Below are 53,836 nucleotides of genomic sequence, written 5' to 3'. Positions count from 1 at the left end.
TCCCCCTGTGGGGGGTGGCGGTGGGGGGTGCGGCTTTCGTCACCTCCGGGGGGGGGGGGGGCCCCCCCCCCCCCCCCCCCTCTCCCGTGTCCTGCGTGCGTCAGCCGGCCAGCAGCTGCTTCACGACGGCGGCCACCCGGCCGCCCTCGGCCAGCCCGGCCACCTTCGGGTTCACGATCTTCATCACGGCACCCATCGCGCGCGGGCCCTCGGCGCCGGCGGCCTGCGCCTCGGCGACCGCACCGGCCACGATCGCGGTGAGCTCGTCGTCGCTCAGCTGCTTGGGCAGGTACTCGGCCAGCACTTCGCCCTCGGCGCTCTCGCGCGCGGCCTGCTCGGCCCGGCCGCCCTGCGCGAAGGCGTCGGCCGCCTCGCGGCGCTTCTTCGCCTCCCGGGTGATCACCTTGAGGACTTCGTCGTCGGAGAGCTCGCGCGCCACCTTGCCCGCGACCTCCTCCTTCGTGATCGCGGCGAGGGTCAGGCGGATGGTGGCCGAGCGGAGCTCGTCACGTGCCTTGATGGCGGTGGTGAGGTCTTCCTGCAGCTTGGACTTGAGCGTGGTCATGGGTCGAGTCTGCCAGGTGACGGCCGGGCGGCGCCCGTCGGTTTCGGCGTCTGCGACGATGGGGGCATGCGCGCGCGTTACGGAATCCCGCTGAAGGTCACCGCCGGAATCGCCGCCGTGGGGGCGGCCGGAGTGGCGTACGCCGCCGGCTTCGAGGCGAGGTCCTTCCGGCTGCGCCGGGTCACCGTGCCCGTCCTCCCCAGAGGGATGCGTCCGCTGCGGGTGCTCCAGGTCTCCGACATCCACATGGTCCGCGGGCAGGACAAGAAGCGCGCCTGGCTGCAGTCGCTGGCCGGGCTGCGGCCCGACTTCGTGGTGAACACCGGCGACAACCTCTCGGACACCGAGGGCGTGCCGGAGGTGCTGGACGCGCTGGGCCCCCTGATGTCCTTCCCGGGCGTGTACGTCTTCGGGTCCAACGACTACTACGGCCCCCGGCTGCGCAACCCCGGCCGCTACCTGATCGAGAAGGCCCAGGGCCGGCACGGCCTGAACGGCAACAAGCCGGTGGTCGGCGCCGTCCACAACCCGTGGGAGGACATGCGCGACGCCTTCGACGCGGCGGGCTGGGTGAACCTCACCAACACCCGCGGCCGGCTGAAGCTGCCCGACCTCGAGCTGGCCTTCACCGGCCTGGACGACCCGCACATCAAGAGGGACCGGTACGAGCACGTGGCCGGCGGGCCGGTGGCCGACGCGGACTTCTCGATGGCCGTGGTGCACGCCCCGTACCTGCGCACGCTCGACGCCTTCACCGCCGACGGATACCCGCTGATCCTCGCCGGGCACACCCACGGCGGGCAGCTCTGCATCCCCTTCTACGGCGCCCTGGTCACCAACTGCGACCTGGACACCGACCGGGTCAAGGGGCTCTCCCGGCACGAGCTCGCCGGCAACCGCTCCTTCCTGCACGTCTCGGCCGGCTGCGGCACCAACCGCTTCACCCCGGTCCGCTTCGCCTGCCCCCCGGAAGCCACCCTGCTGACGCTCACCGCGGCGGAATGACCCGGCGCCGGAGCCGCCCCGGAAACCGGATTTCGTCTCAGCGCGAGGGTCCGCTAAAGTAATCGATGTCGCCACGGCAGCAAGACCGCCCGGCGGCGATCGGGGTGTAGCGCAGCTTGGCAGCGCGCTTCGTTCGGGACGAAGAGGTCGTGGGTTCAAATCCCGCCACCCCGACTTCGTAAGACCAGATCAGGGGCCTGATCCACTCAGTGGATCGGGCCCCTGAGTGGTTTCCGGAACAGGAGTGATCCCCTTGTCCGCAGCCGACCCCGCTGCCGCTCCGCCCGTGCGCGTCCTGCTGGTGGAGGACGACGAGCTGATGCGCCGGTCGTTCGCCGTCGCCCTGGAGCGGTACGGGTACGCGGTGCGGGTCGCGGCGGACGGGCTGACCGCGCTGGAGACCTTCCGCGAGGAGCCCTTCGACCTGCTGGTCCTGGACGTGATGCTGCCCGGTCTGGACGGCATCGGGCTGTGCCGCCGGGTCCGGGAGACCAGCCTCGTACCAGTGCTGATGATGTCGGCGCGCGGTGACGGGCTGGACGTGGTCGCCGGGCTGGAGGCCGGCGCGGACGACTACGTGGTCAAGCCGGTGGACACCTTCGTGCTGGTGGCCCGGATCCGTTCGCTGCTGCGCCGGGCGACGTACCCGCCCGCGCCGGCCGGCGGTCCGGAGCCGGCGGGCGGCCCGGAGCCGGCGGCCGGGTCCGCACCCGCCGGCGACGAGGGGCTGCTGGTCTTCGGGGACCTCACCCTCGACACCGGGGGCATGGTGGTGACCGTCGGCGGTGCCCCGGTGGCCCTCACCCCGACCGAACTGAAGCTGCTGCTCGAGTTCGCCGCCCACCCGGGCATCGTGCTGGAGCGCCACACCCTGCTGCGCAACGTCTGGGACTACGGCTGGGACGGCGACAGCCGGGTGGTGGACCTGTGCGTGCAGCGGCTGCGCAAGAAGCTGGGCCGGGACCGGATCGAGACGGTCCGCGGCTTCGGCTACAAGCTCCGCCGATGAGGCCCGCCGACCGCCCGGGCCGGCTCCGGCCCTCCCGGCTCCCGCTGCGCTGGAAGATCGCCGCGTTGGCCGCGGGCACCGCCTGCCTGGTGGCGGCGACCGTCGGGGTCCTCGTCCACCTGTGGACCGCGGACGACATCCGCAGCCGGGCCGAGGGCGACGCCTTCAACGGCGTGTACGCGGCCATGGACGTCTACCGGCGGACCGGCACCCTGACGGACGGGGCCCGGCTCGACCCGCCGGACCTGCCCCTCGCCCTCCGCAACCCGGCGGACGGGGCCCGGCACACGGCCTGGGACGGGCGCGTCGACGGGAACACCGGGCCGACCGCCTGGGCCGCGCAGCGGACCGGCGGGCCCGGCAGCCCCGTGCTGGCCTTCGAGGTCAACACCAACCCGCAGCGCTACGGCCTGCGCCGGCTCGACCGGGCCATGGCGGTGTCCTCCCTGGTCGCGCTGGCCGCGGCGGTCCCGGTGGCGGTCCTCGCCGCCGGGCTGACGGTCCGTCGGCTGCGCCGGGTCTCGGAGACCGCCGGCCGGATCTCGGCCGGGGACCTCGACGCCCGGACCGGCCCCGACGCGGGCGGCGACGAGGTCGCCGAGATCGCCGCCACCGTCGACCTGATGGCCGACAGCCTGGGCCGACGGCTGCGGGCCGAGCGGCAGTTCACCGCGGACGTGGCGCACGAGCTGCGCACCCCGGTCGGCGGCCTGCTGGCCACCGCGGACCTGCTGCCGGCGGGCGAGACGGAGGACCTGCTGCGGGCCCGGGTCCGGGACCTGCGCGGCCTGGTGGAGGACCTGCTGGAGATCTCCCGCCTGGACGCGGGGGCGGAACAGCCGGTCAGCCACCTGGTGCCGCTGGGCGCGGTGGTGGCCGAGGCGGTGGCCCGCACCGGCCTCGACACGGAGGTCTCGCCGGGCCCGGACGACGCCGACGCCGGATCGCGGGTGGAGACCGATCCCCGGCGGCTCGAACGGATCGTGGCCAACCTGGTCGTCAACGCGCACCGGCACGGGGCCGGGCCGGTACGGGTCTCCGTCTCGGGGCGCACGGTCGTGGTGCAGGACCACGGGCCCGGCTTCCCCGCGGAGCTGCTGCGGGACGGGCCGCGGCGGTTCCACACGGGGGCGGCGGAGCGGGGTGGGGGCCATGGCCTCGGCCTGACCATCGCGCTGGGCCAGGCCCGGCTCCTGGGCGCCGACCTCAGCCTGGCCAACGCCCCCGACGGCGGCGCCCGGGCCACCCTCCGGCTCCCCTGACCGATCGCCCCCGGGCCCCACGGGGACGGGCGTCGATACACAGTGGAGCCCCTGTCGATACACGGTGGTTCAAGGGGCGATACGTCGGGCGGAGAGCGTGGGGCGGTACGCATCCGCCGTCCGAGGAGCTTCTGTGATCGCCGATCCGTTCGTGCCGCGTCCGCGGGCCGCCGCTGCCGTCGAGGGGCTGACCAAGGTCTACGGGCGGGGGGACACCCGGGTCGTGGCGCTGGACCAGGTCGGGGTGGCCTTCGGGGAGGGCGAGTTCACCGCGATCATGGGGCCCTCGGGCTGCGGCAAGTCCACCCTGATGCACTGCGCCGCCGGGCTGGACTCCTTCGACTCCGGCTCCGTCCGCATCGGCACCACCGAGCTGGCCGCGCTCGACGACCGGCAGCTCACGGAACTGCGCCGGGACCGGATCGGTTTCATCTTCCAGGCCTTCAACCTGCTGCCGACGCTGACCGCCCTGGAGAACATCACGCTGCCGTCGGCGATCGCCGGCCGCCGCCCGGACCCGGAGTGGCTGGACCGGGTGGTCGCCATGGTCGGTCTCGGCCGGCGGCTGGACCACCGGCCGGGCCAGCTCTCCGGCGGACAGCAGCAGCGGGTGGCGGTGGCCCGGGCGCTGGTGTCCCGGCCCGCCATCGTCTTCGCCGACGAGCCGACCGGGAACCTCGACTCCCGGGCCGGCGCCGAAGTCCTCGGCTTCCTGCGGGACTCGGTGCGCGAACTGGGCCAGACCGTGGTGATGGTCACCCACGACCCGGTCGCCGCCGGCTACGCGGACCGGGTGGTCTTCCTCTCCGACGGCCGGCTGGTCGACGAGATGGCCCGGCCCACCCCGGACCGGGTGCTCGACGTGATGAAGACCTTCGACACCGTCACCCGCACCGGCTGAGACCCGTACCGGCCCGGCCCCACCACCCCACGTCCCGAAAGCTCCCCATGCTGCGAACCGCCCTGCGCAACGCCCTCGCGCACAAGGCCCGTCTGCTCATGACCGTGCTCGCGGTCTGCCTCGGCGTCGCCTTCGTCACCGGCTCCCTGGTCTTCGCCGACTCGACCACCGCCGCCTACCGCGCCGCCCTGTCCAAGGACTACGCGGACACCGCGGTCACCGTGAGCCCGAAGTCGTCTCCGCAGGGCCCCGCGGGCCCGGTGGTGAACGTCCTCGACGACGCGCTGGCCGCGAAGCTGGCGGCGGTGCCCGGGGTGGCCGCGGTCCGGCCCGTCGTCGACGGCTCGGTCACGCTCGCCGCCAAGGACGGCACGCCGCTGCGCGCCGACGAGATGATGGGCAAGCTGGCCGCCGGGTACGTGCCGGGCGCCGACGGCACCGACCCCCGCTACCCGCTGACCGCCGGCCGGGCCCCCCGGGGCGGCGGCGAGGTGGCCCTGGACCGCACCACGGCCGCCGCCGGGAAGTACCGGCTCGGCGACACCGTCGTGCTGGCCTCGGACGGCCCGGTGCTGCGCCTGAAGCTGGTCGGCCTGGTCGACTCCCGGGACAGCCGGGTGACCTCCGGCGGCACCCTGGCGGTCTTCGACCGGGCCACCGCGCAGAAGCTGTTCGCCGCCCCGGGCCGCTACACCGGGATCGACCTGGTCGCGGACCCGGGCGTCGGCCAGAGCGAACTGGCCGGGCGGGCCGCCGCCGTGCTGCCCGCCGACCGGGCCGAGACCACCACCGCCGGCGCGCTCGCCGCCCAGCAGTCCGTCTTCGTCGACACCAAGACCAAGAGCTACGCCCGGCTGCCGCTGCTCTTCGCGGTGGTCTCCCTCTTCATCGGCTCGTTCCTCATCGTCAACACCTTCACCATGCTGGTCGGCAGCCGGAGCCGGGAGATCGCGCTGCTGCGCGCCATCGGCGCCACCCGCCGCCAGGTGGTCCGCTCGGTGCTGGCCGAGGCCGCCCTGGTCGGCCTGGCCGCCGCCGCCCTCGGCTTCGTCCTCGGCCTCGGGGTGGCCGCCGCCCTGCCCGCACTGCTGGGCAGCACGGACGACCTGCTGCCCGCGGGGCCGCTGGTGATCGGGCCGACCGCGGTCCTGGCCGCGCTGGTGGTGGGCGTCGGGGTGACCGTCCTCGCGGCCTGGCTGCCGTCCCGGCGGGCGGCCCGGATCGCCCCGCTCGAGGCGCTGCGCAGCGTCGAGCGGCCACCGTCCGCGGTGGTGTCCCGGCTGCGGGGCGCGGTGGGCGGCGCGCTGCTGCTGCTCGGCGGCGGCCTGCTGCTGTCGCTGCGCGGTGCCGACAGCGCCACGGACGAGAACCTGCAGACCGCGCTGTTCGGCTGCGGGGTGCTGGTGACCGGCCTGCTCGTGCTGGCCCCGCTGCTGGCGGGACCGGTGGTCCGGCTCTTCGGCGCGGCCACCGGCCGGTTCGGCGTGGTGGCCGCGCTGGCCCGGCAGAACGCGCTGCGCGACCCGCGCCGGACCGCGGCCACCGCCGCCGCCCTGATGATCAGCACCGCGCTGGTCTCCGGTCTCGCCGTGGTCGGCGAGTCCTCCGGCCGGGCGCTGGACGCGCAGGCGGCGGCCGGGCTGCGCGCGGACTACGTGATCGGCACCCGCAACACCACCACCGCCGTGGACGCGCGGGCGCTGGCCGCGGTCGCCGCGGTGCCGGGCGTGGCGACCGCCTCCGCGGTGGCCGACTCCACCCTCTCCACCGGCGGGTCCGTCCGGGGCGTCTCCGGAGTCGACCCGAAGACCGTCGGCGAGGTCATGGCGCTGCACTTCACCAGCGGCTCGGCGCAGCGGCTCGGACCCGGCCGGATCGCCGTCTCCGAGGGCTTCGCCCGGGAGAACCGGCTCAGCACCGGCGCCCTCGTCCGGGCGTCCATCGGTCCGGGCCAGGGCGACCGCACCCGCTCGTACACGGTCGTCGGCGTCTACCGGGACAACCCCACCGCCCAGGACGTCCTCGCCGACCGGGCGGACGTCCAGCGGTACGGCTTCCTGCCCGGCTCGGTGCAGCGGATCCTGGTGCGCACCGGCGCCGACGCGCCCGCGGACCTGGCGGGCCGGCTGCGCACCGCGGTGGGCGGCAGCCCGCTGGTCAAGGTCCAGGACCGGGGGCAGCTCGTCGCCGAACAGGCCGGCACCGCCGGGGACCTGATCACCCTGGTCTTCGGACTGCTCGGCATCGGCGTGGTCATCTCCGCCCTCGGCATGGTCAACACGCTGGCCATGTCGGTCGCCGAACGCACCCGGGAGATCGGCGTGCTGCGCACGGTGGGCCTGGACCGGGCCGGGGTCCGGCGGATGATCCGGCTGGAGTCGCTGACCGTCGCCGGGTACGGCACCCTGCTGGGCCTGGCCGCCGGGGTGTTCGGGGCCTGGCAGGTCGGCGCCCTGGCCAACGGCGCCATCCCCCAGTACGCCTTCCGGCTGCCCTGGGGCACCCTGGTGCTGGTGGTGGTCCTGTCGCTGACCGTCGGCGCCGCCGCCGCGGCCCTGCCGGCCCGCCGGGCCGCGGCCCTCAGCCCGCTCGAGGCGGTCGCGCAGGGCTGAGGCGGGCGCGGCCTCAGCCCCGCGTCGGGGCCGGCACCTTGAGCGAGCCGTAGCGGTCCATCCGCTGCCAGCGCAGCCGGGTGCCGGCCAGCGCGGTGCACACCGACTGGATGACCACCAGGTACATCAGCTGCCGGTAGACGAACTGCTGGAGCGGCAGGCTCCACAGCGGGCCCGGCCGTTCCCCGTCCAGCCGGAAGGCGTACAGCCCCATCAGGACCTGGAGCAGCAGGAAGGCCGTCCACAGGCCGAGGATCCGCACGGGGTCGAGGAAGACCAGGCCGTAGACAGCGAACACGTCGACCACCGGGGCCAGCAGCGGCAGCAGGACCTGGAACACCAGCAGGTACAGCAGGCCCCGGCGGCCCAGCTTGCCGGACTGGCCGCCCTGGACGAGGGCGCCCCGGTGCTTCCACATCGCCTGGAGGGTGCCGTAGCACCAGCGGTAGCGCTGCTTCCACAGGGCGCCCAGCGAGGCCGGGGCCTCGGTCCAGGCCGTGGCCCGCTCCTCGTAGACCACCCGCCAGCCGTCCCGGCACAGGGCCATCGTGAGGTCGGTGTCCTCGGCGAGGGTGGTCTCGCTGACCCCGCCGACCCGCAGCAGGGCCGACCGGCGGAAGGCGCCGACCGCACCGGGCACGGTGGGCATGCACTCGGCGAGGTCGAAGAGCCGCCGGTCCAGGTTGAAGCCGACCACGTACTCGATGTGCTGCCAGCGGCCCAGCAGGCCGCCGCGGTTGACGACCTTGGCGTTGCCGGAGACCGCGCCGATCCGGTGGTCTGCGAAGGGCTGCACGATCATGCGGACCGCGTCGGGCTCGAAGACGGTGTCGCCGTCGACCATCACCAGCAGTTCGTGGGAGGCGGCGGCGATACCGGTGTTGAGGGCGGCCGGCTTGCCCGCGTTGGCCTGCCGGATCACCCGGACCCCGGGCAGCGCCAGGGCCTCGACCAGGTCGGCGGTGCCGTCGGTGGAGCCGTCGTCCACCACGACGACCTCCACCGGGTGGTCCGAGGCCAGCAGCGAGCGGACCGCCGCCTCGATGCCCGCGCTCTCGTTGTACGCCGGGACGATCACGCTGACCGGTTCGGTGACGGGGGCGCCCCACGGGCCGCGCCGGGTGCGCACGTGCCGGCGGGCCGCCAGGACCACCGCCGCGCCCCGCAGCACGCTGATCGCGCCCGCCGCCCACAGCAGCCAGGACAGCGCCGCCAGCGTCCAGTCGCTGACGCGCAGCACCCCGACGAAGGCGCTGCCCTTGACGTGGTCCACGGTCCCGGCCCGGCGTACCGGCGCGGGCGCGCCGACGGACCGGCTGACGGTGGTGAAGCGGAAGCCGCGGGCGCGGAGTTGCGGAATCAGCCGGTCGAGCGCGGCGACGGTCTGGGACCGGTCGCCGCCCGCGTCGTGCATGAGGACGATCTGCCCGGCCGTCCCCTTCGGGGTGGCGTCGGCGAGGATCCGCGCCACCCCCGGCCGCCGCCAGTCCTCGCTGTCCTGGGTGGTGAGGACGGTCAGATAGCCGTCCTCGCCGGCGTCCTGCACGGCCCGCCAGCCGGCGTCGTCCAGAGCTCCGTTGGAGGAGGAGTAGGGCGGGCGCATCAGCTGGGTGGTGACCCCGGTGGCCCCGGCGATCACCAGCTGGTTCTCCCGCAGTTCCAGGGCGCGGCGCCAGGGCGGTACCAGCCCCAGGTTGGCGTGGGTGAAGGTGTGGGCGCCGATCTCGTGGCCCTCGTCGACGATCCGGCGGGCCAGCTCGGGGTGGTCGACGACCTGGGCGCCGACGACGAAGAAGGTGGCCTTGACGCCGTGCCGCCGCAGCACGTCGAGGACCTTCGGGGTCCACTCCGGGTCCGGCCCGTCGTCGAAGGTGAGCGCGATGGTGCGGGGCCCGGGGCCGGAGGTCCGCTGCCGGGCGCCCTCGATGACCGGGCCGCCCCCGGCGACCTCGGCCGGGACGGACGCCGCGGGCCCCGCGCCGTGCACCGCGCCGTCGGCGGTCTTCCCGTACATGTGCCGGGTGTAGCCCTGCAGCAGCAGCGCTGCGGACAGGGTGACGACGAGGGTGCAGAGCAGCAGCCAGTGGGTGCGGACGGGGATGTCCCGGGCACTGACGGGCCGGCGGTCCTTCGACCGGTTCTTCGACACGGGGGATGCTTCCTGGCGGCTTGCGGGGTGGCGGGCGGCGGTACGGGATCAGCGCTGGGCGGGGCGCACCGGGTGGGAGGGGTGCGGCGGGTGGGAGGGGCGCGCGGTGGGCTTGCGGCTGCGGCCGGGGGCCGCCGAGGACTTGCCGCGCACCTTGCCGGTCGCGGTCGGGGCGCCGGTGGGGAAGGCGGAGGCGGTGGCGAGCGGGGCCACCGGGCCGGCGGAGGGACCCGGGCCGGCTTCGGGTGTCGCCCCGCCGCTCGGCCCGGCGGACCGGTCCGTGGCCCGGCCGCGGCCCGGCAGCACGGGCGCGGCCGGGCCGGGGGCGTCGGGGTCGGCCACCGCGGGCGGGTGGTGCGGCTGGTGCGCGCCGGGCGGGTCCGGCAGGAAGGGGACGCCCAGCGTGGGCCCGCCGAGCAGGGCGCTGACCACCAGGGCGAGGTAGCCGGCGGCCGGGACCACCAGCAGCCGGCCCAGCCGCTGGACCCGGCGCCGGCGCCGCCCGCTGAAGTCCACGAACACCGGCGGGGCGGGCTCGGGCCCGGGCTCGTCGTTCGTACCCGGCGGGGTGGCCAGGCGTCCTGACACGGGGGGCATGGGCGGGCTTCTCCACGGGGACGGCGGACGGGACGGACCGGCGGGAGTGGCCAATTCCCGCTCCCCTGCCGTACAGCGTCCGGGGCGCCCCAGCCGTCACACGCGCCCCGCCGCTCAGCCCCGGCCCAGCTCCCGCCAGGGTGCCGGGTCGCGGCGGCGGACGAAGTCCACCTGCTCGGCCGGCTCGCCCGGCCAGGTCAGCAGCGCGGGGGCCGGCGGGTTCTCGGCCACCACCCGGCCGTGGGAGACGACGTACCGGGGGCGGACCTGGCGGCGTACCGCGTCGAAGGGGGAATCGGCCGGCAGCAGCAGGAAGGAGGCCGGCCGCCCCTCCTCGATGCCGTACGCGTCGCCGAGCCCGAGCACCCGAGCCGCCCGGTCGGTGACCATCGAGAAGGCGGCGGCCACCTCCCGAGTACCCGTCAGGTGGGCCGCGTACACACCCGTCAGGGCGGTCTGGAGGGGGTTGCCGGTCCCCAGGGCGTTCCACGGGTCCATCACGTCGTCGTGGCCGAAGGCGACGTTGACCCCGGCGGCCAGCAGCTCCCGCACCTGGGTGAGGCCCCGCCGCTTGGGGTAGCCGTCGAAGCGGCCCTGCAGGCCCAGGTTGGCGAAGGGGTTGCAGACCAGGTTGATCCCGGACCGGGAGAGCAGCCGGGCCAGCTTGTAGCTGTAGGCGCCGTTGTAGGAGCCCATGGCCGTGGTGTGCGAGGCGGTGGCCCGCTCCCCCAGACCCGAGCGGAGCGCCAGCGCCGCCAGCACCTCCACGAACCGGGACTGCTCGTCGTCGATCTCGTCGCAGTGCGCGTCCAGCCGCAGTCCGGCCCGCTCGGCCAGCTCGAATGCGAAGTGCAGCGAGGCCACCCCGTCCTCGCGGGTGTCCTCGAAGTGCGGGATGGCGCCGACCACGTCGGCGCCCCGGCGCACCGCCTCGGCCATCAGCCGCCGCCCGTCGGGGAAGGACTCGATGCCCTCCTGGGGGAAGGCGACGATCTGGAGGTCCATCACCTCCCGCACCCGGTCCCGGACTTCGGCGAGGGCGTCCAGCGCGACCAGCGAGGGGTCGGTGACGTCGCAGTGGGTGCGCACGTGCAGCACGCCCTGCGCGGCCTGCCAGCGCAGCACCTCGGTGGCCCGGCCGACCACGTCCTCGCGGGTCAGGCTCCGCTTGCGCTCGCTCCAGCAGGCGATGCCCTCCCAGAGCGTGCCGGAGGTGTTCCAGCGCGGCTCGCCGGCGGTCAGCGCGGTGTCCAGGTGGATGTGCGGTTCGACGAACGGCGCCGTCAGCAGCGCGCCGTGGGCCTCGACGACCGTCCCCGCCGGCTGTGGCGGGGCCCCGGCGTCGTACGACAGGATCCGGGCGATCCGGCCGGCCTCGACCCGGACCTCTACCAGGTCCGGCGCGCACCGCCCGTCCCCGGTGTGCAGGCGGGCGCCCCGGACGATCATCTGCATGACGCCCACCCTACGACCGGGCCGGACAGAATGGGCGCATGAGCGATGACACCACCATGCCCGACTGGGAGAAGCGCTTCCGGGCCCCCCGGGTCGGCCTCCCGGAGTGGGCCGAGGACGCCCCGGACCGCAGCCTCTTCGTCTCCAACGCGACCGGCACGTACGAGCTGTACGCCTGGGACCGCACGAGCGGCGCGCAGCGCCAGGCCACCGACCGCCCCAACGGCACCACGGACGGCACCCTCTCCCCCGACGGCGAGTGGATCTGGTGGTTCTCCGACACCGACGGCGACGAGTTCGGTGTCTGGCTCCGGCAGCCCTTCGGCGGCGGCCCGGACGAGCCGGCCACGCCCGGGCTCGAGCCCTCCTTCCCGGCCGGGCTGGCCATCGGCCGGGACGGCACGGCCGTGGTGGGCCGCTCCACCGACGAGGACGGCTCCACCGTGCACGTCTGCCGGCCGGGGCGGGCCCCCGTGGAGATCTACCGGCACCGCGAGTCCGCCGGGGTGGGCGACCTCTCCCGGGACGGCACCCTGATCGCCCTGGAGCACACCGAGCACGGCGACGCGATGCACTCCGCGCTGCGGGTGCTGCGCACCGACGGCAGCCTCGTCGCCGAGCTGGACGACACCAAGGGCGGCACCGAGGAACTGGGCCTGGAGGTGCTGGGCTTCGCCCCGGTGCCCGGGGACACCCGGCTGCTGGTGGGCCACCAGCGGCGCGGCCGCTGGGAGCCGATGGTCTGGGACGTGGCGGCCGGCACCCAGCAGGACCTGGCGATCGAGCTGCCCGGCGACGTGAGCGCCGAGTGGTACCCGGACGGCTCGGCCCTGCTGGTGGAGCACAGCTACGAGGCGCGCAGCGAGCTGTGGCGCTTCGACCCGGCGACCGGGGAACTGACCCGGGTGGAGACCCCGGCGGGCACCGTCTCGGGCGCGACCGCGCGGCCGGACGGGACGGTGGAGTACCTGTGGTCCTCCGCCGCGCAGCCCTCCTCGGTGCGCTCCACGACCGGCGCGGTCGTGCTGAGCCCGGCCGGGCTGAAGGCGCCGGGCTCGGTGCCGGTGGAGGACGCCTGGGTGGAGGGGCCCGGCGGCCGGATCCACGCGCTGGTGCAGCGGCCCGAGGGCCCGGGCCCGCACCCGACGGTCTTCGAGATCCACGGCGGGCCGACCTGGCACGACAGCGACGCCTTCGCGGCCGGTCCGGCGGCCTGGCTGGACCACGGCTTCGCGGTGGTGCGGGTGAACTACCGCGGCTCCACCGGGTACGGCCGGGAGTGGACGGACGCGCTCAAGCACCGGGTCGGGCTGATCGAGCTGGAGGACATCGAGGCGGTCCGCGCGTGGGCGGTGGACTCCGGTCTGGCCGACCCGCGGCGGCTGGTCCTCTCCGGCGGCTCCTGGGGCGGGTACCTGACCCTGCTCGGCCTGGGCACCCAGCCCGAGGCGTGGGCGGTGGGCCTGGCGGCGGTGCCGGTGGCCGACTACGTCACGGCGTACCACGACGAGATGGAGACGCTGAAGGCGCTGGACCGCACGCTGCTGGGCGGCACCCCCGAGGAGGTGCCGGAACGCTTCGCCGCCTCCTCGCCGCTGACGTACGTCGACGAGGTCCGGGCGCCGGTCTACATCGCGGCCGGGGTCAACGACCCGCGCTGCCCGATCCGGCAGGTCGACAACTACGTGGACCGGCTGGCGGCCCGCGGCGCGGTCCACGAGGTGTACCGGTACGACGCGGGGCACGGCTCGCTGGTGGTCGAGGAGCGGATCAAGCAGCTGCGGATGGAGATCGAGTTCGCGCTGCGGCACCTGGCCCCCTGACCCGGGGACGGCGCACCGGTGCACCCCCCGTACCGTGGAGGGGTGCACCGGTTTCTGCTGACCCCGCGCTGGTGGGGGATCAACCTCTTCGTCGTGCTGGCCGTCCCCTTCTGCCTCTTCCTGGGGACCTGGCAGCTCGGCCGGTTCGAGGACCGCGTCGACAGCCACCGGGAGGCCACCGCCGAGCGGCCGGCCGCGGCGCCCGCGGCGGTGCCGCTGGACTCGCTGCTGCCGGTGGACAAGAACACCTCGGGACGTCTGGCGACGGTCAGCGGCACCTGGGCCGACCAGCTGCTGGTCCCCGAACGCACCCTGGACGGGCGCACCGGCTACTACGTCCTGACGCTGCTCAGGACGGACGCGGGCAAGGCCGTGCCGGTGGTACGCGGCTGGCTGCCGGGCACGGCCAGCGGCTCCGGTCCGGCCGCGCCGGCCGGCCGGGTCACCGTGACCGGGGAGCTGCAGGCCTCGGAGAACTCCGGCACCCGCGGGGTGCACGCGGAAGGCGGCCTGCCGGCCGGGCAGCTGGGCGTGATCGCAGCGGCCTCGCTGGTCAACCTGGTCCCGTACCCGCTGTACGACGCGTGGCTGACGCTGCCGGTGGCGAGCGGCGGGCTGACGCCGGTGCCGGCCGCGGCCCCCGCCAACACCGGGCTGGACCTCAAGGCCTTCCAGAACCTCGGCTACACCGGCGAGTGGTTCGTCTTCGCCGCGTTCGTGCTCTTCATGTGGTTCCGGCTGTACCGGCGCGAGGTGGAGGCGCTGCGGGACGAGCGGCTGGGCCTGGTCGAGCCGGCCGCCGCACCCTCCGGCGCGGCGGCCCCTTAGGACCGTCGGCCTCAGGCCTCCGGTGCGGGCAGCACGCCCGTGCGGTACAAGGTGCCGGAGCAGGCGTTGGGGATGCTCGCGGCGGCGGTCGGCGCGCCCGGCTCGGCCGTGTGCACGACCTGGAGCGAGGTGGACTCGGGGGCCGGCGGCTCGCCGCCGGTGTCGCCGTCGGGCTCGTCGCCGTCGAGCGGGTCCGGGTCGGTGGTGCCTTCGGTACCGCCGTCGGTGCCCGGGTCCGTGCCGCCGGCGCCGCCGTCCGGCGAGGCCGAGGTCTGCGGGGTCGGGCTGGGATCGGGGCAGGCCGCCGAGGGCACCCAGGCGAACCGCACCTCGTAGGCGGCGTTCGGGGTGAGCATCAGACCGGGCACCTCGGTGCCGGGGTCCGGCAGTCCGGCGGCCGGGTCGCCGGCCGTGTGGTCGAGGACGGTGACGGCCCGCTGGTCCCCCGTCAGCCCGGTGACCGAGCCGGCGCCCGCGACGGAGCAGCCGCTCTGCGAGACGTTGGTGATGCGGAAGGTGCCGTAGACCTTGCCCTCGGCGTCCGGGCTGCCGGTGTCCTGCACCGCCACCCCCAGCTGGTCGGCCTGACAGGCCGGGGTACCGGGGGCGGCCACCACGGGCGCATGGGTCCGGCCGTGGGTGCGGCCGCCGGTGCGGGTGCCGCCGTCCTCGTCGTCGCCGTCACCGCCGCCGGAGGCCCGGGAGTCGCCGTGGCCCTTGCCGTGCCGGTCCGGCTTCCCGCTCTTGTGGCCCTTGCCGCCCTTGTCCTTGCCGCCCGGGGCGGCGGTGGGGCGCAGGACGCCGGGCCCGGTGAGGTCGGGCCGGGTGGTGTCGCCGTCCTGGCCGGACCGGGCGTCCTCGCCGTGACCGGCCATCGCGGAGGCGCCGCTCACCTGGTCCGGTGTCTGCGCCACGCGAAAGAACGCGGGGAGGGCGACACCCGCCAGCAGCGCCGCGGCCGCGGCGCCGACCAGGACCTGACGCTTGCGGGCCCGCCGGGCCGGGACCGCGACCCGCAGCCGGTCCAGCGCGCCGTCCGAGGGCTCCAGGCCCTCGACCGCCCCCTGCAGCAGGCTCCGCAGGTCGAGTTCGTTACCGGGGCCGGGGCCGTCGGAGGCGTTCACACTCGCGCTTTCGCTCGGGTTCGGTTCCGGGGCCGGTGACGGTCCCTGGCGCTCGGTCATGACGGGTCCCCCATGGAGATGCGCAGGGCGGCGATGCCGCGGGAGCCGTAGGCCTTCACCGACCCCAGGGATATCCCCAGGGTCTCGGCGACCTGGGCCTCCGTCATGTCGGCGAAGTACCGCAGCACCAGCACCTCGCGCTGCCGCCGCTGGAGGCCCTTCATGGCCTTGATCAGGTCGTCGCGCTCGAGCTGGTCGTACGCGCCCTCCTCGGCGCTGGCCATGTCCGGCATCGGCTTCGAGAGGAGCTTGAGGCCGAGTATGCGGCGGCGCAGCGCGGAGCGGGAGAGGTTGACCACGGTCTGGCGCAGGTACGCCAGGGTCTTCTCGGGCTCCCGGACGCGGCTGCGCGCCGAGTGCACCCGGATGAAGGCCTCCTGGACCACGTCCTCGCAGGAGGCGGTGTCGTCGAGGAGCAGCGCGGCGAGACCGAGCAGCGAGCGGTAGTGCGCCCGGTACGTCTCGGTCAGGTGGTCGACGGTGGTGCCGGCGGCCACGGCGTCCTCGGCGCTCTCACGCGGGGACGGCACGAAACCGGTTCGCACGGACGGTACGGGTGCCATCACCGGCATCCCGCCGGGTACGCGGACGCGCCGCGGCGGCGCGATGATCGCGCTGCGCACGGACATGACTGGAATGTCGAGGACCTCTGCCACGCCAGTTGGACACGCGTCCCCCCGTCAAGGTTGTACGCCGGGGGCACCCCAATCGGTGGCGCGTCACATGCCCTCATGCGTACCCGTTTCTTCCCGTTGCCCCATTCATCAGGCGGCAGTCGGGCCATCACCTTGATCACGGGATCACTGAAGATCCTACAAAGGGACCCGCGAGGGGGGTTCGGCCAGGCCGTCCGTTCACCGGGACGCGGACTCCGCGGCGAGCAGTTCCGCGATCTGCGCGGCGTTGAGGGCGGCGCCCTTGCGCAGATTGTCCATCGATACGAAGAATTCCAGCCCGCAGGGGTCGTCCAGGGACCGGCGCACCCGGCCCACCCAGGCCGGATCGGTGCCCACCGCGTCGGCGGGGGTGGGGAACTCGCCGGTGGCGGGGTCGTCGACCAGCACCACCCCGGGGGCGGCGGCAAGGATCTCGTGGGCCCGGGCGAGCGACACCTCGCCCTCGAAGCGGGCGCGGACGGACAGGGAGTGGCCGGTGACCACCGGCACCCGCACGCAGGTGACCGCGACCGGCAGCGCCTCCAGGCCCAGCACCTTGCGGGTCTCGGCCCGCACCGCCAGCTCCTCCGAGGACCAGCCGTCCTCGGCGGGCTCCCCGGACCAGGGGACGACGTTGAGCGCCAGCGGCGCGGCGAAGGGGCCCAGGTCCTCGCCCACGGCCCGGCGGACGTCCCCGGGCTGCCCGCCCAGTTCCCTACCGGCGACCAGGGCGAGCTGGCGGCGCAGCGCGTCGGTGCCGGGCAGCCCGGCGGAGCTCGCCGCCTGGTACGAGGAGACGGTCAGGTCCCGCAGGCCGAACTCGGCGTGCAGGGCGCCCACCACGACGGTGAGGGCGAGGGTGGTGGCGCCGGGGCCGGCGAGGATGCCGCGGGGCCGGATCCGGGCGGCGGCGGCGTTGAGCTCGGGCACCACCAGCGGGACCTCGGGGTCCGCGCGGAAGGCCCCGGACTGGTCCACCACCACGGCTCCGCGGGCGGTGACGTCCGGCGCCCAGCGGGCACAGACGTCGTCGGCGGTCAGGAAGACCACCACGTCCCCCGGTCCGAGGCCTTCGAAGGCGTCCTCGGTCAGGGGCAGGACCTCGCACTCCTCCCCCCGGACGGCCAGTGGCCGGCCGGCCGCGCGGTCGGCGGGGGAGGCGGCGATCAGGCGGATGCCGCCCCAGACGTCGGCGCGCTGGGACAGGATCTGCAGCAGGACGGAACCCACCGCTCCGGCCGCCCCGACCACGGCGAGCGCCGGGGCGGACCGGGGGTCGGTCATCGTCCGGTGCCTCCGTAGACGACGGCCTCGTCGCTGTCGGAGTCGAGGCCGAAGGCGGTGTGCACCGCGCGGACGGCCTCGTTGACGTCGTCCTGGCGGGTGACCACGGAGATGCGGATCTCGGAGGTGGAGATCAGCTCGATGTTCACACCGGCCTCGGACAGCGCCGTGAAGAAGTCGGCGGTGACGCCCGGGTTGGTCTTCATGCCCGCGCCGACCAGGGAGATCTTGCCGATCTGGTCGTCGTAGCGCAGGGAGTCGAAGCCGATCGTGCCCTTCGCCTTCTCCAGGGCCTCGATGGCCTTGGAGCCCTCGGCCTTGGGGAGCGTGAAGGAGATGTCCGTCAGGCCCGTGGAGGCCGCCGAGACGTTCTGCACGATCATGTCGATGTTGATCTCGGCGTCCGAGATCGCGCGGAAGATCGCGGCGGCCTCGCCCGGCTTGTCCGGGACGCCGACGACCGTGACCTTGGCTTCGGAGACGTCGTGGGCGACTCCGGAGATGATGGCGTGCTCCACCGCTTCGTCCCCTTGAGGGTTCTCGTTGCTGACCCAGGTGCCGCGCAGTCCGGAGAAGGACGAGCGGACGTGGATCGGGATGTTGTATCGGCGCGCGTACTCGACGCAGCGGTGCAGCAGCACCTTGGAGCCGGAGGCGGCCAGCTCCAGCATGTCCTCGGAGGAGATCCAGTCGATCTTCCGGGCCTTCTTGACCACCCGCGGGTCGGCGGTGAAGACGCCGTCCACGTCGGTGTAGATCTCGCAGACCTCGGCCTCCAGCGCCGCGGCCAGGGCGACGGCCGTGGTGTCCGAGCCGCCGCGGCCGAGGGTGGTGATGTCCTTGGAGTCCGCCGAGACGCCCTGGAAGCCGGCGACGATGGCGATGTTGCCGCCGTCCAGCGCGGTGCGGATCCGGCCCGGCGTCACGTCGATGATCCGCGCTTTGTTGTGCACCGAGTCGGTGATCACGCCCGCCTGGCTGCCGGTGAACGACTGGGCTTCGTGGCCCAGGTTTTTGATCGCCATGGCCAGCAGGGCCATGGAGATCCGCTCTCCGGCGGTCAGCAGCATGTCGAATTCACGACCGGTAGGCATCGGGGATACCTGCTCGGCGAGATCGATCAGCTCGTCCGTCGTGTCGCCCATCGCGGACACCACGACGACCACTTGGTGGCCGTCCTTCTTGGCGTCGACGATCCGCTTGGCAACACGCTTGATGCCCTCGGCATCGGCTACGGAGGAGCCTCCGTACTTCTGCACGACAAGGCCCACGTGCGCTCCTCGCTCAGTCCACTAGTGCGGTTCGACCGTCACTACGATCCCGGCCAGTCTAACGAGTGACCGGATCGCGATCGGGGCGTACCGCATCCTGAGACGTGATGTTCACTTCATGATCGATTCGGCGCGTTCCGGACCATTCCGGGCCGCCGCGCGACCGCCCCGGTCCGGTCGGCGGTCGGGGCCGGTCGGCGGTCCGGGGCCGGTCAGCGGCCGCGGAGCCCCAGCGGGCCGCCGATCTCCTGGGCCATGACCTGCCCGGCCTGCTCGGCGAGGTCGTCCTCGGTCAGGTCCTCGTCGGTGTCCAGGCCGTCCAGCTCCTCCAGCGGCTGGTCCAGGCGGACGTGCGCCACCAGCGACTGGAGGGCGCGCAGCGCCGCCGAGGCGGTCGGGCCCCAGTTGGTGAAGTAGGAGAACTGCCACCACCACAGCGCCTCGGTGACCCGGCCGGCGCGGTAGTGGATCAGGCCGTGCCGCAGGTCCGCCACGATGTCCGCGACGTCGTCGGAGAGCCGGTGCGCCACCGGCGCCTTGCGCGGCTCGTACGGGTCGAAGACCTCGGAGTAGACGTCCACCGGGTCGAGCATCAGCGCGAACCGCTCGCGCAGCTCGTCCACGTCCGGCTCCGGCCCGAGGTCCGGCTCGTACCGCTCGTCGGGCAGGACGTCCTCGTGGGCGCCCAGCCGGCCGCCGGTGAGCAGCAGCTGCGAGACCTCGAGGAGCAGGAAGGGCACCGCGCTGTCCGGGTCCTCGCCCTTGGCCACCTCGGTGACGGCCACGATGAAGGACTCGACGGAGTCGGCGATCTGGACGGCGAAGTCGGCCGGATCGCGGCCCACCGCGTGCAGCGTTGCGTCAGACATCGAGAAGTCGCCTTCCTTCAAAGGCCCGCCCGAGCGTGACCTCGTCCGCGTACTCCAGGTCTCCCCCGACGGGGAGCCCGCTGGCCAGGCGGGTGACCTTCAGGCCCATGGGCTTGATCATGCGGGCGAGGTAGGTGGCGGTGGCCTCGCCCTCCAGGTTGGGGTCGGTGGCCAGGATCAGCTCCGTGACCGTGCCGTCCGCCAGCCGCGCCAGCAGCTCGCGGATGCGCAGGTCGTCCGGGCCGACGCCCTCGATGGGGCTGATCGCCCCGCCCAGGACGTGGTAGCGACCCCGGAACTCCCGGGTCCGCTCGATCGCGACCACGTCCTTGGGCTCCTCCACCACGCAGACGACGGTGTCGTCGCGGCGCGGGTCGCGGCAGATGTTGCACCGCTCCTCCTGCGCGACATTTCCGCAGACCGCGCAGAAGCGCACCTTCTCCTTGACCTCCAGCAGTGCGTGCGCGAGCCGCCGGACGTCGGTGGGCTCGGCCTGCAGGATGTGGAAGGCGATCCGCTGGGCGCTCTTGGGCCCGACGCCGGGCAGCCTGCCCAGTTCGTCGATCAGGTCCTGGACCACGCCTTCGTACAACGGACTCGGCCTTCTCTCTCTGTCGCTGCTGAGGTACGTACGGTAGTGCCGGGGAGGGTCAGAAGGGCAGACCCGGGATGCCCGAACCGCCGCCCAGGCCCTGGGCCAGCGGGCCGAGTTTCTCCTGCTGGAGCTGCTGGGCGTTCTCGTTGGCCGCCTGGACCGCCGCGACGACCAGGTCGGCAAGGGTCTCGGTGTCCTCGGGGTCGACCGCCTTCGGGTCGATCACCAGGGCGCGCAGCTCGCCGGAGCCGGTCACCGTGGCGCGCACGAGACCGCCGCCCGCCTGGCCCTCGACCTCGGTGGCGGCAAGCGCCTCCTGGGCCGCGGCGAGGTCCTGCTGCATCTTCTGGGCCTGCTTCAGCAGCTGCTGCATGTTGGGCTGGCCACCACCGGGAATCACGGTCACTCGCTCCTGTCTCTTGCGGTCAAACCGAGCCTACGTGGTCCCCGCGTGCCGCGCCCTACGCCGTGAGGACCAACTCTTTCGGGTGAGAGTGGAGCCGCCCCCGTACCTGATCAAGACCTCCTTGCGGGCGGTATTCCGGGGATTCGTCGTCCATACCCCGCCGTTCGGCGGTAGGAAGGGCTAGCGCATCATTGCGCACACGCGCACCACCATCACGTCAGCGCAGGCAGAGGGAGTGCCGGGTGAGCCAGCCGGAAATGCAGCCCGAGGGGCCGCCCCGGGATCCGCGGGAGGACGGTGACCCGAAGGCACCGGACCTGACCGGCCACCCCTTCCCCCTCGGAGACTGGGGAGAGCCCGCGGAGCGCCTGGACGAGCTCTACCGGTGGGTCGAGGCCGACGCCCTGAAGACCGCCGCCTGGTACCTCTCCGACCGCGCCTGGAAGCGGCGCGGCGCGCGGGTGCTGCGCGCGGTGGCCGCCGCGGGCGGGGTCGGCGGGGCCGCCCTGCCGCTGCTGGAGCTGACCGGGGCGGTGCAGGGCGCGGCCGTCTACGGCTACCTGTCCCTGATGGCCGCCGCCGCGGCGCTGGCCTGCGACCGGTTCTTCGGGCTGACCTCGGGCTGGATGCGGGACGTGGCCACCGCCCAGGCGGTGCAGCGCCGACTGGGCACGCTGCAGTTCGACTGGGCCTCGGAGAACGTCCGCGAGGTGCTGGGCCCCACGGAGGGCACGGCCAGCGAGGCGGCCGAGCGGTGCCTGGGGGTGCTGCGGCGGTTCTCCGAGGACGTGACCGAGCTGGTGCGGTCGGAGACGGCCGACTGGATGGTGGAGTTCCGGTCCGGTCCGGCGCCGCTCGTGATGCAGTCCCTCAGCGCGGGCTCGGCCCGGCCGGACGCCGGGGCCGCCCCCGTCCGCTTCCCCCTCCCCCCGGGCACCCGCCCCAACATGCCCCGCCAACGCCCCCCGGAACAACCCCGCTGACCCAGCGCCGCCCCCGGCCCGTACGCCCGGCCGCCGGCGCTACCGCCCTGGCCTTGTACGCGTGCCCGCGTGCGTCCTTCGGCGCGGCCGTCCAGGCCTTGTACGCGTGCCCGCGGGTGGTCGGGATGTGCGGGGAGCCGCCTCCAGCCCCGGCGGGGCAAATCCAGCCCCGCCGGCGATTGAGGCGCGGGGTCCGGGGCAGCGCCCCGAAACCTGGGCCCCGCCCACCCTTTGGCACGGCCGCCGCCGGGGACACCTCCAGCCCCGCCGGCGATTGAGGCGCGGCTCCCGGGCCCGCGCCCGGCCGCTGCGCGGAGCCAGACCCCACCCCGCCCCTTCCCGAAACCGGTGGGCTCCGCCCCCGGATCCCCCGCACCGCCGCTCCGCGACGGTCGCCTCAAACGCCGGCGGGGCTGGGTATGCCGGACCGCCGGCCGGATCGGGGCAAGCCGCGGCCGGGCGGACCAAGGGCCAGGCCGGCCGGGCCAAGGGCCGGTCAGGGCCGGGCCCAGGACCGGGTGGGTTACGAGTGGCCGAGGTCCGGTTCGGGGAGGTCGGTGGTGGGGACGGAGCCGGCGTCCGGGGCGGGGCGGAGGGGGAAGGCGTCCACGGCCATGGAGTCGAGGACGGGGGGAGCCGGGCGGAGGGGCTTCGGCATGACGGCCGCCTCCGAGTGCCCACCGCACCCGTACGCCAGCGACACCAGCCGCCCGTCCGCCGGACCGAACTCGTTGGCGCACACCCCGAAGGCCTGCCCCAGCGAGCCGCCGATCGCCACCAGGAAGCCGCAGGACACGCAGGAGGCCGGCGCCGCCTGCGCCATCGGGGTCTTCGCGCCGAAGCCCTCGTCCCAGCGGTCGGCCGCGGTGTGCAGCCCGTACCGCGACAGGACCCGCGCCCGGCGCAGGCCGAGTTCTTCCGCCACGGAGGTGATGGAGCCGCGCTCCGGCACCGTCACCCGGTCGGTGAAGGCCACGTCCTCCGCCTCGGCGAGGTCCCGCACCTCCTCCGAGACGACGGAGTTCGGCGGCGGGGCGTCCTCGCCCGTGTAGCCCGGCTCCAGCCGCAGGTCCTCGGCCTCGGTGGGCAGCAGGTCGCCCGGCCCCATGTCACCCGGCCGCAGCCGCTCGCTCCACGGCACCCACTCGGGTGCCAGCAGCGCGTCGGGCCCGGGCAGGAGCACCGTTTCGTCGAGGGTGACGACCTTGGCCCGGGAGGCCCGGGCCACGGTCACGGCCCAGCGCCAGCCCCGGTAGCCCGCGTCCTCGCAGGCGAAGTAGTGGGTGACGACCCGGTCGCCCTCCGCGGTCACGGAGACGTGCTCGCCCACCGAGCCGGGGGCGGCGGCCTCCTCGGCCGCCGCGCGGGCGAGCTCTACGGCCTCGGCGCACAGGCGGTCGGGGGTACGGCTTCGCGTCGTCGCAGCACTCACAGGTCTCGTTCTCTCCTACGCCGTCTCACGAGTGCGCCGTCCGTCCGTGACAACAACCGTCGGTCCTGTCCGTACGTGGCGCGGGCGGAGCGGACCAAAGGGCCGCGTCGACGTCCGCGCCCGATCGGCCTCGGGCGCACCTCTTGTGAACCATTCTGCGGGATCGCGAAGAGGCGCGCGGCCAAGAGCAACCGCCGGTGGCGCGCTACGCACGCTACCTCCTCCGCAGCGCTGGGCCCACCTGCACGTCCGATTCGCGGACAGGAAGCGGAGAGCGAAGCACCCCCGCGAAGCCCCTCGGAAGCCCCCCGGAAGCCCCCACGACGCCCCCGCGAAGCCCGCACGGACCCTTCTCGCCGCTCCCCGACGACCGCCGACACCCCCTGAACGAGGCCCCTTGGGCCCGTAACGCGACGGGTTGGGGCACTATGGCCACGTGGCAGCCGCACGGTCCAACGACGACGGCTCGGGCCGGGCCCGCAGGGCCGGACGGGCGGTCGGCCGTGCCCTCCACCTGCCGATCACCGGCACCGCCCGCGGCATCCGGCGCGCCACCCACGCCCACGGAGCCGGCGAATCCGGCCTCGGCAAGCTGATCGAACTGCACGCCGTGAACGGCGCGGGGGACGTGCTGATCACCGTCGCCCTGGCCTCCACCGTCTTCTTCTCCGTCCCCACCGACGAGGCCCGCGGCCGGGTCGCCCTCTACCTCGCCATCACCATGGCGCCCTTCACCCTGCTGGCCCCCGTCATCGGGCCGCTGCTCGACCGGCTGCCGCACGGCCGGCGCGCCGCGATGGCCGGCGCGATGCTGACCCGCGCGGTGCTGGCCCTGACGATGTCCACCGCCGTGGCCACCGGCGGGCTCCAGCTCTACCCCGCGGCGCTCGGTGTGCTGGTCGCCTCCAAGGCGTACGGCGTGGTCCGCAGCGCCGTGGTGCCCCGGCTGCTGCCGCCGAAGTTCTCCCTCGTCAAGGCGAACTCCCGGGTGACCCTGGCGGGCCTGCTGGCGACCGGCGCGGCGGCCCCGGTCGGCGCCGCCCTGCACCTGGTCGGCGCCCCCTGGCCGCTGTACGGCGCGTCCGTGGTCTTCATCGGCGGCACGATCCTGTCGCTGAGCCTCCCCCACAAGGTCGACTCCGCCAAGGGCGAGCGGCGGGCCCGGCTCTCCACCCACGAGGCGCGCCGGGAGCGTTCCCGGCGCCCGGGGCTGCGGGCCATCAGCACCTCCGTGCTGTGCGGCCTGTGGGCCAATGCGGCGATGCGCTCGCTCTCCGGCTTCCTGATCTTCTTCCTGGCCTTCCTGCTGCGCGAGCACCCGCTCTCGGGGCAGAGCGCCGCCGTCTCGCTGGGCATCGTCGGCGTGTCGGCGGGCGTGGGGAACGCCTGCGGCACCGCGGTCGGCGCCTGGCTGCGGTCCCGCGCGCCGGAGACGATCATCGCGTCCGTGCTGTCCGTGACCCTGGGCGCGGCGGTGGTCGCCGCGGTGTTCTTCTCCGGCCTGCTGATGGCCGTCCTGGGCGCCACGGCCGGCTTCTGCCAGGCGCTGGCCAAGCTCTCCCTGGACGCGATGATCCAGCGGGACGTCCCCGAGGAGATCCGCACCTCCGCCTTCGCCCGTTCCGAGACGCTCCTCCAGATGGCGTGGGTGGTGGGCGGCGCGATCGGCATCGCGCTGCCGCTCAACGGCGTGGTCGGCATGTCGGTGGCGGCCGCGCTGGTCGCGGCCGGCACCGCGATGGCCTACCGGGGCCTGCTCACCACCGCCCGGCACGGCGGCTCCCCCCGCGCCCGGGTGGCCTGAGCCGCACGCCCGCGCGCCGCCCGGGTACGGACACCCGTACAAGCGCCCGTACGGCCACTCGTACGAGCGTCCGAACCGCCCCGGAGCGGCACTCGGGCGGAAACGCCGGGCCCAAGGCGACCCCGCGCGCGGCGGAAACGGCTGGCCCGATAGCCTTCGGCTCATGACCGCACCGCTTATCTCGGGTAAGGGCCGCCGCAGCGTCGCGGCCCTCGGAGCCGTGACCGCCGGCCTCCTCGTCCTCTCCGCCTGCGACAAGCCGACGCCGCTGGCGACCGTGACGGTCGGCAGCTCGTCGGTGTCCGCCGAGGCCAAGTGCACCAAGGCCAAGAACGAGCCGGAGCTGACCGCGGAGAAGGTGCAGAACTGCCTCTCCAGCATCAAGTCCGGCAAGAGCATCGAGTACGCCCGCGGCGACACGCTGCGCCTGGGCGTGGAGCCCGAGGTCGTCGAGGACGGCAAGAAGTGGCAGGCGGTCCTCGACGGACAGCCCATCACCGAGCCCTCCGACAACACCTACCGCTCCTTCCCCGGCGCGGACGTCTTCGCCACCGGCGGCCAGGGCGAGGCCCCGACCTCCAAGAAGCTGGCCTTCATCCAGGTCAGCAAGGACGGCAAGCCGCTGTCCGTCTGGTCCTTCACCCTCAAGCTCAAGAAGTAAGGCGCGGGCGCAGGTGCACGCGCTCGTGGTGACCGCGGTGGCGGCGGAGGCCGACTCCGTCGCCGCCGGTCTGAACCCTCATCCGGACCCGGTCGACCACGCCGCCCGCACCCGCACCCTGCCCGGCGGCCGCACCCTCACCCGGTACGACGTACCGGGCCTGGCCGTCGACGTCCTCGCGGGCGGGGTCGGCCCGGCCGCCGTGGCCGCTGCCACCGCCACCGCGCTCGCGGTGGCCGAGCGGCCGTACTCCCTGGTCGTCTCGGCCGGCATCGGCGGCGGCTTCCAGCCCGCCGCCCCGGTCGGCTCGCTCGTGGTGGCCGACGCGATCGTCGCCGCCGACCTGGGCGCCGAGACCGCCGAGGGCTTCCTGACCGTCGAGGAACTGGGCTTCGGCCGGGCCGCGCACCTGCCGCCGGCCGAGCTCACCGCCCGGGCCGCCGAGGCCACCGGCGCCCTCCTCGCGCCCGTCCTGACCGTCTCCACCGTCACCGGCACCGCCGGCCGGGCCGCCGAGCTGGCCGCCCGGCACCCGCTCGCCGCGGCCGAGGCCATGGAGGGCTTCGGGGTGGCGGAGGCCGCCGCGGCGCACCGGCTGCCGGTCCTGGAGCTGCGCGCGATCTCGAACCCGGTGGGCCCCCGCGACCGCGCCGCCTGGCGCATCGGCGAGGCCCTGGCGGCCCTGACCGACGGCTTCGGCCGTCTCGTACCCGTACTCCGGACCTGGGGGCACGATGACCACCAACGGCACTCCTGAGCAGGCGGTTCCCGAGGGGTCCGCGGCGGGGGCCGGCTCCGGCCCGCTGCGGATCGCGTACTCCCCCTGCCCCAACGACACCTTCGTCTTCGACGCCTGGGCGCACGACCGGATCCCCGGCGCGCCCGGGCTGGACGTCACCTTCGCGGACATCGACCTGACCAACGGCATGGCCGAGCGCGGCGAGTTCGACGTGCTGAAGGTCTCGTACGCGGTGCTGCCCTGGGTGCTGGACGAGTACGCCCTGCTGCCCTGCGGCGGCGCGCTGGGCCGGGGCTGCGGCCCGCTGGTGCTCAGCAGCGAGCCGGACATGGATCTGACGGGCCGTACGGTCGCGGTGCCGAGCGAGCGCTCCACGGCCTACCTGCTCTTCCGGCTGTGGGCCGCGGACGTGCTGCCGGCCGGGGTCGGCGAGGTCGTCGTGATGCCCTTCCACGAGATCATGCCCGCGGTCCGGGACGGCAAGGTCGACGCCGGCCTGGTCATCCACGAGGCCCGCTTCACCTACCGCTCGTACGGCCTGCACTGCCTGGCCGACATGGGCGAGCACTGGGAGCGGACCACCGGGCTGCCCATCCCGCTGGGCGCCATCATCGCCAAGCGCTCGCTGGGCGCCGAGCGGCTGCACGCCCTGGCCGCCGCGGCCCGGACCTCGGTACGGATGGCCTGGGACGATCCGGAGGCCTCCCGGCCGTACGTCCGGGCGCACGCGCAGGAGCTGGATCCGGCGGTGGCGGACCAGCACATCGGGCTGTACGTCAACGAGTTCACCGCCGACCTCGGCGAGGCCGGCTACGCGGCGGTGCGCGGGCTGCTGACCCGGGCGGCGGCCGAGGGCCTGGTCCCGCCGCTGGCCCCGGACGCGCTGGCCTTCCCGTAGGGACGACGGTGCCCCGCCGCCCTTGCGGGCAGCGGGGCACGGGCGCGCCTGTCTCTTCCCGGCCTCGCGCCGGGCGTCCGGTCAGACGTCGAGCTGGTCGGCCACCGCCCGCAGCAGGCCGGCGATCTTGGCGCCGTGGACCTTGTCGGGGTAGCGGCCGCGCTCCAGCATGGGCGTGATGTTCTCCAGGAGCGTGGTCAGGTCCTGCACGATCGAGGCCAGCTCGTCGGGCTTGCGCCGCTGCGCCGCCGCGACCGAGGGGGCCGGGTCCAGGACCGTGACCGACAGCGCCTGGTCACCGCGCTGGCCGGCGACCACGCCGAACTCGACGCGCTGCCCGGGCTTGAGTGCGTCCACCCCGGCAGGGAGCACCGACGAGTGGACGAACACGTCGCCGCCGTCATCACGGGAGAGGAAGCCGAAGCCCTTCTCGCTGTTGAACCACTTGACCTTGCCGGTAGGCACGTCTGTCCTCTGTCCTTGTGCTCGTCGGGTCCCGGAAGCCGGAAAAAACGGCTCTGGATAGCAGTACAGCGGGTCGTCAGCGACCCGCCGGACACCAGGCTAATGGTCCGGGAGCGGCTGACAAGACGCCCCCGGTGCTTCCTTCGGCCAGGGAACTACCCTGGTCGGGTGACTGGTACTCCTTTTCCCGGCCAATCCGGCGAAGCCCGCGGCGCGGCGCGCGACGAAGCCCGTCCCGGCGACGGTCTGGTGCGCGCGGGCGGGATCGTCTTCATCGTCGGCGCCGTCGCCACGCTCGTGACGATGGCCCCGCTCTTCCTGGGGACCGAGCCGTTCCCGCCGGTGGCCTACGCGGTCTGCATGCTGATGGGCGTCGGCTTCGCGCTCGCCGCGGGTGGCGTGCTGCGCTCGGCCGCGGCCCAGCGGCGCGAGGCCCGCGGACAGTAGGGCGCGGGCCCCTGCCTGACGAGGCTTCGTACGCCGGGCTCAGGCGCGGGTGGCCGCGTACTCGGTGAGCCAGGCCGGCAGGGCCGTGAGGTCCGGCAGGACCACGTCCGCGCCGGCGGCCGCCAGCTCCTCGGCGTCGCAGGGGCCGGTGGGCACCGCGACCGAGAGGGCGCCGGCCTTGCGGGCCCCGCGGACGTCGCCGACGTGGTCGCCGACGTAGACGCTCGCGCCGTGCTCGCGCAGCGCCTCCGCCTTGGCCTCCGCCCACAGCCAGCCGACCAGGACGTCCGGGCGCAGGCCGATGTGGTCGAGGTGCAGCCGGGCGTTGGGGGCGTGCTTGGCGGTGACGACGATCGCCTTGCCGCCGAGGCCCTGCACGGCCTCGATCGCGGCGTGCGCGCCGGGCATCGCGGGCGTGGGCTCGATGGCGTACGCGGGGTAGAGGGCGCGGTAGCGGTCGCCCATCTCCGCGACGTGCTCCTGCGGGAACCAGTGCCGCAGCTCCTCCTCGAGGGGCGGCCCGAGGCGGGTGACCGCCAGGTCGGCGTCGATGAACGTCCCCGTCTCGGCGGCCAGGGCCGTGTAGGCGGCGTGGATGCCGGGGCGGGAGTCGATCAGCGTCATGTCGAGGTCGAAGCCGACGGTGAGGTCACTCATGCGTCCATTCTGCCGACCCGTCCGGCGCTCCGGGCGACGTCCCCCTGGACGGGGCCTTGCCCCGGGGTGAACAGCCCCGGGCCCGGACCTGCGCCCGGTGCTGTCCCGGCCCCCGGCCCGGCCCCCGGCTCAGACCCGGCGCGAGCGCCACAGCAGGTAGCCGGCGCAGAGCGCGGCGGCCAGCCGCAGGAGCACCCCGCGCAGGTCGGTGAAGGCCTCGGCGCCGCCCCCGGGCGGGATCGCCTCGCCCCAGCGGCCCGCCGAGCGGCCCCACACCCACACCACGGCCCCGGTCAGCACCAGCCCCGGCAGCCCCAGCACCACCCACTTGCGCTCCGCCGAGGACAGCCGCTGCGAGCCGTACACCAGCGCCCAGCCGATCAGCGCGACCAGCCACGAGCCGCTGACCGCGCCGCCCACCAGCACCACCGCGCACAGCAGCAGCCAGGTGTTGGGCCGCACCCGCACGGCCGGCTCCGCGACCGCCGGCTCCGGGGCCGCGGCCGGCGCCGGAGCCGCACCGGCCACCGCGGCCCGCCGCTCCCGCAGCGCGCGGGTGACCGTCCGCAGGCGCCCCAGCGGCGGCCCCGGCTCGGCCGCGGCGGGCGGCTCCTCGGTCTCGTCCTCCTCACCCGGCGGCCGCTTCAGCAGCTCCGGGATCTCGATGCCGCCCGCGAACCCCGCCACCTGGGACGGGCCGTACGCCGGCGGCGCCGCCCGCCACCAGTCGGGCTCCCCGCCGGAGTCCCCGAGCTCGTCGAGCCCGGCCAGGTGCGGGGGCGCGGCCCCGGCGCTGGGCCGCGGCGGCGGGAAGGCGCCCGCCTGCGAGGACTTGCGGAACAGCCGCGGGCCGCGCTGGGCCGGGACCGTCGGCACGGCGGGCGCCGGGGCGGCGGGGGCGGTGGCGGGCGCGGGCACGGTCGGCGCGCCCGGGCCGCCGGCCGGTCCGCCCGGCCCGTCGGACATGCCCGCGCCGCCGCCACCGGCGGCCGCGACGACCTCCTCCGGGGGGCCCAGCCGGTCGAGGATGCGGCGTACCGAAGCCGGGGTCTCCGGCTCGAACTTGGCCCGCTGCCGGTCGATCTCGTTGCGCAGCGTCGACACCAGCCGCATCCGGTCCCCGGACGGCAACTGGCTGCGCTGGGCCAGGTCCCCGACCCGGCTCAGATAGTCGTAGACCAGCTGGTCGCTCTCGATCCCCACGCCGCGGCTCCCCTTCTCGCCCCTCCGCCAGGCCGTTCCAAGACGGTAGCGCGACTTCCCGGCACTCGGCGGGAACTCGCGCAGGGGCTACCGTTGGCCGGATGGACCAGGAGGCGAACGTGTCCGAGAGCGCGCACCCCACCCCCGAGCCCGGGGCCCCCGCCGAGGCGGCGGCGCCGGCCGTCGCCGCGCCCCGCTCGCTGGCCGAGGCCCTGCGCTCGGGCCCGGACACCGCGCTCGCCGCACTCCTGACCGCCCGCCCCGACCTGCTCAACCCGGTCCCGGGGGACGTCACCCAACTGGCCACCCGGGCCGGCACCCGCGCGTCCGTGGTCCGGGCGCTGGAACGCCTGGACCGCTTCGCCCTCCAGGCCGCCGAAGCCCTGGCGGTGGCCCCGGACCCGTGCCCGTACGAGGTCCTCGAGGCCCTGATGACGGGGGACGCCGAACCGGCCGCCGGTCCCTTCCCCGCCTCCTCCGACTTCGGATCGGCCCCGGAGGCCGCCGGGGACCCGGCCGGTCCCGGCACCCCCGACGCGGTCCGGGCCGCGCTCCCCCCGGCCGTGGCACGGCTGCGGGGGCAGGCGCTGGTGTGGGGGGACGACGACCGGCTGCGGCTGGTGCGGACGGCTCGGGAGCTGCTGGCGCCCTCCGCCGCCCGCCCCTCGCCCACCGGACTGGGCCCGACCGTGGCCGAGGCCACCGCCGGGATGTCCCCGGGCCGGGTGCAGGAGATCGTGGCGGCCGTGGGGCTGCCCGCCACCCACGACCCGGTCTCCGCCGTCACCGCCCTGACCGGCCTCTTCACCGACCGGGCGCGGATGGCCGAGCTGCTGGCCGGCGCGCCCGCCGAGGCGCACCACGTCCTGGACCGGCTCTGCTGGGGCCCGCCGTACGGCGAGGTGACCGCGGACCCGACGCCGCCGGTGCGCTGGCTGCGCGACCGGGGCCTGCTGCTGCCCGCCTCGGCCCGGACGGTCGTCCTGCCGCGCGAGGTCGCGCTGTACCTGCGCGGCGGGCGGGCGCACCGGACCACCGAGCCGGTGGCGCCGCCGGTGGCCGCCGCCCGCACGCACCGTCCACAGCTTGTGGACGCCAACGCGGCCGGCCAGGCGCTGGCGGCCGTCGCCACCGTCGAGGACCTGCTGGGCTTCTGGGAGCACGCCGGTCCGCTGGTGCTGCGGGCCGGCGGCCTGGCCGTCCGTGACCTCAAGCGGACCGCCGCCGCCCTGGACGTGCCGGAGCCGCTGGCCGCCTTCTGGATCGAACTGGCCTACGCCGCGGGGCTGGTGGCCAGCGACGGCGAGGCCGACGAGCGCTACGCCCCCACCCCCGCCTACGACGACTGGCTCGAACTGCCGGTGCACGCCCGGTGGGCGGCACTGGCGGCGGCCTGGCTACCGGCCACCCGCACCCCCGGGCTGGTCGGCGAACAGGACTCCAAGGGCCGCACCCTCGCCGCCCTCGGCCCCGAGCTGGACCGCTCGGCCGCGCCCGAGGTCCGGCAGCGGGTGCTGGAACTGCTCGCCGCCCTGCCGGAGGGCGGCGCCCCCGAGCCGGCGGCGCTGCTGGCCCGGCTCGACTGGGAGCGGCCGGTCCGCGGTGGCGGCGGCGACCTGCGCGAGCGGCTGGCCCGGTGGGTGCTCTCGGAGGCCGAACTGCTCGGCGTCACCGGCCGCGGTGCGCTGGCCGGCCAGGCCCGCCCGCTGCTGACCGCCCTCCCCCGGCACCCGGGCGGCGCCCCCGCCACGGACCCGGAGAAGGCCGTCGGGGCGCTGCTCGCCCCGCTGCTGCCCGAGCCCGTGGACCACGTCCTGCTCCAGGCGGACCTGACGGCCGTCGCCCCGGGACCGCTGGAACGGCACCTGGCGCAGACGCTGTCGGTGCTCGCCGACGTCGAGTCCAAGGGCGGTGCGACGGTCTACCGCTTCACCCCCGCCTCGGTCCGGCGGGCCCTGGACGCCGGGCAGGCCGCGGCCGACCTGCACGCCTTCCTCACCCGGCACAGCCGCACGCCGGTGCCCCAGCCGCTGGCGTACCTCATCGACGACGTGGCGCGCCGCCACGGGCACTTGAGGGTGGGCGCCGCCTCGTCCTACGTGCGCTGCGACGACGACGCGATGCTCGACGAGATCCTGGCCGACAAGCGGTCCACGGCCTTGGGCCTGCGGCGGCTGGCGCCCACCGTGCTCGCCGCCCAGGCCGAGCCCACCGCCCTGCTCGAGGGGCTGCGCGCGATGGGCTACGCACCGGCCGCCGAATCGGCCACCGGGGACGTGCTGGTGGCCCGCGCCGACGCGCACCGCACCCCGCGGCGCAGCGCCCCGGTGCCGGTCCCGGACGGCCCGCCGGTGCCGGACGCCACCCTCCTCGGGGCGGCCGTACGCGCCATCCGGGCCGGGGACGCGGCGGCCACGGCGGTCCGCAAGGAGCCGGCCGCGGCGAGCACCGTCCCGGGCGAACTGCCCCGCACCACGCCCGCCGAGACCCTGGCCACCGTCCAGGCCGCCGCCCTGACCGGTACCGCGGTCTGGATCGGCTACGTCAACGCCGAGGGCGCGGCCTCCCAGCGCGTGATCGCCCCGGTCCGCGTCGAAGGCGGCTTCGTCACCGGCTACGACCACACCGCCGACGAGGTCCGCACCTACCCCCTCCACCGCATCACCGGCGTAGCCGAACTGGCCGAGGACCACATCTGACCGCTGGGCCGCATCCAGGCCGACGGCCGCATCCGGCTTCCCGGCCGTGACTGGCCCCCCGTGCGCGGGGCCATGCGGCACACTGGAGGTTTGACCGGATGCAAACGAGGTGCCGTGCGTGAATGGTCCACTGATCGTCCAGAGCGACAAGACGCTTCTTCTCGAGGTCGACCACGAGCTCGCCGATGCCTGCCGTCGGGCGATCGCGCCCTTCGCCGAGCTGGAGCGGGCGCCGGAGCACATCCACACCTATCGGGTGACGCCGCTCGGGCTGTGGAACGCCCGGGCCGCCGGGCATGACGCCGAGCAGGTCGTCGACGCGCTGGTGGAGTTCTCCCGCTATCCCGTCCCGCACGCCCTGCTGGTGGACGTCGCGGAGACGATGGCCCGCTACGGCCGGCTGACCCTCTCCAAGCACCCCACCCACGGGCTGGTGCTCACCAGCACCGACCGGCCGGTGCTCGAGGAGATCCTGCGCTCCAAGCGGATCACCCCGCTGGTCGGGGCCCGCATCGACCCGGACACGGTGGTCGTGCACCCCTCCGAGCGCGGCCAGATCAAGCAGACGCTGCTCAAGCTCGGCTGGCCCGCCGAGGACCTGGCCGGGTACGTCGACGGCGAGGCGCACCCCATCGAACTGGCGGAGGACGGCTGGTCCCTGCGGCCCTACCAGCGCCAGGCCGTGGAGGGCTTCTGGCACGGCGGCTCGGGCGTGGTCGTGCTGCCCTGCGGCGCGGGCAAGACGCTGGTCGGCGCCGGGGCGATGGCGGCCGCCAAGGCCACCACCCTGATCCTGGTGACCAACACCGTCTCCGCCCGGCAGTGGAAGCACGAGCTGGTCAAGCGGACCTCGCTCACCGAGGAGGAGATCGGCGAGTACAGCGGGACCCGCAAGGAGATCCGGCCCGTCACCATCGCGACCTACCAGGTGCTGACGACCAAGCGGAAGGGCGTCTACCCGCACCTGGAGCTCTTCGACTCGCGGGACTGGGGGCTGATCGTCTACGACGAGGTGCACCTGCTGCCGGCGCCGGTGTTCAAGTTCACCGCCGACCTCCAGGCCCGCCGCCGCCTCGGCCTCACTGCCACCCTGGTCCGCGAGGACGGCCGGGAGTCGGACGTCTTCTCGCTGATCGGGCCCAAGCGCTTCGACGCGCCCTGGAAGGAGATCGAGGCGCAGGGCTACATCGCGCCGGCCGACTGCGTCGAGGTGCGGGTCAACCTCACCGAGAGCGAGCGGCTGGCCTATGCGACCGCCGAGACGGAGGAGAAGTACCGCTTCTGTGCGACCACCGCCACGAAGCGGAAGGTCACCGAGGCGCTGGTGCGCCGCCACCGTGGTGAGCAGACGCTGGTCATCGGGCAGTACATCGACCAGCTCGACGAGCTGGGCGAGCACCTGGACGCGCCCGTCATCAAGGGCGAGACCTCGAACGCGCAGCGCGAGAAGCTGTTCGACGCCTTCCGGCAGGGCGAGATCAACGTCCTGGTGGTCTCGAAGGTCGCGAACTTCTCGATCGACCTTCCGGAGGCGACCGTCGCCATCCAGGTCTCGGGGACCTTCGGTTCGCGCCAGGAGGAGGCCCAGCGGCTGGGGCGGGTGCTGCGCCCGAAGGCCGACGGGCACGAGGCGCGCTTCTACTCGGTCGTCGCCCGGGACACCATCGACCAGGACTTCGCCGCCCACCGGCAGCGCTTCCTCGCCGAGCAGGGCTACGCCTACCGGATCATGGACGCGGACGAACTGCTCGCGAACGACGCGGAGTAGCCGCTCGCCCGGGCGCCCGGGGGCACGGGGCACGACGTCGGCGCCGGGCCGGCCGGATACGGCGCGGACGCCGCGGGGCCGGGGGTCAGCGGCGTATGACTCCCGCGTCCTCGGCGTACTCGCCGAGCAGGACCACGCTGACGGCGGTGCCCGCGAAGACCTTGGCCGCGTGCAGGATGCCGCGGGGCCGGGGGCGGGCGTGCGCCCGCTTCTCGGCGCCGGCGTGGGGGTCGGAGACGGTGGCGGCGCCGCTCGGGCGGCCGCCCTGGATCGGGGTGAAGGTTGCGGTGCTCATGTATCCATGGTCGCGATCCGGGCCCCCGCGCACATCGGCCTGCAGAGCCAATCCCGGGCCCCCGGGAGTCATCCTCACGAGCCACCCCGTGCTCCCAAAGGTCTACCGAAGGTCGGAGAGCACCCGTAGGGCCCGGCCCGTCCCGGGCCCGAAAACCGTTCGCGGCCCCGGCTCCCGCGCACTAGAATCTCCGCTCTTGCCGCCTCCCGCGCCTGACCGGGGAGTGCCGCCGGCCGGACGGAAACCGGTCGGCCACCCGTACAGAGATCCTTGAGGACCCACATAGCTGGAGGCATCACCGTGCCCGCGCACGCCCCCGAGGCGGCTTCCGCCGCCGCCCCCGACGACCCGCTCGCCCGCGAGCGCGCCCACCTCGCCGGCTCCCGCGCCGCGCTCCGCGCCATGCGCGAGGACGTCGAATCGCTCGACATCAAGGACGTCACCGCCAACTGGGTGAACTCGATCGTGCTGACCGCGCAGATCGAGGACCGCATCAAGGCCCTGGCGGACCTCTCCCACACCCCGCTCTTCTTCGGCCGCCTCGACTACCTCCACGCCCCGGGCGCGGAGCTGGCCGAGGGCGCCGGCGGGGAGCGCTTCTACATCGGCCGCCGGCACGTCCACGACGCCGAGGGCGACCCGATGGTGATCGACTGGCGCGCCCCGGTCTCGCAGCCCTTCTACCGGGCCTCCAAGAAGGACCCGCAGGACATCGGGCTGCGCCGGCGCTTCGGCTACACGGGCGGCGAGCTCACCGCGTACGAGGACGAGCACCTGTCCGACCCGGCCGAGTCGGCCGAGGTCAGCAAGCTGCTCCAGGCGGAGATCGAGCGCCCGCGCGTGGGTCCGATGCGGGACATCGTCGCCACCATCCAGCCGGAGCAGGACGAGATCGTCCGCTCCGGGCTGTCGGGCAGCGTCTGCGTGCAGGGCGGTCCCGGCACCGGGAAGACCGCCGTCGGCCTGCACCGGGTCGCCTACCTCCTCTACGCGCACCGGGAGCGGCTGGCCCGTACCGGCACGCTGGTCATCGGGCCGAACAAGTCCTTCCTCCACTACATCGAGCAGGTCCTGCCGGCCCTGGGCGAGCTGGAGGTCAAGCAGGCCACGGTCGACGACCTGGTCACCCGGCCGGGCTGCGAGGTGCGGGGCGCGGACCCGGCCGCCACCGCCGTCGTCAAGGGCGACGCCCGGATGGCGCAGGTGCTGCGGCGGGCGGTCCGGGCCGAGGTCTCGGCCCCCCAGGAGGCCCTGATGGTGGTCCGGGGCTCGCGCCGCTGGCGGGTGCCGGCGTACGAGCTCCAGGAGATCGTGACCGAGCTGCAGGAGCGGGACATCCGCTACGGCGCGGCCCGGGACGCGCTGCCGCAGCGGATCGCGCACGCCGTGCTGGTGCGGATGGAGCAGGCGGGCGAGGCGCCGGACGACCGGGTGCAGGACGCGGTGGCGCGCAACGCCGCGGTCAAGGCGGTGGTCAAGGAGGTCTGGCCGGCCCTCGACCCGGCGAAGCTGGTGCTGCGGCTGCTGGCCGAGCCGGCGTACCTCGCGCAGCACGCGGACGGCGTCCTGACGGAGGACGAGCAGAAGCTGCTGCTGTGGCCGAAGCCGTTCCGCAGCGTGCGGGCGGCGAAGTGGTCGGCGGCGGACGCGGTGCTGATCGACGAGGCGGCGGACCTGATCGAGCGGACGCCCTCGCTCGGCCACGTGGTGGTCGACGAGGCGCAGGACCTGTCCCCCATGCAGTACCGGGCGGTCGGGCGGCGCTGCACGACCGGTTCGGCGACGGTCCTGGGCGATCTGGCGCAGGGCACGACGCCGTGGGCCACGCAGAGCTGGGCCGAGGCGCTGGGGCACCTGGGCAAGCCGCAGGCGGTGGTCGAGGAGCTGACGGCCGGTTTCCGCGTGCCGCGCGAGGTGATCGCCTACGCGTCGAAGCTGCTGCCGGACATCTCGCCGGGGCTGGCGCCGGTGGCGTCGGTGCGTGAGACGCCGGGGTCGCTGGCGGTGGCGCCGGTACCGGCGGAGGAGCTGGCCGGGGCGGTGGTCGCGGCGGTGCGGCAGGCGCTGGCGCACGAGGGCTCGATCGGGCTGATCGCCGCGGACGCGCGGATCCCGGTGCTGGCCGAGGCGCTGGCGGCGGCGGGGCTGGCGGTGCTGGCCCCCGGCGAGGAGACGACCGCCGCCTCCCGCCTGACGCTGGTGCCGGCGTCCCTGGCCAAGGGCCTGGAGTACGACTACGTGGTGCTGGACGAGCCGGCGGCGGTGGTCTCGGGCGAGGCGGACGAACGGACCGGCCTGCGCCGCCTGTACGTCTGCCTCACCCGCGCCGTCTCCGGCCTCACCGTCCTGCACGCCTCCCCGCTGCCGGTCGCCCTGGCCTAGTCCGGGGCGCGGCGCGGGGTCCGGCCGTCAGGCCAGGGCCTCGCGCCACTGCGCGACGGCGGCCGGGGAGACCGGGGCCGACCAGCCGTCGGGGCGGGCGGCGCCGCCGATGTGGAAGGCGGTGACGCCGGCCGCGCGCAGCCGGGGGAGGTGGTCCAGCCGCAGGGCGCCGCCGACCAGGATCTGCGGGCCGTAGCCCGGCTCCCCGGCGCGTGCGGCCTCGGCCTCCAGGACCGGCAGGCCGGCGTCGACGCCTTCGGCCGCCCCGGCCGTCAGGTAGGTGTCCAGCCCCGGCAGCTCCGCGAGGGACTTGCGCAGCCCGTCCCGGTCGGCGGCCCGGTCGATGGCCCGGTGGAAGGTCCAGCGGGCCCCGCCCAGCTCGGCGACCAGCCGCTCGACGGTCACCAGGTCCGGGGTGCCGTCGGAGTTGAGGAAGCCGAGGACGAACTGGTCCGCGCCCTCCGCCCGCAGCGCCCGGGCCTGCTCCAGCAGGGCCTCGACGTCCGCGGGGGTACCGGCGGCGAAGCCGTCGGCGGCCCGGAGCATCACGCGCAGCGGGATGTCCACGGCGGCCCGGATGGCCGCGAAGGTCTCCCGCGGTGGAGTCAGGCCGTCGGCGGCCATGTCGGTGACCAGTTCGAGCCGGTCCGCTCCACCTGCCTGGGCCGCGATCGCGTCCTCGGCATTGAGGGCGATCACCTCCAGGACCGCACGGTTGCTCATGGGGCCTCATCCCTTCGACGTACGTCACGCGGGGTGCCGCCGGTCGGCCGGCGGCACCCCAACAGGTCTAGTCCAATCCCCAGGGTACGCACCTCGGGCGCCCGACCACCAGCGATCCCGCGGACACGCCCCCCGCCCGGCCCCCCGCGCCCCCCACAATGGGCGCATGGCCACCGACACCGCGCAGCTCGAAGCCCGCTGGCGGGCGACCGTCGCCGCCGCCCGCGACACGGACACCCCCGACCCCGCCCCCTACGCCGCCCGGCTGCTCGCGGCCTGGGCCGAGCCGCAGCGCCGGTACCACACCACCGCGCACCTGGCCGCGGTCCTGGACCACCTCGACGTGCTCGGCGGGCACGCCACCGACCTGCCGGCCGTGCAGCTCGCCGCCTGGTTCCACGACGCCGTCTACCGCCCAGACCGGTCGGAGAACGAGGAGCGCAGCGCCGCCCTCGCCGAGCGCGCCCTGCCCGAGCTCGGCATCGACGACGCCACCACCGCCGAGGCCGCCCGGCTGGTGCGGCTGACCGTCGGCCACGACCCGGCCCCCGGCGACCGCAACGGCGAAGCCCTCTGCGACGCCGACCTCGCGGTACTCGCCGGCCCGCCCGCGGCCTACGCCGGGTACGCCGCCGCGGTCCGCGAGGAGTACGGCTTCGTCCCCGAGGAGGCCTTCCGGGCCGGCCGGGCGGACGTGCTGCGGCACCTGCTGGCCCTGCCCCGGCTCTTCCGCACCCCGCACGGCGCGGCCCACTGGGAGGCGCCGGCCCGCGCCAACCTGACCACCGAGCTCACGCTGCTCGGCGCCCACTCCTGACCCGCCGGGCGCCCCGGCCGACCACGGCCGGGGAATGCGGAAGGGCTCCCGGGGGTTGATCCGTTTCATGCCCGTTTCCTCTGATCGCACCCGTATGCCCGTGGCCGTGTACGTCCTCGGGCTGTCCGTCTTCTCGCTCGGCACGAGCGAGTTCATGCTCTCGGGGCTGCTGCCCCCGATCGCCGAGGACATGGGCGTCACGATCCCGCAGGCGGGCCTGCTGATCTCGGCCTTCGCGATCGGCATGGTGGTCGGCGCCCCGCTGCTGGCCGTGGCCACCCTCCGGCTGCCCCGCCGGACCACCCTGATCGCGCTGATCACCCTCTTCGGACTGGGGCAGGTCGCGGGCGCGCTGGCCCCCTCCTACGGCTTCCTCTTCGCCGCCCGGATCGTCGCCGCGCTGGCCTGCGCCGGCTTCTGGGCGGTCGGCGCGGCGGTGGCCATCGCGATGGTGCCGGTCGGCTCCCGGGCCCGGGCCATGGCCGTGATGATCGGCGGCCTGTCCATAGCCAACGTGCTGGGCGTACCGGCCGGCGCCTTCCTCGGCGAGCACTTCGGCTGGCGCTCGGCCTTCTGGGCGGTGGCCGCCGCCTCCGCGGTCGCGCTGGCCGGCATCCTCGCGCTGATCCCCCGGATCCCGCTGCCCGCCGAGCGCCCGGCGCTCTCCCAGGAGCTGCGGATCTACCGCGACCGGCAGGTCTGGCTCGCCATCGCGATCACCGCCCTGGCCGCGGGCGGCGTCTTCTGCGCCTTCTCCTACCTGGCGCCGCTGCTGACCGACGTGGCCGGGCTGGACTCCGGGACCGTACCGACCGTGCTGGCGCTCTTCGGCCTCGGCGCGCTGGCCGGCACCACCCTCGGCGGCCGGGTGGCCGACGGCCGGCTCTTCACGGTCCTGCTCATCGGCATCACCGCCTCCACGCTCTTCCTGGTGGCCCTGGCGCTGCTCGCCGGCTCGGCCGCGGCGGCCGTGACGCTGTCGTTCCTGATCGGCTTCTCGGCCTTCTTCACCGCCCCGGCCCTCAACGCCCGGATGTTCAACCTGGCGGGCGCCGCACCCACCCTGGCCGGCGCCACCACCACCGCCGCCTTCAACCTGGGCAACACCGGCGGCCCCTGGCTCGGCGGCACGGTCATCGACGCGGACCTCGGCTTCGCCGCCACCGCCTGGGCGGGCGCCGCCATGACCGTCGCCGCGCTGGGCCTGACGGCGCTCTCGCTGCGGCTCTCGTCCCGCTCCCGGGTGGTGGCGGAAGGCTCCGGGGCGGCTACGCCCGCGCCCGTCCCTTCGGCCGCCGCAGCCCCGCGGCCGTGATCCGGCGCACCAGCTCCTTGCTGCCGATCTCCAGCGCGCCCGCCGCCACCGCGGCCGGGTAGCGCTCCGCGGGGACGTCGTAGTGGTCCCCGTCGAAGGCCCGCGGCGGGCAGCCGATCCCGGCGGCGAAGGCGTGCAGTTCCTCGTACGACACGTCGCTGACCAGGTGCGACCACATGCGGCCGTGACCCGGCCAGGTCGGCGGGTCGATGTAGAGGGTCACCGGCCGAACACCGGGCCCAGCCGGCCCACGGACGCCACCTTCACGCCCTGCTTCCCGCACACCCAGTGCGGGTTCGGGCCCAGCTCCGGCTCCACGTCCAGCGCGTGCAGGTCGTCCTGCGAGCAGACCGGGCACAGCGGCCAGCGGCCGTACTTCTCCAGCAGCTTGTCCTGCACGTCCTGGGCTATCAGCCCGGCGAGGTAGTCGACCCCCTCGGGCCACTGCTCCACCCACCACCGGCGGTGCGTGACCGAGTCCTCGACGAGGGAGACGACATCCGCCTCGGCGACCTCGAGCGCCACGAGATCGGCGAGGACAAGGGCACGAGCGGCGTGCAGCGCCTGCTCCAAGGGGGTCGCGTGGTCCATGGGCCCATTGTGAACCCCAGCCGGTCAATGGGCGAAGGTCCTCTCGCGGGCCGCCGAGGTCATTCGTATGTGGTGACTTGTGGCGGATTGACGGGCCGAGACGGCTGAAAATACCTTTCAAGGGTGAGCAAGAAGGCGAAAGAAACTTTCAGCGACGAGCCCGGCGACCCCGGTGCGGCGCCCTCGCCGGCCGGCCTGCGCGGCCGCATCCGGGGGCTGGCGCCCGGCATGACCCGGTCGATGCAGGCCGTCGCCGAGGCGGTGGGCCAGGACCCGGCCGGCTGCGCCCAGCTCACCGTCACCGGCCTCGCCGAGCGGACCGGGACCAGCGAGGCCACCGTCGTGCGCACCGCCCGCCTGCTGGGCTATCCGGGTTACCGGGACCTGCGGCTGGCCTTGGCCGGCCTCGCCGCCCAGCAGGAGTCCGGCGAGGCGCCGGCCGTCACCGCCGACATAGGCGTGGCCGACCCGCTCTCCGAGGTGGTCGCCAAACTCGCCCACAAGGAGCGCCAGACCCTCGCCGACACCGCCGCCGGCCTGGACGTCGGCCAGCTCGCCGGGGCCGTCGCGGCGGTCGCCGGAGCCCGCCGGATCGACGTCTACGGGGTCGGCGCCTCCTCGCTCGTCGCCCAGGACCTCGCACAGAAACTGCTGCGCATCGGGCTGGTCGCACACGCCCTGGCCGACCCGCACCTGGCGATCACCAACGCCGTGCAGCTCGGCCCGTCCGACGTGGCCGTGGCCGTCACCCACTCCGGCGCCACCGGCGACGTCATCGACCCGCTGCGCACCGCCTTCGAACGCGGCGCGACCACCATCGCCATCACCGGCCGCCCGGACGGACCGGTCACCCAGTACGCCGACCACGTGCTGGCCACCTCGGCCGCCCGGCCGAGCGAGTTCCGCCCGGCCGCCATGTCCAGCCGGACCAGCCAGCTGCTGGTCGTGGACTGCCTCTTCGTCGGCGTCGCCCAGCAGACGTACGAGCGGGCCGCGCCCGCCCTGGCCGCCTCCCACGAAGCCCTCGCCCCCCGGCACCGCGCCCCCGCCGCCCCCCGCCCGCCCCGCAGCCGTCCCTGACCCCCCGAAGGAGCCCCCACCATGACCGCGTACGCGGAACTCCGCGCCCAGCTCGAGACCCTGACCACCGAGGCCTTCCGGCCCGAACTCGCCGAGATCGACCGCCTCTCGACCCTCGAGATCGCCCGCACCATGAACGCCGAGGACGCCTCCGTCCCGGCCGCGGTGGCGGCCCGGCTGCCGGAGATCGCCGCCGCGATCGACGCGGTCGCCGAGCGGCTGGCCCGCGGCGGCCGGCTGGTCTACGCGGGCGCCGGCACGGCCGGCCGGATGGGCGTGCTGGACGCCAGCGAGTGCCCGCCCACCTTCAACACCGACCCGGCCCGCGTCGTCGGGCTGATCGCGGGCGGCCCGTCCGCGATGGTCACCGCCGTCGAGGGCGCCGAGGACTCCCGGGAGCTGGCCGCCGAGGACCTGGCCGCGCTGCGGCTGACCGAGAAGGACGCCGTGGTCGGCATCTCGGCCTCCGGCCGCACCCCGTACGCCGTCGGCGCGGTCGAGTACGCCCGCGGGCTGGGCGCGCTCACCGTCGGGCTGTCCTGCAACGCGGACAGCGCGCTGGCCGCCGCCGCGGAGCACGGCATCGAGGTGGTGGTCGGCCCCGAACTCCTCACCGGCTCCACGCGCCTGAAGGCGGGCACCGCGCAGAAGCTGGTGCTCAACATGATCTCGACGGTGACGATGATCCGGCTCGGCAAGACCTACGGGAACCTGATGGTCGACCTGCGGGCCTCCAACGAGAAGCTGCGGGCCCGCTCCCGGCGGATCGTCGCGCTGGCCACCGGCGCCCCGGACGCGGAGATCGAGGCCGCCCTGACCGCCACCGACGGCGAGGTCAAGCCGGCGATCCTGGTCCTCCTCGCCGGGGTCGACGCCGCCACCGCCGCCCGGCTGCTCGACGCGGCCGACGGCCACCTGCGGGCCGCGCTGGCCGCCGCGACCACCGCCTAGTCACGCCCTTTCTGCCGCACCCCCACCAGGCAACCAGCAAGGCACCCCACACCATGGACAAGAACCGCGCCACCGCCGCCGCGATCCTCCCCCTCGTCGGCGGCCCCGCCAACATCGCCGCCGTCGCCCACTGCATGACCCGGCTCCGCCTGACCCTGCACGACCGCTCCCTCGTCGACGACGACGGGCTGCGGGCACTGCCCGCCGTCATGGGCGTGGTGGAGGACGACACGTACCAGATCGTCCTCGGACCGGGGACGGTCGCACGGGTCACGCCCGAGTTCGAGGCGCTGATCGCGGCGGCGGACCCGGAGCCGGTGCCGGACGCCCCCTCGGCCGAGCAGCTCGCCGCCCGCGGCGCCGAGCTGAAAGCCGCGCAGAAGGCCCGCAACGCCACCCCGGTGAAGCTCTTCCTGCGCCGGATCGCGAACATCTTCGTCCCGCTGATCCCCGCCCTGATCGGCTGCGGCATCATCGCGGGCCTGAACGGCCTGCTGACCAACCTGGGCTGGGCCCCGGGGGTCGTGCCGGCGCTGGCCGCGATGGCCTCCGGCTTCATGTCGCTGATCGCGGTCTTCGTCGGCTACAACACGGCCAAGGAGTTCGGCGGCACCGCGATCCTCGGCGGCGCGGTCGCGGCCATCATCGTCTTCCCCGGCGTCGCCAAGATCACCGCCTTCGGGCTGCACCTGGCCCCCGGCCAGGGCGGGGTGCTCGGCGCCCTGGCCGCGGCGCTGCTGGCGGTGTACGTGGAGAAGTGGTGCCGGCGCTGGATGCCGGAGTCGCTGGACGTGCTGCTCACCCCCACGATCACGGTGCTGGTGGCCGGCCTGGTCACGATCTTCGGCCTGATGTTCGTGGCCGGCGAGGTCTCCGAGGCGATCGGCTCCTTCGCGAACTGGCTGCTGGCCTCGGGCGGGGCGCTGGCCGGCCTGGTCCTGGGCGGGCTCTTCCTGCCGCTGGTGATGCTCGGCCTGCACCAGGCGCTGATCCCGATCCACACCACCCTGATCGAACAGCAGGGCTTCACCGTGCTGCTGCCGATCCTGGCGATGGCGGGCGCCGGGCAGGTCGGCGCGGCCATCGCGGTCTACTACCGGCTGCCGCGCAACGCCTCGATCCGCGCCACCATCAAGTCGGCCCTGCCGGCGGGCTTCCTGGGCGTGGGCGAACCGCTGATCTACGGCGTCTCGCTGCCGCTGGGCCGGCCCTTCGTGACCGCCTGCGTCGGCGGTGCGGCGGGCGGCGCCTTCATCGGCCTCTTCAGTCAGATGGGCCACGCCTTCGGCTCCACCGCCATCGGCCCCTCGGGCTGGGCCCTCTTCCCCCTGCTCGACGGCTCCGGCGCCCTGGCCACCACCATCGCCGTCTACGCCGGCGGCCTCCTCACCGGCTACCTCTCCGGCTTCCTCGCCACCTACTTCTTCGGCTTCACCCCATCAATGCTCACCGACCTGAACACGGCCCCGGACACGGCGCAGTCCACCCCGGAAGACGCCGGAGCCCCCGAACCGGCCCGCGTCTAAGCGCCACACCGCTGCGGCCGGCCCCTTCCGAAGGGACCGGCCGCAGTGGCGTACGGGTCACAGGTGCGGGTCGATCAGGGCGCGGACGTCCTCGGCCGTCATCGGGCCGGTGGCGGTGGCCACCGGGTGGCAGTCGCGGATCAGGACCAGGGTCGGGGCGGACTTCACCTCGAAGCGGCGGGTGGTGGCGGGGCAGCGGACCAGGTCCGTGCGGACCACCGAGACGCGGCCCGCGTACTCCCGGGCCAGCGCCTTCAGGACCGGGTCCAGCTCCTTGCAGGCCTCGGACCACACGCCCCAGAAGTACGCCAGCACCGGCCCTTCCACGTGCGCCATCACGAAGTCGAACTCCGCGTCCTCCAGTGCCTGGTGCACCCCGACCGCCATGGTCTGTCCTCGACTCTCCTCGATCCGCGCACGGGCCCGTCCGCGCCCCCGCGCCGCGGCCATTGTCCCGGTCCGGAGGGCCCGCCGCGCACCCGCCGGGCCCGGGGTCCGCTGACGGAGGCTCAGCGGGTGGACCGGCCCGGCCCGTTGGCCGGGTGGCTGGTTACGATCTCTTCCGCGACCAGGGGGAGAACACAGCGATGAGCACCGACAGCACCACCGGCACGCCCGTGAGCGCGCCGACCGACCCGCTCACCCCGGACGACCCGCAGCGGATCGGCGGCTACTGGCTGGCCGCCCGGCTCGGCGCCGGCGGTCAGGGCGTGGTCTACGAGGCGTACGACGCGGCCGGGGCCCGGGTCGCCCTCAAGGTGCTGCACCGGGACGCCGACCCGTTCGTCCGGGACCGCTTCGGCAAGGAGGCCGAGGCCGCGCAGCGGGTCGCGCCCTTCTGCACCGCCCGCGTCCTGGACGCCGCCGTGGACGGGGACGTCCCGTACCTGGTCAGCGAGTACGTACCCGGCCCCACCCTGGCCGCCGAGGTCCGCGCCCGCGGCCCGCTCGCCGAGGACGCCGCGCTGCGGCTGGCCACCGGCGCCGCCACCGCGCTGGCCGCCATCCACCGCGCCGGGGTGGTCCACCGCGACCTCAAGCCCGGCAACGTCCTGCTCGGCCCGGACGGCCCCCGCATCATCGACTTCGGCATCGCTCGCGCCCCCGACATGTCCCTGACCGCCACCGGCGCGATGATGGGCACCTTCGGCTACATGGCCCCCGAGGTCCTGCACGGCAAGCGGGCCACCACCGCCGCCGACGTCTTCGCCTGGGGCGCGGTCGTGCTGTACGCGGCCACCGGCGCCGAACCGTTCCGCGGGGCCAACATCGCCGAGGTCGCCCACCGCACCACCGAGGTCGACCCCGACCTCTCCGGCCTCCCGGCCCGGCTGCGCCCCCTGATCGCCGCCGCCCTCGCCAAGGACCCACAGGCCCGTCCCACCGCCAAGGACCTCCTGAGCGGCCTGGTGGACGCGGCCACCGACCGGCCCGTCGAGGACCCCCGCACCGCGTCCGCCGACCCGCGGACCGTCCCCGACCCCCGCACCGGCGCGGACAGCCTCGGGCTGCTGCGGGCCGGTGCCCGGCAGGCCGACGCCGGCTCCGGCACCGCGGCCGTCCCCCCGCTCGGCGACCGCGCCGAAGCCGCGTACGCCGCCCTCCCGGAGGACGCCCGGCAGGCCGCCCACGACCTGCTGCTGCGCCTGGTCCTGCCCGGCGGCGCGGCCGACGGCTCCCAGGACACCGTCCGCACCGCCGGCCCCGACGAACTCTTCGCCGACCGCCCCGAGTCCGAGCAGCGGGCCACCGCCCGCGCCGCCGAGGCCCTGACCGCCGCCGGCGCCCTGGTCACCGAACACGACGGCGCGGTCCGCCCGGTCACCCCCGCCCTGCTGCCCGCCTGGCGGCGGCTGCGCGCCTGGACCGACGCCGACCGCACCGGCATCGGGCACCGCCAGCGCATCACCTGGGCCGCCCACCGCTGGACCGGCCACGGCCGCCGCACCGAGGACCTGCTCACCGGCAGCGACCTGCGCACCCTCCTCGACTGGCTGCCCACCACCGCCGCCCACCTGCGCCCCAGCCCCCCGGAGCTCGACTTCCTCGACGCCTCCCGCACCGAGGCCGCCCGTACCGTCCGCCGCAAGCGGCAGCTGCTCGCCGGCCTGGCCGGCGTGACCGTACTGGCCCTGGTCGCGGGCGGGGTCGCCTACCTCCAGAACCGCGAGTCCGAACTCCGCAAGAACCAGGCCACCGCCCGCGCCGTCGCCCAGGCCGCGGACAGCCTGCGCGGCACCGAACCCGACACCGCGATGCTCCTGGGCCTCGCCGCCTACCGCATCTCCCCCGTCCCGGAGGCCCGCGCGGCCCTCAACGCGTCGGCGGTCCAGCGGGAGCGGGCCAGCATCCGGCTGCCCGCCGCCAACAAGGAGGACGGCGACGACAGCGGCCGCGCCTACGCCCCCGGCGGCACCCACGTCCTCTCGTACGGCCCCGGCGGCGCCCAGTGGTGGGACCTCACCAAGGGCGCGGCGGGCATGGCCGAGCCGCTGCTGACCTTCCCGGCCGGCCGGTACCTGGTGGAGAAGGGCGGCGCACTGAGCCCGGACGGCAAGCTCCTGCTGGTCAAGACCGACGGCGCCTACCGCATCCTGTCCACGAAGGACGGCCGCCCGGTCGGCACCCCGATCTCCGTCTCCTCCGACGAGGAGCCCATGGACGTCCTGAACACCGGGCACGTCGAGCTGATGGACCAGCGCACCGGCGTCTACCGGCTGGTCGACCGCACCGGCCGGCCCGCCCCCACCTGGGACCCGTCCGCCACCGTCGCCCCGGACGCCGGCCACTTCGCGTACTGCAACCGCACCTCGCCGCTCCGCGTGACCACCTACGACGACCCCGGCACCACCGTCATCTCCCGCAGCGCCGGGGGCGTCCTCGGCAACGACTGCCAGGAGGTCCGCTTCAGCCCCGACGGCCGCTACCTCGCCGAGATCACCACCGGCAGCCGGACGTACGTCTGGGACCTGCGCACCCACCGCCTCCAGGCCACCCTCGTGGCCGAGGGGACCGACCTGCAGTTCAGCTCCGCCGGCCACTACCTCGTCGGCCCGACCGACGACAAGAGCGCCCACCCCGGCATGCTGGAGGTCTGGGACGCCCGCACCGACGGCAAGCAGCCGCTGGTCCGGATCCCCCTCCCGGCCCGCCAGGCCGACGACGCCGACGACGTCTTCCGGGCCTACCTCGACGAGGACGCCAAACTCCTGCGCTACGAGGCCGCGCGCACGGAACAGCTCAAGGTCGTGGACGTCGCCGCGGTCCTGGACGTGGGCACCGGACCGGCCGCGGACGGTTCGGCGGAGGGCGCGGCCCTCTCCCCCGACGGCACGGCGGCCCTGGTCCGCACCGTCCACGGCCTGACCGCCACCCTCCAGCCGGTCGACCCGGCCACCGGCAAGCCGGCCGGCGCCCCCGTCACCCAGCGCACCACCGAGGGCATCTTCCCCTGGTGGGCCGCCCTCAGCGACGGCGGCCGGGTGCTCGCCTACTCGGACGTGACCCGCGAGCGGCGCGAGTTCGTGGCCCGCGACCAGCGCACCGGCGCCGAACTCGCCCGCTTCCCCTACGTCACCGGCAACATCCCCAACCACCTCGGCATCTCCCCGGACGGCCGGTACCTCACCGCCTCCTTCGCCAACGGCAGCTCCGCCTCCTCCGACGGCTGGACGACCGTCGTCTGGGACGTGCGCGGCCGCCGCGAGGTCAGGAAGTACACCGCCACCGCGGGCCACGGCGTCTTCAGCCCGGACAGCAGCCGGCTGATCACCGGCGCCGGCGACGACCTGGACCTCGCCACCGGGCACTCCCGCCCGGACGCCTTCGGCAAGGGCCGGTACGACTACCAGGACCTCGCCTTCGCCGCCGACGGCGACGCCCTGGCGCTGCGCCGCGAGGACGGCTGGATCGAGGTCTGGGACGGCGCCGCCCGCGAGCGCCGGGTCCTGCTGCCCAGCTCCCTGGTCCGCGGCGGCGGCCGCTACCAGGACGAGGCCGGCCAGCTGGCCTTCACGCCGGACGGCGGCCAACTCGCCCTGGTCGTAGGCGGCGACTCGGTCCAGCTCTGGGACGTCGGCGCCCGGCTGGCCCTCGGCAGCCCGCTGAACATCACCGGCCGGCCGCTCGACGCCATGGCCTTCGCGGGCGGCTCGCTGCGCACCCTCAGCGGCGGCCTCGTCCACGACTTCGACCTGGACCCCGACCACCTGGCCGCCCAGGTCTGCGCCCGGGCCGGCCGCGACATCACCCCCGAGGAGTGGGCCACGTACATCCCGGACGCGCCCTACCGCGGACTCTGCTGAACCCCCGGCTCCCCCACCGCGGCCCGCTGCCGGGCCGCCCGGTTCACCTCCCGCACCCGCCCGCGCAGCCGCTCGCCGCTCAGTACGGCGGCCAGCTCGCGGGCGGTGGCCGGGTTGCACCGCCCCAGGTCGATCAGCGGCCGCGGGTAGTTCCCGGCCGCCGACACCGGGTCCAAGCGCAGCGACGGCAGGGTGATCCCCACCCCCGCCAACCCGGCCTTCAGCTCCGCCAGGGCCTCCTCCGCCACCTGCACGAGGTCCGTCTCCATCCGCTTTCCCTCCACGCTGTGTACCTGTTCCGGCTACACAGCGTGGCGTGCGGTGGCTAGCCTGGGTAGTGCGACGCGGCCAACAACTGCGTCTGTTGGACCCAGCGTTGGGAGACCCCGGCATGGCGCTCGCCAAGAAGCTCGACCCCTCCGCGTCGCCGCGGGCGCTCTACGGAGCAGAACTCCGCTACTACCGGAAGCGCGCCGGCTACACCCAGGACGAGCTGGGGGAGCTCCTGTTCGTGAGCGGGGCGTTCATCGGCCTGCTGGAGGCGGCGGCCCGGCGGATACAACCCGACTTCGCGGCGCGGCTGGACGCGATCCTCAAGACGGACGGGTTCTTCGTCCGCAACATCGCGGCCGGCGAGGCGTCGCCCTACCCGGAACACTTCGCCGATGTGGTGGACCTGGAGGCCACCGCCACCGAGATCCACGAGTTCGCCCCGGTACTCGTACCCGGACTCCTCCAGACCGAGGAATACGCCCGGGCCGTCTTCCGCTCCGCGAACCCCATCCACCCGGAAGCGTCCATCGACGAGTGGGTCTACGGCCGACTCGCTCGCAGCCGAATCTTCGACCATCCAACAGAGCCCGTGTTTTGGGCGGTGCTGGACGAGTCCATCCTGCACCGCGAGGTGGCAGGGCGATCGGCCATGGCCAGCCAGCTCCGGCACATCGCGGACCTGGTCCGCAGCGGCAGGATCGTGGCACAGGTCCTCCCGTACCAGGAAGGGGCCCACGGGGCCATGCAGGGTTCGGTGAAGATGATGGCCTTCAGCGACAGCCAGCCCCTGGCCTACATCCAAAGCATCGAAACAGGACGCCTGTTGGATGACCCTTCCGTGGTCGCCCGCTGCCAGCGGCTTTACGATCTCGCCAGGGCCTCCGCGTTGTCACGGGATGCGTCCCTCGCACGGATCGAAGCGGCAGCGGAGGCATTCGATGGGCACTGACCAGCACACGCTGGAATGGTTCAAGTCAAGCTACAGCGGAGGGGACGGCGGGGACTGCGTCGAGGTCGCCCGCTGGCGGAAGTCGTCGCACAGCGGCGGCGACGGCGGGGACTGCGTCGAGATCGGGCCGCACTGCGGGGTCGTCCCGGTAAGGGACTCCAAGAACCCCGGGGGTCCGAAGCTCGTGTTCCCGCAGACGGCCTGGGGGGCGTTCATCGGGGGGATCCAGAGCGGGGCCCTGTAAACGACGCGTCATGACCGTTCTGTCACAAGCGCCGCCGCACGGAACCCCGTTGCCCTCCCCCGCCCTCTGTACACACGTATCGAGACCACGCGTACCGCGGACGACAACCGGCGACCGGAACCGCGGACGAGACGACTCAGGGGGACGACAACATGCGTTACAGCAACGGCATGCGCAAGGCGGTTCTGGCGACGACGGCGGCCGCGGCCGCCGCGGCGGCGGTGGCCGGCATCCTGCCCGGCACCGCCATGGCGGCGAGCGCCGGCACCGCCACCCCGCCGCCCGCCTGCGCGGCCTCCGCCCTCAAGGTCACCGCCCGGCAGGCCGCCCACCCGCCCGTCGGGACCGGGACCGGGGCCGCCGTCGTGCAGTTCACCAACGTCTCCCGCAAGACCTGCGTCCTGAAGGGCCACCCGACGCTCGCGGGCGCCGGCAACGGCACCCCCACCCACGCCACCCCGCTCAAGGTCACCCCCAAGGGCAGGGCGACCACCGTGACGCTCCGGCCGCACGGCAAGGCGTGGGTGAAGCTGACCTTCGTCCAGGTCCAGGGCGAGGGCGACGGCTACTGCAAGTCGGGCGCGACCCCGAAGGCGTTCCCGACGATGGTCATCGGGCTGCCGCGCTCCGGGAAGCACCAGGTCGCCCTGAACGACGGCTGGTGGGCGTACTGCGACAACAAGGCGACCGCCACCGCAGTCTCGACGGTCAAGCCTTCCTGACCCCACCCGACCGGGTTCACGCCGAGGACGTCAGCACTCGTCCTTCCGCGCCTGCCGGATCAGCGGCTCGGCCCTCTCCAGCGTGGAGGTGACCTGCCAGGTCTGGTCCGCCCGGCGCAGGGTGTCGGCGAACTCCTTGTAATCGGCGTCCTGCCGAGCCGCGTCGGCGGCCCGGTTGACCGCCGTGACCAGGTACTGCTCGGCGGTCAGGTAGTAGGGGTCGGTCAGGTTCGACGGCCTGGGGCGCGCAAGTTGGTCGGTCAGCTGCTGCAGGGACGCGCAGGCGGACTCGGCGGACTTGCGCGCCGCCACCGTGGCCTTGGACGGCGTGGAGTTACAGGCCGTCAGGGAGAGCGCGGCTGCCAGCAGCAGGGGCAGCGGCGGTGACAGGCGAAGTATCAACTGACGTCGACTGGTCATGGGGCAACCGTAGTGAGGACGAGGCCCCGGCCGCCCGGATTTCCGACGGGTGCCCACGCCCGGCCGGCGGCCCGGAGCTCAAGCGGCCCCGGCCGAGCGCCTTCTTATAGGAATGGGAGGCGGGTTACACCCGCCCTCCCACCCTCCCCCTGCGCGCCAACGGCCGCACATACCAGGCGAGATGACTATCCGTGAGCGGGTTGCAACCAAGCGTGCCGAGGGGCTAGCTTTCCGCTGGACGGAAGAAAAAGTCGACCCCCGCCGGTGCGCCAACACCGAACGAGGGTCTGAGCGATCGAGATCGAAAGAGCGATCCCATGCCTGTCATCGAGTTTAGTGTTGCCCCGCACCCCTCCGCCAAGCCCGGTTTCGGCAAAGTCACCGCACCGGACGAACTCCCCCGTACGGACGCCGACTTCTCGCACCTCCCCTTGCGCGAGGAGGCTGTGGCCCGGTACCTGGACCGGCTGCCCGACGGGGCCGACATCAGCGTCAAGACCCTCGCCGCCGTGCTGCCGCTGTGGGGCCAGTGCGCCTTGCGGACCGCCCTGAACCGGCTGGAAACCGCCGGTCACCTGCACCGGGTACGCGAACGCGCCGAGGGCGTGCGGTGGGTGACCCGGACCTACTTCTCCCGTACCGCCCGGGACGGCGGCTGGTGGGCCCGCTTCACCGGTAGGAGCACCCCGGCCCCCACGGCCCCGCCGCCACCCGCCCGGCCGGAGCCGCCGCCCCCGGCTGCCGGCAGCGCGTACGGCGTGCTCGCCGAGCTGGCGCGGGTCGCCCCGACCCTCGCCCTCACCGCCGGGCTGCCGCGGGACGGCGTCCACCACCCGGCCGCCTTCGTCCGCCGGCGCCTGGCCAGCAAGCTCCCGCCGCCCCGGCCGACGGAACCCGAACCCGGCCCGGCCGTCGACACCGGCGCCCGCATCGACATCGGCACCGGCACCGGCACCGGGCTCAGAACCCGGCTCGCCGAATGCCGGGAGTGCCGCGCGCCGGGCAGACCTGCCGCCTTCACCGACGGCCTCTGCGCAACCTGCCGCCACGAACCCCCGCCCCCGCCCACGGGCCCCCTCACCCCGGCTGAGGTCCGCGCCCACGCCACCCGCATCCGCGAGGGGAGACCCGCATGACCGTAGAAGCGGTCCGTCCACCGGCTGCCGGGGCAGTATGGAGTCGAGGAGGCGACCCCATGACCCCGAGCTTTGCCGATCACCCGCAGATGACCGTCGAGGAGTTCGAAGAGCTCGCCCGTAGGGCTCCTGAGACGGTCTCCCTGGAGTTCGTCCAAGGAAAGCTTGAGGTCAAGCCCGTGCCCGACCAGCTCCACGGCGCCATCATCGTGTGGCTGATCCGCCAGTGCATGCAGCACAGGCCCGAGCTCGCCGTCTACCCGGAGCAAGGTCTCAAGGTCGACGCCTACCGGGCCGGCCGTGCCCGGGCGGATGCGGCCTTGGCACCCTTCGACCACTACATCGGCCAGATGGGCGAGTGGGCCGATCCGGCAGGCACCCTCCTCGTCATGGAGGTCACCTCGCACGACGCTGACACCGATCGCCGCGATCGCCAGGAAAAGCGTGACGGGTACGCCGCAGCAGGTATCCCCGTCTACCTGCTCATCGACCGCGACGCGCACGAGGTGGTCGTCTACGCGGAGCCCGCGCGGGGGAAGTACGCGCGGCGGAGCACGTACCCGTACGGCGCGGCGGTCGAGCTGCCGGAGCCGGTCGGCATGACGCTCGACAGCGCCAAGCTGAAGGACTACGTCCGCTGAATCCTTTGGCGGGGTGGGCGCCTCTCATGGGGGTGCGGACGAACGCGTCCGCCGGACCGTCCCCTCGGGAGGAAACATGACCGGCACCGTCATCGCGATCGCGGCCGGCGCGCTGCTGCTGTGCGCCTGCACCGTCACCCTGCTCCGGCGGCGGGGGCAGCGGCGTGGCTGAGTACCGGTGGCCCGCCGCCACCCTCGTCGCGGCGGCGCAGGGCGGGGACGTCCAGGCGCTCACCGCACTCGTCTCCGGCTCGCACCCGCACGTGCAGCGCTTCGCGCACAGCCTGTGCGCCACGCCGCACGACGCGGAGGACGCGGCGCAGGAAGCGCTGATCATCCTCTACCGCAAGATCGGCACGCTGCGGGCGTCCGGGGCGCTGGCCTCGTGGATGTTCCGCATCGTCCGCAACGAGTGCCTGCGGCGCGGGCGTTCGCTGGTCCAACGGGAGCCGGTCCCGGAGTACGGGCCGTCCGCCGGGTCCGGCCGGTCCGCCGAGGAGGACGTACTGCTCCGGCTGGAGGCCGAGCGGGTGGCCGCCGCGGTGTCCGCGCTCCCCGCGGACCAGCGGCAGGTGCTGGTCATGCGGGACATCCAGGGCCTGCCCGGCCGGACCGTCGCGGCCCGGCTCGGCCTCAGCACCGCCGCGATGAAGTCCCGGCTGCACCGGGCCCGCGCGGCGGTCCGCGCCACCCTCCTCGACGGGGCGGAGGTAACCCCTGATGAAAACTGACCCCGCCCCCACCTCCGTCCCCCGCTCCGACCCGGGCCCCGGCCCCGGCTCCGGCTCCGGCTCCGGCTCCGGCTTCGGCTTCGGCTTCGCGAGTGCCACTCTCCCGCGCCATCTGGCGCGCGGCGCCCTCGGCTTCGGGGCGCTAGCCGCGTCCCTGGCCCTGCTGCCGGTCACCGGCCCGGTGAGCCTCCTCCTCGCCCCGGCGGGCCTGGTCGCCCTGCGCGGCTGCCCGATGTGCTGGGCCATCGGCCTCGCCGAGACCGTCTCGGCGGGCCGCCTGCGCCGAGCCTGCGTGGACGGCCACTGCGAACTGGTCCGCGCCCCGGGCTAGTCACGCATGGCCGCGGGGCCGCGCCCCCCCGGCTAGCCACGCGTGGCCTGTACGCGTCGCCGCGGGCGGTCGGGATGTGCGGGGAGGCCCGGGAAGAGCGGTACGGCCAGTGCGGCGGCGAACACCCCCGCAGCGATCACCCGGCGGCGGGCCGGGTCCATGTCGGCCCGCCCGAGGT

The 53,836-nt window shown here is 74.8% G+C and carries 51 protein-coding genes and 1 tRNA gene; 30 read left to right on the top strand and 22 right to left on the bottom strand.

The window, feature by feature from the left end:
* Positions 1 to 100: 100 nt before the first annotated feature.
* Positions 101 to 565 (bottom strand): GatB/YqeY domain-containing protein, encoded by a 465-nt coding sequence (locus tag AB0O40_RS21385; RefSeq protein WP_365043804.1) that lies wholly within the window; start codon positions 563 to 565, stop codon positions 101 to 103.
* A gap of 66 nt (positions 566 to 631) precedes the next feature.
* On the opposite strand from AB0O40_RS21385, the gene AB0O40_RS21380 reads away from it, so the two are divergent.
* The 6 genes from AB0O40_RS21380 (at position 632) to AB0O40_RS21355 (ending at position 7,354) form a co-directional block, all read left to right on the top strand.
* On the top strand, positions 632 to 1,570 hold the full coding sequence (locus AB0O40_RS21380) for a metallophosphoesterase (protein WP_365043801.1): 939 nt from the start codon (positions 632 to 634) through the stop codon (positions 1,568 to 1,570).
* Positions 1,571 to 1,670: 100 nt separating this feature from the next.
* A tRNA-Pro gene (locus tag AB0O40_RS21375) sits at positions 1,671 to 1,744 on the top strand.
* Between the two features lie 73 nt (positions 1,745 to 1,817).
* On the top strand, positions 1,818 to 2,579 hold the full coding sequence (gene cseB, locus AB0O40_RS21370; protein WP_365043813.1) for a two-component system response regulator CseB: 762 nt from the start codon (positions 1,818 to 1,820) through the stop codon (positions 2,577 to 2,579).
* Positions 2,576 to 3,841 carry a HAMP domain-containing sensor histidine kinase gene (locus AB0O40_RS21365; RefSeq protein ID WP_365043799.1) on the top strand — a complete coding sequence of 422 codons (1,266 nt, stop codon included), beginning with the start codon at positions 2,576 to 2,578 and terminating at the stop codon, positions 3,839 to 3,841. Before cseB ends, AB0O40_RS21365 begins: the two co-directional genes overlap by 4 nt.
* A 133-nt stretch (positions 3,842 to 3,974) precedes the next feature.
* Complete coding sequence (locus AB0O40_RS21360) at positions 3,975 to 4,742, top strand: ABC transporter ATP-binding protein (protein WP_365043796.1); 768 nt, start codon at positions 3,975 to 3,977, stop codon at positions 4,740 to 4,742.
* A gap of 47 nt (positions 4,743 to 4,789) precedes the next feature.
* Positions 4,790 to 7,354, top strand: coding sequence for an FtsX-like permease family protein (locus AB0O40_RS21355; protein ID WP_365043793.1), 2,565 nt, complete (start codon positions 4,790 to 4,792; stop codon positions 7,352 to 7,354).
* 13 nt (positions 7,355 to 7,367) lie between these two features.
* On the opposite strand, the gene AB0O40_RS21350 is transcribed toward AB0O40_RS21355, so the two are convergent.
* The 3 genes from AB0O40_RS21350 to codA form a co-directional block, all read right to left on the bottom strand.
* Positions 7,368 to 9,503 carry a bifunctional polysaccharide deacetylase/glycosyltransferase family 2 protein gene (locus AB0O40_RS21350; protein WP_365043790.1) on the bottom strand — a complete coding sequence of 712 codons (2,136 nt, stop codon included), beginning with the start codon at positions 9,501 to 9,503 and terminating at the stop codon, positions 7,368 to 7,370.
* Positions 9,504 to 9,551: 48 nt separating this feature from the next.
* Complete coding sequence (locus tag AB0O40_RS21345; protein WP_365043787.1) at positions 9,552 to 10,100, bottom strand: hypothetical protein; 549 nt, start codon at positions 10,098 to 10,100, stop codon at positions 9,552 to 9,554.
* Between the two features lie 114 nt (positions 10,101 to 10,214).
* Positions 10,215 to 11,555 carry a cytosine deaminase gene (codA, locus tag AB0O40_RS21340; protein WP_365043784.1) on the bottom strand — a complete coding sequence of 447 codons (1,341 nt, stop codon included), beginning with the start codon at positions 11,553 to 11,555 and terminating at the stop codon, positions 10,215 to 10,217.
* A gap of 38 nt (positions 11,556 to 11,593) precedes the next feature.
* Between codA and AB0O40_RS21335 the strand changes: the two genes are divergently transcribed.
* Together AB0O40_RS21335 and AB0O40_RS21330 are read left to right on the top strand one after the other, a co-directional pair.
* On the top strand, positions 11,594 to 13,378 hold the full coding sequence (locus AB0O40_RS21335; protein WP_365043781.1) for a prolyl oligopeptidase family serine peptidase: 1,785 nt from the start codon (positions 11,594 to 11,596) through the stop codon (positions 13,376 to 13,378).
* A gap of 42 nt (positions 13,379 to 13,420) precedes the next feature.
* On the top strand, positions 13,421 to 14,206 hold the full coding sequence (locus tag AB0O40_RS21330) for an SURF1 family protein (protein WP_365043778.1): 786 nt from the start codon (positions 13,421 to 13,423) through the stop codon (positions 14,204 to 14,206).
* Between the two features lie 11 nt (positions 14,207 to 14,217).
* Here the strand turns inward: AB0O40_RS21330 and AB0O40_RS21325 are convergent, their stop codons facing one another.
* From AB0O40_RS21325 to AB0O40_RS21295, 7 genes are all read right to left on the bottom strand, one after another.
* Positions 14,218 to 15,330 (bottom strand): hypothetical protein, encoded by a 1,113-nt coding sequence (locus tag AB0O40_RS21325; RefSeq protein ID WP_365043776.1) that lies wholly within the window; start codon positions 15,328 to 15,330, stop codon positions 14,218 to 14,220.
* Between the two features lie 56 nt (positions 15,331 to 15,386).
* Complete coding sequence (locus AB0O40_RS21320; protein WP_365043773.1) at positions 15,387 to 16,019, bottom strand: SigE family RNA polymerase sigma factor; 633 nt, start codon at positions 16,017 to 16,019, stop codon at positions 15,387 to 15,389.
* A 225-nt stretch (positions 16,020 to 16,244) separates the two neighbouring features.
* Positions 16,245 to 17,330 carry an aspartate-semialdehyde dehydrogenase gene (locus AB0O40_RS21315; protein ID WP_365043770.1) on the bottom strand — a complete coding sequence of 362 codons (1,086 nt, stop codon included), beginning with the start codon at positions 17,328 to 17,330 and terminating at the stop codon, positions 16,245 to 16,247.
* Positions 17,327 to 18,601, bottom strand: coding sequence for an aspartate kinase (locus AB0O40_RS21310; protein ID WP_365043767.1), 1,275 nt, complete (start codon positions 18,599 to 18,601; stop codon positions 17,327 to 17,329). The genes AB0O40_RS21315 and AB0O40_RS21310 overlap by 4 nt, the downstream gene beginning before the upstream one ends.
* A gap of 212 nt (positions 18,602 to 18,813) precedes the next feature.
* The gene (locus AB0O40_RS21305) at positions 18,814 to 19,470 is read right to left on the bottom strand and encodes a DUF5063 domain-containing protein (protein WP_365043764.1); all 657 of its coding nucleotides are present in this window, start codon (positions 19,468 to 19,470) and stop codon (positions 18,814 to 18,816) included.
* Positions 19,463 to 20,062, bottom strand: coding sequence for a recombination mediator RecR (recR, locus tag AB0O40_RS21300; protein ID WP_365043761.1), 600 nt, complete (start codon positions 20,060 to 20,062; stop codon positions 19,463 to 19,465). The genes AB0O40_RS21305 and recR overlap by 8 nt, the downstream gene beginning before the upstream one ends.
* Before the next feature lie 58 nt (positions 20,063 to 20,120).
* Entirely contained in the window at positions 20,121 to 20,465 is a 345-nt protein-coding gene (locus AB0O40_RS21295) for a YbaB/EbfC family nucleoid-associated protein (RefSeq protein WP_365043810.1), read from the bottom strand.
* 248 nt (positions 20,466 to 20,713) lie between these two features.
* Between AB0O40_RS21295 and AB0O40_RS21290 the strand changes: the two genes are divergently transcribed.
* On the top strand, positions 20,714 to 21,454 hold the full coding sequence (locus AB0O40_RS21290) for an SLATT domain-containing protein (protein WP_365043758.1): 741 nt from the start codon (positions 20,714 to 20,716) through the stop codon (positions 21,452 to 21,454).
* 523 nt (positions 21,455 to 21,977) lie between these two features.
* Here the strand turns inward: AB0O40_RS21290 and AB0O40_RS21285 are convergent.
* On the bottom strand, positions 21,978 to 22,886 hold the full coding sequence (locus tag AB0O40_RS21285) for a DUF3027 domain-containing protein (RefSeq protein WP_365043755.1): 909 nt from the start codon (positions 22,884 to 22,886) through the stop codon (positions 21,978 to 21,980).
* Positions 22,887 to 23,322: 436 nt separating this feature from the next.
* Between AB0O40_RS21285 and AB0O40_RS21280 the strand changes: the two genes are divergently transcribed.
* The 4 genes from AB0O40_RS21280 (at position 23,323) to AB0O40_RS21265 (ending at position 26,988) form a co-directional block, all read left to right on the top strand.
* Positions 23,323 to 24,690 (top strand): MFS transporter, encoded by a 1,368-nt coding sequence (locus tag AB0O40_RS21280; protein WP_365043752.1) that lies wholly within the window; start codon positions 23,323 to 23,325, stop codon positions 24,688 to 24,690.
* A gap of 163 nt (positions 24,691 to 24,853) precedes the next feature.
* On the top strand, positions 24,854 to 25,351 hold the full coding sequence (locus tag AB0O40_RS21275; RefSeq protein ID WP_365043749.1) for a DUF2771 domain-containing protein: 498 nt from the start codon (positions 24,854 to 24,856) through the stop codon (positions 25,349 to 25,351).
* 13 nt (positions 25,352 to 25,364) lie between these two features.
* Positions 25,365 to 26,108, top strand: coding sequence for a futalosine hydrolase (locus AB0O40_RS21270; protein ID WP_365043746.1), 744 nt, complete (start codon positions 25,365 to 25,367; stop codon positions 26,106 to 26,108).
* Complete coding sequence (locus AB0O40_RS21265; protein WP_365043742.1) at positions 26,086 to 26,988, top strand: 1,4-dihydroxy-6-naphthoate synthase; 903 nt, start codon at positions 26,086 to 26,088, stop codon at positions 26,986 to 26,988. The genes AB0O40_RS21270 and AB0O40_RS21265 overlap by 23 nt, the downstream gene beginning before the upstream one ends.
* Positions 26,989 to 27,069: 81 nt before the next feature.
* On the opposite strand, the gene AB0O40_RS21260 is transcribed toward AB0O40_RS21265, so the two are convergent.
* Positions 27,070 to 27,453, bottom strand: coding sequence for a cold-shock protein (locus AB0O40_RS21260; protein ID WP_108149430.1), 384 nt, complete (start codon positions 27,451 to 27,453; stop codon positions 27,070 to 27,072).
* 168 nt (positions 27,454 to 27,621) lie between these two features.
* Here AB0O40_RS21260 and AB0O40_RS21255 point away from each other — a divergent pair, with 168 nt between their 5' ends.
* Positions 27,622 to 27,900: a hypothetical protein gene (locus tag AB0O40_RS21255; protein ID WP_365043739.1), complete on the top strand. Its 279-nt coding sequence runs from the start codon at positions 27,622 to 27,624 to the stop codon at positions 27,898 to 27,900.
* Positions 27,901 to 27,939: 39 nt separating this feature from the next.
* Here the strand turns inward: AB0O40_RS21255 and AB0O40_RS21250 are convergent, their stop codons facing one another.
* Both AB0O40_RS21250 and AB0O40_RS21245 read right to left on the bottom strand, forming a co-directional pair.
* On the bottom strand, positions 27,940 to 28,557 hold the full coding sequence (locus AB0O40_RS21250; protein WP_365043737.1) for an HAD family hydrolase: 618 nt from the start codon (positions 28,555 to 28,557) through the stop codon (positions 27,940 to 27,942).
* Positions 28,558 to 28,686: 129 nt separating this feature from the next.
* The gene (locus AB0O40_RS21245; RefSeq protein WP_365043735.1) at positions 28,687 to 29,760 is read right to left on the bottom strand and encodes a hypothetical protein; all 1,074 of its coding nucleotides are present in this window, start codon (positions 29,758 to 29,760) and stop codon (positions 28,687 to 28,689) included.
* 101 nt (positions 29,761 to 29,861) lie between these two features.
* Here AB0O40_RS21245 and AB0O40_RS21240 point away from each other — a divergent pair, with 101 nt between their 5' ends.
* On the top strand, positions 29,862 to 32,459 hold the full coding sequence (locus tag AB0O40_RS21240; protein ID WP_365043732.1) for a helicase C-terminal domain-containing protein: 2,598 nt from the start codon (positions 29,862 to 29,864) through the stop codon (positions 32,457 to 32,459).
* A 118-nt stretch (positions 32,460 to 32,577) separates the two neighbouring features.
* Positions 32,578 to 34,227 (top strand): DNA repair helicase XPB, encoded by a 1,650-nt coding sequence (locus AB0O40_RS21235; protein WP_365043729.1) that lies wholly within the window; start codon positions 32,578 to 32,580, stop codon positions 34,225 to 34,227.
* Positions 34,228 to 34,312: 85 nt separating this feature from the next.
* Here the strand turns inward: AB0O40_RS21235 and AB0O40_RS21230 are convergent, their stop codons facing one another.
* Positions 34,313 to 34,522 (bottom strand): hypothetical protein, encoded by a 210-nt coding sequence (locus AB0O40_RS21230; RefSeq protein ID WP_365043726.1) that lies wholly within the window; start codon positions 34,520 to 34,522, stop codon positions 34,313 to 34,315.
* 402 nt (positions 34,523 to 34,924) lie between these two features.
* On the opposite strand from AB0O40_RS21230, the gene AB0O40_RS21225 reads away from it, so the two are divergent.
* On the top strand, positions 34,925 to 36,904 hold the full coding sequence (locus AB0O40_RS21225) for an AAA family ATPase (protein WP_365043807.1): 1,980 nt from the start codon (positions 34,925 to 34,927) through the stop codon (positions 36,902 to 36,904).
* A gap of 27 nt (positions 36,905 to 36,931) precedes the next feature.
* Here AB0O40_RS21225 and AB0O40_RS21220 read toward each other — a convergent pair whose 3' ends face one another.
* On the bottom strand, positions 36,932 to 37,627 hold the full coding sequence (locus AB0O40_RS21220) for a copper homeostasis protein CutC (RefSeq protein WP_365043723.1): 696 nt from the start codon (positions 37,625 to 37,627) through the stop codon (positions 36,932 to 36,934).
* Positions 37,628 to 37,793: 166 nt separating this feature from the next.
* On the opposite strand from AB0O40_RS21220, the gene AB0O40_RS21215 reads away from it, so the two are divergent.
* Positions 37,794 to 38,444 carry a hypothetical protein gene (locus tag AB0O40_RS21215; protein ID WP_365043720.1) on the top strand — a complete coding sequence of 217 codons (651 nt, stop codon included), beginning with the start codon at positions 37,794 to 37,796 and terminating at the stop codon, positions 38,442 to 38,444.
* Between the two features lie 94 nt (positions 38,445 to 38,538).
* Positions 38,539 to 39,759 carry a Cmx/CmrA family chloramphenicol efflux MFS transporter gene (locus AB0O40_RS21210; RefSeq protein WP_365043717.1) on the top strand — a complete coding sequence of 407 codons (1,221 nt, stop codon included), beginning with the start codon at positions 38,539 to 38,541 and terminating at the stop codon, positions 39,757 to 39,759.
* On the opposite strand, the gene AB0O40_RS21205 is transcribed toward AB0O40_RS21210, so the two are convergent.
* Both AB0O40_RS21205 and AB0O40_RS21200 read right to left on the bottom strand, forming a co-directional pair.
* Positions 39,713 to 39,982, bottom strand: a complete 270-nt coding sequence (locus tag AB0O40_RS21205) for a DUF4031 domain-containing protein (protein ID WP_365043714.1) — start codon at positions 39,980 to 39,982, stop codon at positions 39,713 to 39,715. The genes AB0O40_RS21210 and AB0O40_RS21205 overlap by 47 nt on opposite strands.
* Entirely contained in the window at positions 39,979 to 40,350 is a 372-nt protein-coding gene (locus tag AB0O40_RS21200) for a hypothetical protein (RefSeq protein WP_365043711.1), read from the bottom strand. Before AB0O40_RS21200 ends, AB0O40_RS21205 begins: the two co-directional genes overlap by 4 nt.
* Before the next feature lie 123 nt (positions 40,351 to 40,473).
* Between AB0O40_RS21200 and AB0O40_RS21195 the strand changes: the two genes are divergently transcribed.
* From AB0O40_RS21195 to AB0O40_RS21185, 3 genes are read left to right on the top strand one after another with little or no spacing between them, the layout of a single operon-like run.
* Positions 40,474 to 41,430, top strand: a complete 957-nt coding sequence (locus tag AB0O40_RS21195) for a MurR/RpiR family transcriptional regulator (protein ID WP_365043708.1) — start codon at positions 40,474 to 40,476, stop codon at positions 41,428 to 41,430.
* 21 nt (positions 41,431 to 41,451) lie between these two features.
* On the top strand, positions 41,452 to 42,381 hold the full coding sequence (gene murQ, locus AB0O40_RS21190; RefSeq protein ID WP_365043705.1) for an N-acetylmuramic acid 6-phosphate etherase: 930 nt from the start codon (positions 41,452 to 41,454) through the stop codon (positions 42,379 to 42,381).
* 53 nt (positions 42,382 to 42,434) lie between these two features.
* The gene (locus tag AB0O40_RS21185; RefSeq protein ID WP_365043702.1) at positions 42,435 to 43,907 is read left to right on the top strand and encodes a PTS transporter subunit EIIC; all 1,473 of its coding nucleotides are present in this window, start codon (positions 42,435 to 42,437) and stop codon (positions 43,905 to 43,907) included.
* 57 nt (positions 43,908 to 43,964) lie between these two features.
* Here the strand turns inward: AB0O40_RS21185 and AB0O40_RS21180 are convergent, their stop codons facing one another.
* Complete coding sequence (locus tag AB0O40_RS21180; protein ID WP_365043699.1) at positions 43,965 to 44,294, bottom strand: thioredoxin domain-containing protein; 330 nt, start codon at positions 44,292 to 44,294, stop codon at positions 43,965 to 43,967.
* 200 nt (positions 44,295 to 44,494) lie between these two features.
* Here AB0O40_RS21180 and AB0O40_RS21175 point away from each other — a divergent pair, with 200 nt between their 5' ends.
* A complete protein-coding gene (locus tag AB0O40_RS21175) occupies positions 44,495 to 48,211 on the top strand; it encodes a WD40 repeat domain-containing serine/threonine protein kinase (protein ID WP_365043696.1) in 3,717 nt (1,238 codons plus the stop codon).
* Here AB0O40_RS21175 and AB0O40_RS21170 read toward each other — a convergent pair.
* Positions 48,193 to 48,480 carry a hypothetical protein gene (locus AB0O40_RS21170; protein ID WP_365043694.1) on the bottom strand — a complete coding sequence of 96 codons (288 nt, stop codon included), beginning with the start codon at positions 48,478 to 48,480 and terminating at the stop codon, positions 48,193 to 48,195. The two genes, AB0O40_RS21175 and AB0O40_RS21170, sit on opposite strands and share 19 nt — an antisense overlap.
* A 122-nt stretch (positions 48,481 to 48,602) precedes the next feature.
* Here AB0O40_RS21170 and AB0O40_RS21165 point away from each other — a divergent pair, with 122 nt between their 5' ends.
* From AB0O40_RS21165 to AB0O40_RS21155, 3 genes are all read left to right on the top strand, one after another.
* Complete coding sequence (locus tag AB0O40_RS21165; protein WP_365043691.1) at positions 48,603 to 49,433, top strand: helix-turn-helix transcriptional regulator; 831 nt, start codon at positions 48,603 to 48,605, stop codon at positions 49,431 to 49,433.
* On the top strand, positions 49,423 to 49,677 hold the full coding sequence (locus AB0O40_RS21160; protein ID WP_365043688.1) for a DUF397 domain-containing protein: 255 nt from the start codon (positions 49,423 to 49,425) through the stop codon (positions 49,675 to 49,677). Before AB0O40_RS21165 ends, AB0O40_RS21160 begins: the two co-directional genes overlap by 11 nt.
* A gap of 152 nt (positions 49,678 to 49,829) precedes the next feature.
* Entirely contained in the window at positions 49,830 to 50,399 is a 570-nt protein-coding gene (locus tag AB0O40_RS21155; protein ID WP_365043685.1) for a DUF4232 domain-containing protein, read from the top strand.
* Between the two features lie 30 nt (positions 50,400 to 50,429).
* Here AB0O40_RS21155 and AB0O40_RS21150 read toward each other — a convergent pair whose 3' ends face one another.
* Positions 50,430 to 50,819: a hypothetical protein gene (locus AB0O40_RS21150; protein WP_365043683.1), complete on the bottom strand. Its 390-nt coding sequence runs from the start codon at positions 50,817 to 50,819 to the stop codon at positions 50,430 to 50,432.
* Positions 50,820 to 51,136: 317 nt separating this feature from the next.
* On the opposite strand from AB0O40_RS21150, the gene AB0O40_RS21145 reads away from it, so the two are divergent.
* The 4 genes from AB0O40_RS21145 (at position 51,137) to AB0O40_RS21130 (ending at position 53,658) form a co-directional block, all read left to right on the top strand.
* Positions 51,137 to 51,955 (top strand): hypothetical protein, encoded by an 819-nt coding sequence (locus AB0O40_RS21145; RefSeq protein ID WP_365043680.1) that lies wholly within the window; start codon positions 51,137 to 51,139, stop codon positions 51,953 to 51,955.
* A gap of 59 nt (positions 51,956 to 52,014) precedes the next feature.
* Entirely contained in the window at positions 52,015 to 52,596 is a 582-nt protein-coding gene (locus AB0O40_RS21140) for a Uma2 family endonuclease (protein ID WP_365043677.1), read from the top strand.
* Between the two features lie 164 nt (positions 52,597 to 52,760).
* Complete coding sequence (locus tag AB0O40_RS21135) at positions 52,761 to 53,327, top strand: RNA polymerase sigma factor (protein ID WP_365043674.1); 567 nt, start codon at positions 52,761 to 52,763, stop codon at positions 53,325 to 53,327.
* A complete protein-coding gene (locus tag AB0O40_RS21130; RefSeq protein WP_365043671.1) occupies positions 53,317 to 53,658 on the top strand; it encodes a hypothetical protein in 342 nt (113 codons plus the stop codon). Before AB0O40_RS21135 ends, AB0O40_RS21130 begins: the two co-directional genes overlap by 11 nt.
* The last annotated feature ends 178 nt before the right edge of the window (positions 53,659 to 53,836 follow it).

It is taken from the genome of Streptomyces sp. NPDC089919 (genome assembly GCF_040684615.1).
In the GTDB taxonomy this organism is placed as follows: domain Bacteria; phylum Actinomycetota; class Actinomycetes; order Streptomycetales; family Streptomycetaceae; genus Streptomyces.
The sequence above is the reverse complement of the archived record's forward strand: the minus strand, read 5'-3'. Positions and strand labels throughout refer to the sequence as shown.

Excerpts from the sequence above, each read along its gene's own strand:
- AB0O40_RS21385 (WP_365043804.1), bottom strand. The coding sequence starts at position 565 with ATGACCACGCTCAAGTCCAAGCTGCAGGAAGACCTCACCACCGCCATC.
- AB0O40_RS21380 (WP_365043801.1), top strand. The coding sequence starts at position 632 with ATGCGCGCGCGTTACGGAATCCCGCTGAAGGTCACCGCCGGAATCGCC.
- AB0O40_RS21365 (WP_365043799.1), top strand. The coding sequence starts at position 2,576 with ATGAGGCCCGCCGACCGCCCGGGCCGGCTCCGGCCCTCCCGGCTCCCG.
- AB0O40_RS21355 (WP_365043793.1), top strand. The coding sequence starts at position 4,790 with ATGCTGCGAACCGCCCTGCGCAACGCCCTCGCGCACAAGGCCCGTCTG.
- AB0O40_RS21345 (WP_365043787.1), bottom strand. The coding sequence starts at position 10,100 with ATGCCCCCCGTGTCAGGACGCCTGGCCACCCCGCCGGGTACGAACGAC.
- codA (WP_365043784.1), bottom strand. The coding sequence starts at position 11,555 with ATGCAGATGATCGTCCGGGGCGCCCGCCTGCACACCGGGGACGGGCGG.
- AB0O40_RS21335 (WP_365043781.1), top strand. The coding sequence starts at position 11,594 with ATGAGCGATGACACCACCATGCCCGACTGGGAGAAGCGCTTCCGGGCC.
- AB0O40_RS21320 (WP_365043773.1), bottom strand. The coding sequence starts at position 16,019 with ATGTCCGTGCGCAGCGCGATCATCGCGCCGCCGCGGCGCGTCCGCGTA.
- AB0O40_RS21315 (WP_365043770.1), bottom strand. The coding sequence starts at position 17,330 with ATGACCGACCCCCGGTCCGCCCCGGCGCTCGCCGTGGTCGGGGCGGCC.
- AB0O40_RS21305 (WP_365043764.1), bottom strand. The coding sequence starts at position 19,470 with ATGTCTGACGCAACGCTGCACGCGGTGGGCCGCGATCCGGCCGACTTC.
- AB0O40_RS21275 (WP_365043749.1), top strand. The coding sequence starts at position 24,854 with ATGACCGCACCGCTTATCTCGGGTAAGGGCCGCCGCAGCGTCGCGGCC.
- AB0O40_RS21265 (WP_365043742.1), top strand. The coding sequence starts at position 26,086 with ATGACCACCAACGGCACTCCTGAGCAGGCGGTTCCCGAGGGGTCCGCG.
- AB0O40_RS21250 (WP_365043737.1), bottom strand. The coding sequence starts at position 28,557 with ATGAGTGACCTCACCGTCGGCTTCGACCTCGACATGACGCTGATCGAC.
- AB0O40_RS21240 (WP_365043732.1), top strand. The coding sequence starts at position 29,862 with ATGGACCAGGAGGCGAACGTGTCCGAGAGCGCGCACCCCACCCCCGAG.
- AB0O40_RS21230 (WP_365043726.1), bottom strand. The coding sequence starts at position 34,522 with ATGAGCACCGCAACCTTCACCCCGATCCAGGGCGGCCGCCCGAGCGGC.
- AB0O40_RS21225 (WP_365043807.1), top strand. The coding sequence starts at position 34,925 with ATGCGCGAGGACGTCGAATCGCTCGACATCAAGGACGTCACCGCCAAC.
- AB0O40_RS21220 (WP_365043723.1), bottom strand. The coding sequence starts at position 37,627 with ATGAGCAACCGTGCGGTCCTGGAGGTGATCGCCCTCAATGCCGAGGAC.
- AB0O40_RS21215 (WP_365043720.1), top strand. The coding sequence starts at position 37,794 with ATGGCCACCGACACCGCGCAGCTCGAAGCCCGCTGGCGGGCGACCGTC.
- AB0O40_RS21210 (WP_365043717.1), top strand. The coding sequence starts at position 38,539 with ATGCCCGTGGCCGTGTACGTCCTCGGGCTGTCCGTCTTCTCGCTCGGC.
- AB0O40_RS21200 (WP_365043711.1), bottom strand. The coding sequence starts at position 40,350 with ATGGACCACGCGACCCCCTTGGAGCAGGCGCTGCACGCCGCTCGTGCC.
- murQ (WP_365043705.1), top strand. The coding sequence starts at position 41,452 with ATGACCGCGTACGCGGAACTCCGCGCCCAGCTCGAGACCCTGACCACC.
- AB0O40_RS21185 (WP_365043702.1), top strand. The coding sequence starts at position 42,435 with ATGGACAAGAACCGCGCCACCGCCGCCGCGATCCTCCCCCTCGTCGGC.
- AB0O40_RS21180 (WP_365043699.1), bottom strand. The coding sequence starts at position 44,294 with ATGGCGGTCGGGGTGCACCAGGCACTGGAGGACGCGGAGTTCGACTTC.
- AB0O40_RS21175 (WP_365043696.1), top strand. The coding sequence starts at position 44,495 with ATGAGCACCGACAGCACCACCGGCACGCCCGTGAGCGCGCCGACCGAC.
- AB0O40_RS21170 (WP_365043694.1), bottom strand. The coding sequence starts at position 48,480 with ATGGAGACGGACCTCGTGCAGGTGGCGGAGGAGGCCCTGGCGGAGCTG.
- AB0O40_RS21165 (WP_365043691.1), top strand. The coding sequence starts at position 48,603 with ATGGCGCTCGCCAAGAAGCTCGACCCCTCCGCGTCGCCGCGGGCGCTC.
- AB0O40_RS21160 (WP_365043688.1), top strand. The coding sequence starts at position 49,423 with ATGGGCACTGACCAGCACACGCTGGAATGGTTCAAGTCAAGCTACAGC.
- AB0O40_RS21155 (WP_365043685.1), top strand. The coding sequence starts at position 49,830 with ATGCGTTACAGCAACGGCATGCGCAAGGCGGTTCTGGCGACGACGGCG.
- AB0O40_RS21150 (WP_365043683.1), bottom strand. The coding sequence starts at position 50,819 with ATGACCAGTCGACGTCAGTTGATACTTCGCCTGTCACCGCCGCTGCCC.
- AB0O40_RS21145 (WP_365043680.1), top strand. The coding sequence starts at position 51,137 with ATGCCTGTCATCGAGTTTAGTGTTGCCCCGCACCCCTCCGCCAAGCCC.
- AB0O40_RS21140 (WP_365043677.1), top strand. The coding sequence starts at position 52,015 with ATGACCCCGAGCTTTGCCGATCACCCGCAGATGACCGTCGAGGAGTTC.
- AB0O40_RS21130 (WP_365043671.1), top strand. The coding sequence starts at position 53,317 with ATGAAAACTGACCCCGCCCCCACCTCCGTCCCCCGCTCCGACCCGGGC.